Raw genomic sequence first — 57,671 nt, 5'->3', positions numbered from 1 at the left:
CAAGTCGAATATTATAGAAAATCGATTGATGCAGAACGACAAGAAAATGAGATTGAATATTCAAATTTATACATATTACCAGAAGATAATTCTCAAAGCAGCATATTTGTTCGGATTATACAAGTGGGATTTGGATGTGTTCGAATATATGAAATCCCAATTATTTATACTTCGGGAGAACAGCCGGAACAGCGACCAAATGTTGAAGTTTGTGGCAATTATATTTTCCCTGAATTAGGAGATATGCAGTCGTATTATATCAAGGAGGCAGGTCAATGGCAACAGTTTAAAGAGGGAGATATTCTGGAACGCGTGGGCGCGCATCAAATTTCATTAATACAGCAATATACAGTTAGCGGCTGCTATGAAGAAACAAGTTATGTGGTTACTATACAGGATAATGCGAAAGTGGATAAATTTCCCGATGTAATAGTTCAATGTCAGTATTTTACATTACCCAAACTTAGCCTCCCAGACAATGCTTATTATACAGAACCTAAGGGGAAGGGAACCCGAATGTACGCAGGCCAGCCCATTTTGGAAAAAGAAAAAACCATTTATGTTTATGCCAAATCAGATGATGCTAAGTGTTCAAATGAAAGTCATTTCACTGTAACACGTCAAGTATGTCTAATCATACCCAAAGGGATTTCGCCTAATGGTGATGGTTTAAATGATAGTTGGGATTTGAGTAATTATAAGATTCTGGATTTGGTCATCTACAACCGTTGGGGTACGGAAGTTTATTCGTATGGAAATGGGTATACCAACCAGTGGAAAGGCCAAAGCAAGGCAGGTGACCGTTTGCCCAATGGAACGTATTTTTATGTCTTCACTACACTTTCGGGAAAACAAGAGGGATGGGTACAGCTGAATTATTAGTAATCAGTAGGAAAATATATAGTGATTCGTGTTTCCTAAGTTATTTGTTAAACCTAAAATCACACGAATCACTATTCACTAGTTGTTAAACATCGTCAAAATCGATATAGATTTCATCGGAGGTCACTATGGCTTGGCAAGACAAAATAAGACCCTCTTCGATTTCACTATCGGTAAGTATGGAGTTTTTTTGCATGATTGCCGTTCCTTTTTGGATGCGACACATACACGAACTGCAAATACCGCCTTGACAAGAATAAGGGGCGTCTATACCCTCTTTAAGTAAGGCATCGAGTAAAATGTTTTTACGCGATATTTCAAAAGTGGTTTCCTCGTCGTCAACCAATACGGTAACACGAGCAGTTCCCTCGGCATCAATCGGTTTAGCACCGTCGTTGTTGGGTGTGAAAATCTCAAATAAAATCTTTTTTTCCGAGATGTTGCGCTCTTTTAAAACCGCACTAACGGTGTCGATCATTTCTTCAGGTCCGCATAAAAAGAATTTCTCAAACGTCTTTTCCTTGTGTTTGTTGTTAATTACAAAATTGACAACAGATTTCTCAATCCGCCCAAACAAAGATTCTGCTTCGCGTTCCTTGGAATAAACGAAATGAACAAAAAAGCGGTTGATGTATTTCTGTTGCAATTGATGAAGGGCATCGTGAAAAATGGTTTCTTCAACCTTCTTATTACCATAGATCAATACAAAACTGCTGTTAGGCTCCTCTTCTAAAACGGTTTGTATAATAGACATCACAGGTGTAATACCACTTCCAGCTACAAAAGCAGCATAGTTGTTTTGTGCACTCGGATTAGGTTCTAGTATAAAACGGCCTTCGGGAGTACCCACTTCGAGGGTGTTACCCACTTGCAATTCAGTATTCGCAAAAGTAGAAAAAACGCCACTATCTACTTTTTTAATCGCAACGCGCAATTCGCCACTTTTAGGAGTACTACAAATCGAATAGGCTCTTCGGATTTCTTTATCTTCAAATTTGTATTTTATATTTAAGTATTGTCCGGCTATAAAGGTGTAATCAGCTTTTAAACTATCGGGAACGTCAAACAGTACAGATACTGAATTGGGGGTTTCTCTGCGAACTTCTTTAATAGCTAATAAATGAAATCTTGACATAGTTTATGAGTTTACTGAACGCAAAAATACGAAACCAAAACGAGTTTAATTCATGATAAATGTTAGTTTCTAGCTAAAAATACATACATCTAATTCATAGGTATTGTTTTTTTGTTTATATTTGGATTCCTAATTGACTACAAATGAAAAAACAACAACAATTATATAAAGGAAGTTTAAATGCTGTTATTATGCGATTATTGGAGCAAAATGGCAGGATGTATGGCTATGAAATCACTCAAAAAGTGAAGGAATTAACGGTTGGAGAAATGAATTTAACAGAAGGTGCGCTATATCCTGCCTTGCATAAATTGGAATCGGAAGGTTTTCTAGATGTAGAATTGGAGCGCGTTGATGGGCGTATACGAAAATATTATAAATTGACAGAGTCTGGTGTAAAAGAGACCAATCATTTAATTGAGGAACTCGACAATTTTATTAAAAATATGCAGTCGATAGTAAATTTAAAACTGACTTAACATGAAAAGTTTAAACACGGATCAAATCGGTATCATTGAAGAGATACTGCTGGAAAAATATAATCTCAAATACGATCATTTGAGAGTGGAAATCTTGGATCATATCGCTTCAGAAACGGAAGCGCTTATCTACAAAGAGGCTTTGCCGTTTGATTTGGCTTTGAAAACGGTATTTAAATTATGGCATAAAGAGCTGCAAACCAAAAAATTGGGGATGTATAAAAACATACCTCGAATGGTTGCCGCATTATGGAGGCGATTGGATGTAGAATTTCTCGCTGTTTTTGCAGTGGTATCTACAGCGGTCTTTTTGCTCATACGGGGCTATGAGGTCGATGACCAAGTTATTAAAGATGGTGTTTTGCTCGTACTGATTATAAATATGCTGATTTTGACAGAAACCATCTCACTAATTTTTAATTCCAGTCAAAAAACCGTTTTAAATGAATATGTAAAAAAGAGTGTTCTCGCATGCTTGGGCTTTAATGTCTATCTCTTGGCATTGAGTTTCTTATCCTATGGTTCTGGACAACGCGATTTTGGATTAGACTGGGGGGTCTACCTACCTTTATTTTTAGGCTTAGCCGTTTTGATTCGTTTGATATTGGGATATTTTACGATGAAGAAAAGTTTAATAATAGAAAAAAAAACGCTTAAAATTCAATGAGACAACTTACAGCTGTAGATTTCGAAGAGTTACAGCAATTTACAGCCAAACATTTTGTTGAATACTACGACGTTCAATTAGAATTGGTCGATCATTTGGCGACTGCCATTGAACAAAATTGGAGCCTAAAACCGGATTTTTCTTTTGAGGAAATTCTACAAAGCGAATTTGATAAATTTGGTGTTTTTGGATTTACTGTTTTGGTTGAAAAGCGACAATGGGAGTTAAAACACTACTATTATCAGCAATTTTGGAAATCCTTTAAGTCTTTTTTCGGCCTTCCAAAAATAGTCCTTACGACGGCTTTAGCTGCTTTGATATACTTTATTACAATTCAATTAGGTGCGTATGCTAACAATTTCTTTTTGTGGGTTTTTGCAGGTTCGGGAATCATCTTGGTTGTTGATTTGATAGCATATCACAGAAAGATTAAGAAACAACAGAAAAAAACAAATAAAAAGTGGTTAATAGAATCCGTAGCCCTTCAAATATACGGTATTACCTCCTTGGCGCTTTTACTAAGTTTAACGAACCTTTTTCGTCTGTTGTTGAGTGCTGTCACCGTAGAATTTCAAAATCTGATTAAAGCAGCGGCTCTGGTTTTGACTGTATTGTTTTTTTATATACTTAAAAAACACATCCAACCGATGATAAAATACGAGATGGCGCTTACGAGTAAAAGGTTTAAAGCGATGTAAGGCGAAAGTTTATCTATAAATTTAAGTTAACACCCTATTAAAGGGAAGTATATTCGTTTATATTTAACACTTAATCGGTCTGTAGAATTACGGAATCCTTACCGTATTTGGGTTTGTTTAAGACAAATTTCATAGCGGTATGGCGAGAGCATCTATTTTACCTTAAAAACACAAACTACCTATGAGCTTTAAGTTTACCTGTTTAATGTTGTTGTTTAGCGCGTTGTCATATGCCCAAATCAAAGGAAAAATAACCGACGAAAAAGGGCAACCTATTGCCTATGCGAGTATTACAGTAGAAAATACTTCTCGAGGTACAGCCTCTAACGAAAAGGGCGAATACGAATTGCAAAATAAACAAGGCGGTGAAACGGTTTATCTAAACTTTCAATATTTGGGCTATAAAACCCAACGACTTCGCGTTTCTGCGCAAACGGAGTTGGTTGTCTTAAATGTAAAAATGCAGGAGGAAGATTTTATGATGCATGATATCGTAATTCAGGTAGGGGGAAATCGAGCCGATGAGATCATTCGAAGTGCGATTAAAAACAAGGAATTAAACACTAAAAATACGTCTAAATTTACTGTAGATTTTTATTCTAAGGGAAATTTGACCCTTTTAAAGTTACCCAAGCGGGTTAGTGTTGCGATAAGTGGACAAGAGGAAGTCAGTAAAGTAGATTCTCTAAATCCGAGTGTTATTTACCTATCGGAAACCGTGTCGAAAATTGCCTATCAAAAACCGGATAAACTCAACGAGCATATTATTGCTTCAAAAATTAGTGGTAATGATAACGGTTATAGTTTTAACACCGCCAAAGAATCTTTTTTTGATTTTTATGAAGAGACGATTAGCTTAAATCAAAGGGTAGATGTCAAGATGATTTCGCCCTTGGCATCAAATGCCTTTAGCTACTATAAATACAAACTCGATGGCACTTTTTTGGAAGGAGATCATCTTGTCAATAGAATTAAGGTAACTCCGAAGCGCGATAAAGAGCCGGTATTTGAAGGATATATTTATATTGTTGACGAGAGCTGGGCTATTTATGGTGTCGCTTTTGATGCATTGGGTTACCGGATGCAAGAACCGATAATTGATAAATTGGAATTGGTGCAGAATTACAGCTATCAAGCTTCGTTGGATAATTGGATTAAAAATGTCCAATCGATTGATTTTATTGGAGGATTGTTTGGGGTTAAACTCAAAGCGAAGTTTTCTTATGTGTTTAGCAATTATGAATTTGTGGATCAATTTGCGCCTAAAACCTTTTCTAAAGAAATGGTTACCTTTGATCCAGCAGCAAATAAAGTGAGCGACGCCTATTGGCAACAACACCGACAAATTCCGTTGACTACAGAAGAGTTAAAGGATTATACGGTCAAGGATAGTATAAAACTACTCAAAAACTCTGCGGTTTATATGGATAGCTTGGACCGTAAAAACAATCGTTTAAATTGGAATGATATTTTGACGGGTTATATTTATAAAAATACGCCCAAGGCATATAGTATCCAGTACGGCGGCCTACTAGAATTTGGAGAAGCGGGCTTTAATACCGTACAAGGATGGCATGTTGGAACGAGTTTAAAATATCGTAAGACCAATTTAGAGAAGGGTTCGAATACCGAGATAGGTACTTTGTTTAATTATGGTTTTGCCGAAGATCGCTTGAGAGTTGTCGGAATGGCGCATCATCAATTTAACAGTATAGACCGTAAAAAAATCAGCATTAGTGGAGGAACAACGGTTGAACAATTCAACGATCAGCAACCGATTTCAAAATGGGTAAATACCGTCAGCTCGTTATTGTTTAAAGACAATTATATGAAGTTGTACAACCGCGAGTTCGTCAATGCAACCTACAGCCAGGAGGTTGCAAACGGAATAGCGATTGCAGGAGCATTGGAGTATAATCAACGAAAGCCTTTGTTTAATAATACCGATTATGTCATCTTTAACCGCCAGGCATCTTATACGTCAAATAATCCATTAGACGCTTCCAATTATGCTGAGGCGGGTTTTGAAAAGCACCATCTCTTTAAAGCGAAAATAGGAGCTGCCTTTAGATTTAATCAGAAATACATCTCACAACCCAATCAGAAGATAAACATTTCCTCTTCCAAATACCCCGTTTTATCACTACATTATGAAAAGGCATTTGCTGGTTCCGTTAAGGCGTATCAATACGATTTCTTATCAGCTGCTGTGGAACAAGTATTGCCGTGGAGTAATAAAGGCGATTTCAGTTATCATTTAAAAGCAGGGAAGTTTTTTGGCGCCGACGATATCGCCTTTATGGATTTCTACCATTTTAATGGAAATCAGACGCATGTCAATTTGGAAGGCAAATACAATAATGCTTTTAATTTATTGCCGTATTACGAGTGGAGTACCAATAAAGCTTTTGCTGAGATCCACTTAGAACACGACTTCAAAGGTTTTATTATGAATAAAATTCCGTTGTTAAATGCCTTGCAATGGAATCTGGTATTGGGCTATCACAACGCCATCACCACCGACCGAAAACCCTATCAGGAATTCTCTGCCGGATTTTCCAATATCGGTATTGGCAAATTTAGAGGTTTACGTGTAGACTATGTGCGCAGTTTGCACAACGGCATGTCTAAAGAAGGCATTATGCTGGGGTTAACTTTATTTAATAGATAGATAAAAACTTCGAAATGATTATGAAGTAATTTGTTCCATACTCTGCGCAAACAATTCGTCAAACAATTTAAAAACACTTGGGAGTATATGTTCGGATACGCTTTTGTTTACGCTGTATAAATACGATTTGTCTAAGGTTTCTTGAGAGGCCATAAAGTTGTTGAAATTGACCTTAAGGAAAAGCGTCATTACAATGCAGGCGATAAGTAGCGCTTTGAAAAATTCAAAGACACCTCCAAAAAGGCGGTTTAAACCACCTAAGAAAACCGCTTTAGACAATTGAGTTAAGGTTTTTGCCAATAGGTGTACCAAAATTATGACCAATAAAAAGGTTAATACAAAGGCAATTAGCGGTAACATTTTGGTTTCCCATCCCAAAAAATCTTTGAGGATTGTAGAAAATTTAATGGCACCGATCAATCCGATGATTAAGGAAACAAAGGAAGCGATTGATACCCAAAGACCGTTGGAAAAACCCTTGTAAAAACCATAAACCAACCCCAGTAAACACAATAAATCTATTAGTAACATCCTTTTCTCAATTTGATGCGAAGATATTATAAATTCGTTTTACAAGGAAGTAGTATCTTTGTAAAATATTCAACAGAATTATGGCTAGAGACGAACAGTTAAAAGTCCGATGGGAATTGGTGGTGAATTTTTTATCGACCCGTTTCGCAGAAGGCGATATATTAGATTTAGATGCGATTATTTATTTAATCGGAGTACAGGAACTCGGGAAACCGAATAAAAAATATAAAAAAGACGAAAAGTTAAACTTAATGCATATTGCCATTTGTCGTTTGTTAGAACCTTATGGTTATTATGAATTTGAACGTTTTGATGAAGACGGTTGGCCGCATTATACCGTTAAGGAGCAACTACCAGCATTAAAAGCAGGCGAACAATCGGTGTTGATGAAAGAGGCCATAGTGTCTTATTTCATAGAAAGAGGTATTATCGAATAGGATAATAAATTTATAATTTTTTTTTAAAGCTTATAATTTTCAGTATAATTTAAAAGACGTAAATTTGCGTTTTACTTGACTTAAAATGATTGATAAAATAAAAGAGTTTATTGGAGAAGCCCAGAGCTTTACAGCCGATAACAAAGAAACGCTTGAATCTTTTCGAATTAAATTCATTTCTAAAAAGGGAATCCTTAATGACTTGTTCAACGAGTTTAAAACGGTGCCTAATGATCAAAAGAAAGAATTTGGACAAGCGATAAATTTATTAAAAACTACCATTGAGGATAAAGTAAAATCTATTCAAGAGGTATTGGAATCCAAAGAAGATTCACAAGGAAACTATGGCGATTTAACCCGTCCTGGAAGTCCGATTGTATTGGGTTCGAGACATCCGATATCCTTGGTTAAGAATCAGGTAATCGACATCTTTTCCAATATTGGTTTTAATGTTTCAGAAGGACCAGAAATCGAAGACGATTGGCATAATTTTACCGCATTGAATTTCCCAGAATACCATCCAGCTAGAGATATGCAGGATACTTTCTTTGTACAGACCAATCCGGAAATGCAATTGAGAACGCATACTTCTTCCGTACAAGTGCGCTATATGGATGAATTTAAACCGCCTTTGAGAACGATTTCTCCGGGACGTGTTTTTAGAAATGAAGCCATCTCTTCGCGTTCACACTGTATTTTTCATCAAGTAGAGGGATTGTATATCGACAAGAATGTGTCGTTTGCCGATTTAAAACAAACGCTTTTGTATTTTACAAAAGAAATGTTTGGCAAGTCTAAAATCCGCTTAAGACCTTCCTATTTTCCATTTACTGAACCCAGCGCTGAGGTAGACATTTATTGGGGACTGAAAACCGAAACCGATTACCGCATCACTAAAGGAACGGGATGGTTAGAGATTATGGGCTGTGGAATGGTTGATCCAAACGTTTTAAAGAACTGTAATATCGATCCAAACGAATACAACGGTTTTGCATTCGGAATGGGTATTGAGCGTATGGCGATGTTGTTATACCAAATCAGTGATATCCGTATGTTTTACGAAAACGATGTACGCTTTTTAGAACAATTCAAATCTAGTTTTTAGATTTTAAAATATTTTTTTAATCCCCATAGCAATTTAAGTTGTTATGGGGATTTTTTTTTGAAGACTCGTTTATGGCTATTCAAGAGTAGAACGCCATCTGAAAAAGGGGCGGTTTATTGTGGCGCAAAAACCGTAATTTTTGATTCGGTGTAAAGGACTATGATTTTCCATATCACATCAATAATTGATTATTTTTGTTATTTTTTCATAAATTGGAGTTGTTTATTTGCGTTGCTTGTCATTTTTTTTGATATATTGTGGCCTTGTAATGATTTAACGGTTGTTTAGGTCGTTTTATTTATTTATTTTTAAATTTATTACTAAAGCATTTATTATGAAAAAAAGTTTTTTTGCATTGCTCGGAATTGGATTATGTCTTGCTGCTTGTTCAAGCGACGACAACCAACAGGAAAAGAAACCAATTATCCGCGAACGCGTTTATATTACGTATCCCAATGTTACTACAACGGGAGAAAACACCTTTGCATTTAGAGTCGGTGAATCGGAGTTTATTGCGCATACAGCTAATGAAAAGTTGGGTTCTATGGGATTAATTGAATTTACTACACCGCTTCCTCCAGAGTTATCTAGTTCTTATTATCTAGATACAGATACTCAAGAATATGTGATGTATATTTGGGCTAGGGAGCAGAATAATGGGGAAGAAGAAGTAAGGATACATTACCGATCGGACCGGCCACTACAAGTGGGTGATCAATTAGAGATTGCTAGTGAAACTGCTGTAGGAAAGGCTACTCTTGAGTATAAGCGTTATTTTCAGAAAAAGTTAGAAGTCTATGCCGCTAAAGCGGGGATGTTTAAAATCCTTAAAATTGATAGCGAAAAGAATATCATTTCAGGAACCTTTGAGTTTGAAGCAGAACAAAGGGATGAATATTTAAAGCTGATTTTAGCAACCGAGGGGCGTTTTGACATAGTGTATCGAACGCGTTGAGGCCTAACAACTAGTGTTTAAGCGCAGTCACTATCCAATCCAATCATTGTGCTAAATGGATGTTGGACAAGTTTTTTTTTGTGATTTAGGATAGAGCCCCTATATTTCTAACAAAATAACAAAGCTAGGTACTAAGACATGATGACATCGGAATTTTACTTTTAAAGAGCACTTTGATGTCATGACTTGGAGATACTATTGTTTTGACAGAAAAGGGAAGGGATGCTGAGTTAAATGAAAGTGATGAGGTTTTTAGAAAATATGGCATTGTAATCGGTGTATGTTTGCTTATTTTTTGTAAATTTTGTAATGTATAACGCTGATTTGTTTATTTATTAGTTATTTTCGCAGCACTAATCAAATTGATATATATAGTGAGAAAAATTATCTTTAGCGTGTTAATTGCGGGTTTGAGTTTGGCATCCTGCACGAAGACTGAGTCCCCTTATGATTTTGGTGTTTTAGTAAAAACGCAAATCAGTTTTCCAGAAGTTACTCAAGACGGAAAAAACATTTTGGCTTTTAAGACAAATAAATCAGCATTTATTTCGCATAACGCTGTTGAGGCACACCATAATAACGGCGAGATTATTCACAAAGAGGCACAGCCTCTAGAGTTAACGGCGACTTATGCGCTACAAGCAGAAACTCAAGAATATGTTTTAGTAATTTGGGGACTAGATCAAAAAGACGATAAAAATAAACGAGACGAATTAACCATAAAGTACCGTTCTGAGCTAGCTATAAAAGCGGGTGACCGCATAGTAATCGGTTCAAATGAAGCGAATGGAATGGCAAATGTTAGTTTTTGGAAGACTGTTGGAGATCGTTATATAGAATATAAGGCCATATCGGGAGAACTGAATATACTTAAATTGGATAGTCAGCGAAAAATCATTTCAGCAACGTTTAATTTTACAGGAGAGGAAGTTAAAAAGAACGAAACCGAAGTAGAATCGGCAGCTGTTTTGGCAACCGAAGGGCGTTTAGATATCTTGTATACGGACGCGCTTGTTAAGAAATAAAATGGACCTAACTAAGATAGAAAAAGGCTTATTTGTATGACACAATTAAGCCTTTTTTTAGGAGTTAGAACAAGAGCAAAAGGTTTAATAAAGTCATTTCGTTATGCCTTAATAATCCGTTGCAATAAGTGACTATTTGATCTCCTTAAAATCTTCCTTTGGAATCCATCCTGTATGCTGATTGTTTAACTTGACTTTTACCCACAGCGATTTTTCTTCCAAGATAAGTACTTTAGTACCTTCATGAAGTGTAGCGAGTGTTTTGGATGTTCTTTTGGCATCTGCTTTTAATTCTGTCTTTTCTGAAAACAATATCCCAGTTCGATAGCTTTTTATATAAGCCTGCTCTAAATAAGCGGCTGTAAGGGTAAATATACTCGCTAAAGTAAACAACATCATCATTCCAAAAAACAGGCGCTTTAAATTGGACTTATGGGTTAAAAAGTACGCCATATAACAAATTAGTATAAGAACCACACCGCCAACGCTTAACCAAGCCCAGCTGTCATAAGGCAATCCTTTAAAGAAATTGTGTATAATTTCTTTAGATCCCAAATTGCGAACGGTAGGAATATCATCAAGCAGCGTTTTTTGTGCAAATTTTAGATTGGTTTTTGCAGCAGCGTCATCGGGATTTAACAACAAAGCTTTTTCATAATGGAAAATAGCTGGCGCAGTTTGATGTGTCTTATAATAGGCATTGGCCAAATTAAAATGTACCTCAGCTGATTCTTTACCACTTTGAATTAAGTTTTTATAATGCACAATGGCATCTTCATAATTTCCCTGTTGGTATAGTGTATTGGCATTTTTAAAGTCCGGGTCTATGGTTTCGGTTTGAGCCCAAGTAAACGAGCTTAAAAACAATAGAATATAAATTAATTTTTTCATGATTATTTTATTTGAATTGTTTTTCTAATTCAGAGATTACCTCAATGGCTTGTTGGTAATGAGCTTGCATTTCAACCTGTTCTGTTGGAGCATAACGAGCAAATTCACAAGCGAATTTTAAATTCATAAAATCGGTGATGGTTTGCGGTTGTATTGACTTATCTGCCAATAATTCTGCTATGTTATCGTTGCTCATTTCGTTGGTTTCTATATGCAATTTTGCCTTTAAGAAATTGTGTAAACAACGTTCAAGTGCTTCGTAAAAAGCTTCTTTGTTTTGAAGGTTTTTCTTGGCATCTCCCAGATATTTACGAGCCAAACGGTTAGATTGTCTTCGTTTGTTGTTTTGCCAATCCCCATCCTTTTTGCGTTTTTGTATAATGAGAAATCTAAATATTGGGATGGCTATCAGCGGTAATATCATCAAGATATAAAACAAGGTCGAACCCATAAAATCAGTAGGTTTCGTACTGCTAAAGGTTGTGGAGGTTTTAATATCGTTGAATTTCTCGGTTTCCGTAACCTTTGGGGCTTTATTGACTTCTGCATTGGTAGGCAAAACAGGGCCATCAATCACTGCTATCGGAATAGCTTCGGAACTGATGGTTTTGTAAGTATTCGTTGCCAAATCAAAATAGCTAAAACGCAAAGGTTTTATAAGATAGTCGCCTTTGTATTGTGGTATAATGGTGTATTTATCTGTTTTGGAACCCTGTAAGCCGTTAGCACCAGGACCGATATTTTCAGAATTAATAGGGTCGTAAATTTCCAATGCTGGCGGCGCTATGGGTTGTGGAAGTGAAAATAGATTTAAATTCCCCTTTCCTTCTACTGTAACGGTTAAGGTAAGCGGTTCTCCAGCCTTAAGTGATGTGGTTGATGGTGTAACTTTAAAGCTAAATTGACCTACAGCACCACCAAAGTCTTCTGGTTTTCCTTTTTCTGGTAAGGGTTTTACCTGTATTTTCTTTTTACCTGAAGAAAATACCTTACGAACAATACCCATTTCCGGATATCCAAAGAAATCTCGACGACCGGTCGGTAGTTCGGTTTCTATGTCTAGTACCATCGGTTCAATTTCTAAATTGCCCGATTCTTGAGGCATCAAAATGACCTTTCGCAATACGATATAACGGTATTGTTGACCTTGGTATATGCCTTGTTCTATTTTTTGTTGTTTTAATTCGACCGGATTGTTCCAAAACTTGTTGTATTTTGGACTACTGCTTTCCGAGAATCCACGGACACTAGAGTTAAATCCTACGTATAATTTATGCGTTACGGTAATGGGTTCGTTGATATATGGATTACTTTTGGAAACTTCAGTAACCACATGTATTCCTTTCAACATCTGTTGTTGAGCATCGCTCATTTGAGGCTCTTCTCTTTTTACCGCGTCGGTTACTGTTATCGAAATCGGTTCGGTTTTATAGAGTTTGTTGTCAATTTCAATAGTTGCCGATCCAATGGTCAATTTGCCCTTTCGGGTAGGTACCAATATATACGAATAACTTTTACTAAAAGACTTTTCACCGTTTATCCACGAATAATTAACCGATTGGTTAGGGCCACCAGCAATCTGAAATCCTTCAAATCGGGGTGGTTGAAAATTGTCACCATCGCCGTTCATAGAAAAATCAACACGCAGCATTTCGTTTTGAGCCACAGCGGTTTTATTGACCAAGGCTTCAAACTTAACTTGTGCAAACAGTACTTGCGAAAAAGCAACTAAGAATAGAATAAGAAATTTATCGAATACTTTCATCTTACCAGTCTTTTGTGTTTTTCCCTTGTACTCCTGGTTTACCTTTTTTGTCTTGCAGGCGTTTCTGAACTTTTTTCTCTTCATTATTCATCGCATCCAATATGCGCTCCATCTGTTGCTGATTTGGATTGCTTGGAGCCTGTTTAGGGTCTTGAGGGTCTTTATTGTCCTTGTCGTCTTTAGGATCTTTAGGTTCGTCTTTACCAGGGTCGTCCTTTTTATCCTTATCGCCCTTATCGTCTTTATTATCCTTGTTGTCTTTATTGTCTTTATTGTCTTTGTTATCTTTGTTGTCCTTGTTATCCTTGTTGTCTTTGTTATCCTTGTTGTCTTTGTTATCCTTGTTGTCTTTGTTGTCTTTGTTGTCCTTATCTTGATCCGGATTTTCCTTTTGCATTTTTTTGGCTAGTGCAAAATTATAGCGGGTTTCTTCGTCTTTAGGATTATTTCTTAATGCATTTTTATAGGCTTCTACAGCGGAACTATAGTTTTTATTCTGCATATAGGTATTGCCTAGATTGTGAAAAGCCCGATGTTTATCGTCTTTATTCGTTGCTTTTTTAGCAGCTTCTAGAAAAACAGCTTCGGCGTCGCTAAGCTGTTTTTGTTTATACATACTATTACCCATATTGTAGGTCGAAGTATTGTTTTTCGGGTCTTTGGATTGAGCAATACGGTAATTGGCTTCTGCCTGAGTATATTTTTTTTCATCATAAAGCTTGTTACCATTGGCAAGCGATGACTTTACCGATTGCGCCTGTGCGCAATAGGCTGTTAATAGTGTGAGGTAAACTAGGAAATGTCTCATAATTCAAAGCGGTATCGTTGTGATTTCCAGATTATTTTTCATTAAATAAATTCAATTCTTTCATCCATTTGGTTTTGCGTTCCAAGATGAATAAATCAATAAGCAATAAAAGTAGTGCTAATGCTAGAAACCATTGGTATTGCGATTGGTATTCGGCAATTTCTTGGGCTTCAAAGTCGGATTTTTCTATTTTGTTTAAATCCTCCTTAATCAGTTCTACTATTTCTTGGGTATTGGATCCATAATAATAGCGACCGCCTGTTTTTTGGGCAATGGTCTTTAGGGTTTCCGGATTCAATTTGGTGATTACAATTTCATCATTGGAATCCTTCTTAAAACTCACAGTTCCCCCTTGGCGTTGTGGAATAGGGCCTCCTTTTTCTGTTCCTACTCCTATAGTAATGATGCGGATATTTTTTTGTTTGGCGAGTTGTAACGCACTTTCCAATCCATCTCCATGGTCTTCTCCGTCGGAGATAAGTATAATGAGTTTACTGGTTTTTGGGTCGTCAAAATAGTTACTAGCTACTCGAATAGCGTCTTCAAAGGCAGTACCTTGTGAAGAAACCATGTCCGTATTCATATTCTGTAGGTACATTTTGGCTACATTGTAGTCGGTAGTAATCGGTAACATTGGAAAGGCACTGGCGGCATAGCCAACAATACCAATGCGGTCCGATCCGAGGTTGTTAATGATTTGCGAGACCAATTGTTTGGTTTTATCCAATCGATTTGGAGCCATATCTTCAGCCAACATACTCTTGGACACGTCTAGGGTAAAAACAATGTCGATTCCCTGTCTTTTTACCGTTTCTATACGCGTTCCTATTTTTGGATTGACCAAGGCTAATACAAGCAACACCAATACAAAGAAGTACAATACCGCTTTGATATTGGCTTTGTTTTTGGACTGATCAGGCGCTAGAATTTGCAGCGCTTTGGCACTTCCAAATTCCTTTTGCCTTTTGCGCTTCCAGATTGTATTTATAATAAATAAAATCAGGAGTAGCGGCAGTACCGCTAGTAATAAGAAATATTTTATGTTGTCAAATTCCCACATGAAGTTGGTTGTTATATGAAACCTTTAAATAATGTTTTCTGTAAAATAAATTCTACGCAAAGCAAGATAAATGCCAAAAGAGCAAACAGGTGAAATTTCTCATTTCTGCTTACGAATTTTTGTTCATCTACTTTGGTTTTTTCCATAGCGTTTATTTCATCGTATATTTTTTTCAAGCTTTTAGTGTCTGTCGCTCTAAAATATTTACCGTCGGTTTTTTGTGCTATTTCTTTTAAAAGCGCCTCGTCAATTTCTACGGGCATCATTCTAAAAAGCAATTCTCCGGAAGGGGAATAAGCATAAGGCGATTCAGCCATGCCGTTGGTACCAATTCCAATCGTATATACTTTAATCTTATACTCTTTAGCTATATCGGCAGCCATTCTTGGATCTACAAATCCGGCGTTGTTGACCCCGTCGGTCAGCAAAATTATCACCTTGCTTTTGGCAGGACTATTCTTAAGACGATTTACAGCAGTTGCCAAACCAACACCAATTGCCGTTCCGTCTTTCAGGTCGTCGTTATATACCACATCTCTCAGTGCGTTTAACAGCAAGGGTTTGTCACTGGTAACCGGTGTTTTGGTATAGCCCTCAGCGGCATAAATCACCAGGCCGATTCGGTCGCTTATTCGATCTTTTATAAATTCTGCTGCTACCTTTTTTAGGGCATCTATACGGTTGGGTTTTAAATCCTTTGCCAACATACTACCCGAGATGTCCATTGCCATAACGATATCAATACCGTGGGTGGAATGAACTTTATTGCTTACATCAACGGTTTGCGGTCGGGCAAGGGCAACAATTATTGCAGCCATAGCCAATAAGCGCAAAACAATTGTCAAGGGCTTTAGACGTACTAATAGCGATTTTTTCGTCGAAAAACCCGATACAGTGCTAAGGGTTAAGGTCGGCTTTTGATTGTTTCTGCTGCGGTACCAGATGTAAAAAGCAATCGGCAATAAACAGAACAACCAAAACAATTCGGGATGTAAAAAAGTGACTTGTCTCATTCTTTCTCTTCGGTTTTGTATTGAATCGATTCCATTATTTTTTGAGCAATCTGACTGCCCACAGCATCTTTGTTTGCATAGAAAACGCCAATCTCTTGGGCCGATTGACCTTGTTGGATCAACACCAGCTCAAAGCGAATAACCTCCTCTTTTTTACTTATAGGGTTGTTAATCGCAAAGGTACCTATCGTTTTGATTCCTTGAATTCCCTTAGCATTTTCAAAGGTTTCTGTCTTAGATTCCAAATTGGAAGCTTGTAAGTTTTGAGCGATTATCTTGAGTGAATGCGCTAAAATTTCTTCTTTGCTATAGGTACTCTCAGAAGCAAATTGAACCACATTGAGCAGTACTTGTACCGGATCGGTAATTTGTCCAGAGCTAAACTGAACTGCCGATTCTACTCCCGGCGGTAGCGTTTGTTGAATGCGCGGGTCAATAACACGTGTCAATACCTTTGGAGTTTCTAAAGTGATACCGGGATTTCCATAAGTACTCGTAATCCAGTCCCCATGCAACAGTCTTTTAGAGCTGCTAAAGGACAGGTTCTTTAAAAACGAGCCGCTTTCTGTGTTGTTTATCAAATAGATGATACCCGTTAATACCAATAAAGCAGCACTGATACTTAGTGGAACTAAGGTTCTGAATTTTTTGCGTTTTTTCTTGCGTTTTTCTCGTAATCGAATTTGTTCCGATTGTGTTTCCATCGATATCGGATAGGCGGTATTTATTTCGTTGATTACCTTTTGAATCTTGTCGGTATCATTGATAATTTCAAATTCTTGCGGTTGAGATTTGGCAAATTTCACCAAATCGGCTGTTTGGAAAACATTTTTAAATTCTTGAACAACGCGTTTGTCAATCTTAACTTTTTTGGAGTTTAGGGTTTGATTAAAAATGGTCAATAATTCAAAAGTAGTCAATTCCTTAGCGGGAATATTAAAGGTTTCTTCGATAAAAACCCTTGCAATATCAGTCATGTCCGAATAATAGGACTTGGTTTCTCCGCGAACCCACATTTTTTTGGCAGCTAATTTGTCGAGCTTTTTCGACGCTTTCTCAAAAGGAGTTTTAAACAAATCATCTTCCGATAAATTGCTTTCCTGACGTTTCTTAATCCAATAATACAATACAATTCCCAGTATGAGGCAAACGACACTGGCAACCAAATAATACCAATTTGACGAAATACCGGCACCGCTAGTAGAGATGGATTTAATCTCATACATCGGTTGCTTTAGGGTGTCAACCTGTACGTTATTGACCAATACAGTATAAGGGTCGGTAAGGAATTGTTTATTGTTTATCAACACCGGTAAAGCCGGTAATTGGTAAGCACCAGAATCAAATTGTGTAAGGCTGTATTTTTTGATTAATTCGTATTGATGATCCTTGATTAATGTATCGATAGGGTGTGAGGTCAACACTTCAAAGGGACCCAATCGATCGCTTTCGGGAAAATGAACGGGAGTGCCCTTGTCTAGGAGCGCGCGTACAGTCAATTCAAATTGATCGCCTATTTTTATTTGAGTGGTGTCAATACTTGATTTGACCGGACTTTGAGCTTGAAGACTCCATCCGAACAAACAAATAAAAAGCAGGTATATAATATGGTGTTTTTTCATCTTGTTGTTTGTGATTATCTCGATTTAAAATAACCCAGTAATTTTTTGACATAACTTTCTTCTACATGCAGCTGTATAACTCCAGCTCCGCATTTATAAAAGGTTTTTTGAAAATAGGTTTCGTTGTCTAAATAGCTTTTTTCAAATTCTAGGCGAATACGATCATCGTTGGTATTGACCCAGGTTTTTTCGTCAGTTTCAGCATCAATAAAGGCAACTAAACCCAGTTTTGGTATAGATTTTTCACGTTGATCATAAACTCGAACTCCTGTAATATCATGCTTTTTTGCGGATATTTTCAAGGTTTGTTCATAATCTGCAGTGATAAAATCGGAAAGCACAAAAACAATCGCTTTTTTCTTTAATACTTTAGAAAGGTATTCCAAGGCTTGCGATAGGTTGGTTTTTTTGCTTTTCGGTTTAAAATCCACCAATTCCCTGATGATTCTCAATACATGACTCTTTCCTTTTTTAGGGGGAATATAAAGTTCTATTTGGTCGGAAAACAAGAGCAAACCAATTTTATCGTTGTTTTGGGTAGCCGAAAAAGCAAGTGTTGCAGCGATTTCTGTAACGATTTCATTTTTAAACTGATCGGTAGACCCGAATTGTTGAGAACCGCTTACATCAACCAATAACATCATGGTGAGTTCTCGTTCTTCTTCAAAAACTTTGATATAAGGTTCGTTGTACCGTGCGGTAACATTCCAGTCAATCGAACGAATATCGTCTCCAAATTGATATTGGCGTACCTCGGCAAAAGTCATTCCGCGCCCTTTAAACGAAGTGTGGTATTCTCCAGAGAAAATATGATCGCTTAAACGACGGGTTTTGATTTCTATTTTTTTGACCTTTTTCAGTATATCTTTTGTCTCCATTTGCGAATCTGATGAAAATTATTCAAACCTCAATAACCCTATCTAACTCCCGTATTAATATTAGAAGGCAAATAGGGAAAGATTAAGTGTTGGGCAAAGCCATTGACTAAGGCACTTCTACCTCGTTGACAATTTGATTGATAATATCGACTGAAGTAATGTTTTCTGCTTCTGCTTCGTAAGTAACACCTACTCTATGGCGAAGTACATCAATAACTACAGCTCGAACATCTTCTGGAATCACATACCCCCTTTTTCTAATAAAAGCATAACATTTGGCAGCCATTGACAGGTTAATACTTCCCCTAGGCGAAGCTCCAAAACTGATCAATGGTTTTAATTTTTCCAATCTAAATTGTTCTGGATAACGCGTAGCAAAAACGATGTCCAAAATATATTTTTCAATTTTCTCATCCATATATACTTCGCGAACCGCTGCTTGAGCACGAGCAATTTGATCTAAGGATACTACCGGGTTAATCGTAATCTTGGCACCGGAAAGATTCTGTCTGATAATTTGACGTTCTTCTTCCAATTTAGGATAATCGATTACTGTTTTCAGCATAAAACGGTCCATTTGAGCTTCTGGTAACGGATAAGTTCCCTCTTGTTCAACTGGATTTTGCGTAGCCATAACTAAAAAAGGTCGATCGAGCGGAAAAGTTTCGTCGCTAATGGTCACTTGTTTCTCTTGCATCGCTTCCAAAAGTGCCGATTGTACCTTGGCTGGAGCACGGTTAATCTCATCGGCTAAGATGAAATTGGCGAAAATAGGACCTTTACGAATCGAGAAGTCATTTTCTTTAATGTTGTAAATCATGGTTCCCACCACATCGGCAGGAAGTAAATCCGGTGTAAACTGAATTCTGCTAAAAGAACCGTGAACCGCTTTAGCCAGTGTATTGATGGCAAGCGTCTTGGCTAGTCCAGGTACACCTTCCAGTAAAATATGTCCTTGACCCAATAAGCCGATTAGCAATCGGTCTATCATGTGTTTTTGACCCACAATAGCCTTGTTCATCTCGAGGGATAGCAAATCTATAAAAGCGCTTTCTCTTTCGATTTTCTCATTTAATGCGCGAATATCGTGCGTGTTTTCAGTAGCTTCCATATCTATTATCTTTGTACAATAAATGCTTAGTTGTTTTAGTTGCCGCAAATTCAAAAAATATTTACTTTTTCCTTGTTAATAATAGGTTAAATATTTCGCCTATAGCAGATCATTAGGTCTCATTTATGAAATTCTTTTTATATTTTTAAGGTTTAAAAAATAAATGTTGTGATTAACAAGAGATTGCTTATTAGAAATTTATTGTCTCATCACGATGAGAATAGCTTTTACGACAAAAAGAGACAGCTCAATTTACACACCAAAGAAGGCAAAGCAAAGTTTCTTAAACACGTATGTGCTCTGTCGAATTCCAATCCCAAAAACAACTCCTTTTTAGTGGTGGGAATCGAGGATGAAGACAATTTAATTGTTGGAACTGAGTTTTATGACGACAGTAAAATTCAAAACCTAGTCAATGCTTTTCTAGATAATCCTCCTAGCATCCAATACGAAAATGTTCCCTTTCCCGATTTACCCCAAGACCGCGTCGTGGGTTTGGTCACCATACGGCCTAAAAAGGGGATTTCACATTTTAAAAAAGCGATTTACACCATTTCTCCGGCTACTTTTTTTAGTCGAATGGGCAGTAATTCTGTTCCCGATGTACTGCCGAAAATAAACAATAATCAAGATATAGTCGAAAGTATAGAGAAGATTTCTCGTAACAACCTCAATCACATTCTGGATAGTGTAGTGAGCTTTGTGACACTTACGCATAAAGATATGAAATCCGATTATCATGTGTTTAAAGAGTTTTTTGTGGTGTGCTGGGCTGGAAAACCGTTTAAAATTCGCGAGTTGATATTTTATTCGCGAGTCGATATCGAATTGATCAACGAGCAGATTAAACTGTTTTATTCCGCCTTTGATGCGGTAACCATAGAATATACGAAAGATGAATTTATCATTACCGAATATTTGCGTTTGGGACTTAAGGATGCTACAACGTATTACCCATTCGAACGACTGGTGTTGCATTTTTACGAAAACGGCTCCTATACCATGAAAAACAAGCTGTTGTTTATACCGCCTAAATACAATCCGAGATTGTTGCGACACATTTATCAGGCCAATTTACAATTGATTGAAAAGCTGCGTCAGAAAACCATATTGAACCGTTCGGAAGAGCGCGACTTGCTACAGCTGCCCCAAACGATGATGATTTGTTATTTAAACAATTTTGAGTCGGCTAAGGACGAGTTGATTCAGGCAAAAAACCTACTGAAAGAGTATAAAAACGAAGTGGTTTACAATTCCTTTAAAGAAGTAATGCGTATCTTGCGTAAAGTGAAATACGAAGTTAATGAAGAATAGAATTTTGGTTATAGGAGATATTCACGGTGGTTTTCGTGCGTTGATTCAAGTTTTAGAAAGGGCTCAACTCACGGCTAGTGATCGGCTTATTTTTTTAGGGGATTATGTGGACGGTTGGAGCGAATCACCCAAAGTGGTCGATTATCTAATGGACTTAGCCAAACGCCAAACGTGTATTTTTATAGGGGGCAATCACGAGTCCCTGTTGCTGCATTGGTTAAAGACAGGCGAAGTACGTGGTCCTTGGTTGAATAATGGCGGAAAAGCCTCCGTTGAGGCTTATACGGCAGTGTCTGAGGCAAAAAGACAAGAACACACCGCGTTTTTTGAACAATTGCGCGATTATTATATTGACGAACAACAGCGTTTGTTTATACATGCGGGTTTTACCAATCAAAAGGGAGTGGATTACGAATTTTTTAAAGAATATTTCCGTTGGGATCGTACCTTGTGGGAAACCGCTTTGAGTATTAATCCCGAATTGGATCGAGAACATTTGACTTATCCTAAGCGTTTGAAAATTTACTCGGAAATTTTTATCGGACATACACCCGTAACTCATTTTGGGTCCACGGTGCCCATGTATAGTGCAGGGGTATGGAATGTAGATACCGGAGCTGCATTTAAGGGTTGTATAAGTGCGATGGATATCGAGTCCAAAGAATTTTGGCAGAGCGATTTCTTACCCGATCTTTATCCCGATGAAATTGGGAGAAATGCGATTTTAACACCCATTTCTTCTTAAATTCATGTACTTCTAACTTTAGAAAAGTCACTGTATTTCGTTGCTATTAGCCAGTTTAAGGGTTTAATCGCTAAAATTGCCAAGGGCGATTCGAGGGATTTAATAGAAGGTTTCTCTATATTTGCATAAAAACAAACTACTATGAAAAGATTAATACTTGTCTTGCTTCTAATTGGTGGAAGCATAACGGCTCAAGCACAGGCTGTTAATGAAGTAAAATACAACATTTTGAATACGATCATCATGAAATCGGTGGAATTGGGTTACGAGCATTTTATCGATAGAGACCAGTCTGTTGGGGTGGATCTTTATTTAAACGATCGTTTCTCCTATTATCCAGAAAGCAAGAGCAAGGGGAAAAAATTTAGTACTACTAGTGTAGCGGCATCGTATAACTTCTATTTTGGAGGAAAAAACGGAGAAAATGGTTCGGGTTATTCGGTATCGCCGTTTTTAAAATACCGTTTTGGCGATTTTGAAGAGGACAAATGGAGAGAAGACGTATTAGTTACTGAAACTACAGATATGAACAGCGTTATTGTAGGAATTGGAATTGGTTATAAATGGGTGAAGAACGATTCGTTTACCATTCAACCTTTTGCAAACATCGGAAGAAATTTTAGTGAGGATGTTAACGACCGCTTTATGGCGATAGAGATGAATGCTGGAGTTACTATTGGTTACCGTTTTTAGTAACTAATAGTTTTAGACAAAACAAAGAGGCGGCCTTGGGGCGGCCTCTTTTTGTTTTATAGCATTTCCTTCCTTTAGGCGCGCGCGCAGATATGGGAGGTTTTCCCGTTTTGTAAAAACTCGTCCTTGGTGGGGCTCCCGTATTTTGAGTAACAATAAGATTGGTGCAAATAGATGCATCTCGATCAGATTGGTTTAATTATCTAAGTATTAAGGAACGTTGCTATAAGTTATATTGAACGGAAAACAGAACGATTCTAGGGAGCACATAAGTATTTTGATTCTCAACCATAAAATCGCTAAAACGAATTTTGGTTATAGTTCCAACGTTCAGAAGATTACTGCCTTTAATCATAAAAGTCCAAGGGCTGTTTTTCTTTTGAAACTCTAAATAGGTATTAACGGTATTTGAGTGGGTTTTATCTGAACCAATGGCGTTTTTTTGCCAATTGTAATCGGTTGTAAATATGCCGTTTTTGAGGATTTTGGTTTTTATTCTTATCAGGAAGTAATCCATGTTTGCGCTGTTGTCAAAATTACTAATCAGTTGTTGGAAAGATTTGTTATAGTGAAGTTCTATCGTGGGAATCTCTTTTGCCAAGGTTTTGAGACCTACACCAATTTGCTGAGTATTTCTTTTTGAGGCAATTTCTACAGTATTGGTTACCTGGGTATACCTACTAAAATTTAGCGAGCCGTTTAATCGAATTTCAATTTTATTAAAAGGCATACTTCCGAATGTGGACAAAGACCAATTGGTGTCGGGTCGATCGCTAGTAGAGGCTTCATAAAATTGATCAACTCCAATTAGCGTTAACTGATTGCGTATGTTTTTATTTTTCCGGTTTAAACTCGCAAGTAAATACATGTTCAATCCGGAATAGGTATTGAGTTTTCTGTAACGTAGATTCATTTGCTGGTACTGTAATTGTTGAAGTTCTGTATGCCCTTTAAAAAGAGAGTTAAAAGAATTAATACGCCAGGAAGTGGTATAATTTTCGGCATTTAGATAATTGTTTTTCAAACGATAATTTAAAGTGATTCCTTCGGATTTGGTCAATTCATATTCGAATTTTAATTCCGGCTCAAGGGTGTTTTGGGAAGAAACAATTTGAGCTGCTGGGTATTGGTTTTTCAATTGATAGTGATGAATAAACAGCCCTAAAGTTGTGGTGAATTTTTTATATAAAAACTTGTATTCCAGTCCAAGATAGGGATTGTTGAGCGAATAATTAATGCGATCTCCAAAACCAAAATCCTCTAGATCGATCCAGGATTCCTTGTCAAGATATGCAGTAGTAATATCGAGTAGGGTATTGTTTGAAAGATAACCCAAGGTGGTATAAACATGGTGTTTTATGCCTATTATCCAATAGTGTTTGGCGTTTAGATGAATGTTGTTTTGATTGACTTTTTTAAGTTCGCTTAAGCCATAGGATTGGGCGGTAGTCCATGGGATATGAGAGTTTAAAAAGGATTGATTTGAAAGCCAGTTTTGATTCGGTACTTCGCTGTTATACGTCTGTGAGATAGCGAGGCTTGTTTTGTTCTTTTTACCTATGGTTTTATGAAATTCGAACAATTGTGATAGGGTAAACTGATCAGCTTCCATGGATGAGTTTAGACTTTTTTCTGATGAATTCGTTAAGGTGAATAAGTAATCTTCTTTAAAATTAGAATTTACGGCAAAGTGAAAGTTATATTTAAAAGTGGTCTGCTGATTTTGTTGATAAGATGTAGTGAGTTTACCAGAGGTAAGATGATGCTTATTGTTGGAATCAGTTGTGCGATTTTCAAAAGTACTGTTGTCGGATTTAAGATATTGTATGGCATAGTCGGATTTTGTAGTCAACCAGTTTTTGTTGAAAAAGAATAAGGCTTGTATCTCCCATTTATCATGAAAGGAATAACGAAAATCTGTAGAGATAAATTGATTTTTATTTTTCAAGGCGTCGTGACGCTGTACATTCACAGTATTGAAATTAATCCGTTGATGCTGTTTATCATTTCTAAGATAAAGGCTATGGTCGGCATTAAAACGCAGTATATCCTCGTGTTTAAGTACTTCTAAGCCTGAGTTGTTTGCGTTTGCTATGGTACTCCAGTTGAGTTTTGGGGTGAAATAGAATACCGAGCTATGAGTTTCGAAAAAGTGCGGATTACCCAAACCCATCCGTAAATCGCCAAAACCCAAATTTTTCTTGCCTTCTTTTAATTTGATATTCATAGCTAGTTCATCAGATCCGGCTACTTCCTTCATGTGGGCTGCCTCTGTAAAATGATCGATAACTTCTACTTGACTAACGGCATCAGCAGGGATGTTTTCGACGCCTAACTTGGTCCCTCCTCCAAAAAAACGATTGCCTTCGACTAAAAAATGGGTAACCTTTTTACCATTTACGATAACGTGCCCATCGTCGGTAACTTCCATACCGGGTAATTTTGATAATTGATCTTTTAACTTGCGTTCGCTACCGTTCATAAAAGCAGCTATATCGTAAATTAGCGTGTCTTTTTTAACTGCCAGCGGTTGGTATTTATAAGCGATAATAATTTCCTTTATGGTGTCGCTTTTTTGAGAAAGTATGAAATCATGAGTAGTAATGGGATTTTTATAGCTGTAGTCGAGCGACTGTCCTTCAAACCCGATATGGTTTACGGTAATAGTATAGTTACTTTCTTTTTCTAGATTTAGTTTATAGCGTCCCAGATTATCTGCTGTGGCATATTTAATCTCCTTTTTCCCTTTTTTTTCTCGGGCAATAATATTGGTGTTTTGTAATATCTCACCAGAAGTTGTTTTAATGTTGCCAGTTAAGGTCTGTGCAAGGCTGTCAGTGACTAAGAGAAGTAATAGAAATAGTAAGGTTGGTTTCAAAAAACATTTGATTTGGGATTTCTAGTGTAACTAAGGACCGATATTGCGGTCTTTTTAAAGAATATTTTGTCTAGATTACTGTTTTAGTCGCTAAATATAAATTCCTAGTTGGACAATCTTAGAATGGTTTAGGTTCATTAAGGATTGTTCATTTGTTTTTTATTAACGCATGAATCAGCTTGGAGTAGGCTTCCGTGCTGATGACTTCTCCTCTAGTATCTGGTGTAGGCAGGGAAATTGTTCTGTCAAATTCTATTTTGGATAAGACAAACATAGTACTGCCCTTTTGAATTTGTACAATAAGGCCGGGCAGTCCCCCGTAGTTTGCGGGTCCAAAGGGAAATGGAAATTCAGGAGTATACCAGGCCGTGATTAAAAAACTCCTGCCATTGGGTTCTGTAACTGTTTTAGTGGCTTTATAGCTGGTATATTCATTGATTTTTTTGACTTCATTGTGAAGTTTCCAATCGCTATATAAGTCCTCGGTCAGTAAGTAGTGATCTTGCTTTATTCCCAAAACTGGCTGGGCCGAATTATGATGCCTAATACTGTTTTCTGGAACCGACATAAATACTGTTTTTTCACAGTTGCACAGGCTATGTGAAAAATCATTTTGCGAATTTCGATTGGCTGTAAGCATTTCAAAAACGGCGGTTTCTTTGTTGAAAATCAATCGCAATTTTACCTCATCTTCATGTCTTTTGGCGTCTTCAAAAACCGATTTGAAACGAGTCGAAGCCTTGTTGTCTGTATGCTCGAAGTGGTATTGGATGTTATAATAGGCAATATGGTGAGTCTGTGCTAGACCACTGAGGGAGAGTATACAGAATAGTTTGATAATATGTGTTTTCACAATGATTGTTTTAGTGAAGGATATTAATTTAACTAGCGGTAGTAAAGTTCTAAACATTCAAAAAAGAAAGCATCCGCTATTCTGGATGCCACTTCGAAATCCAATCCATTTACTTCTTGCATCACCTCTATATCATGAATCCATTGATCGGTACAAGGTGTGGCTAAGGCGGTATAGACTAAATGGGTTTCAACAATTAAGCTACTTGCATTTGTAGGCGAACAGCATAATGCAAAAAAAACTAGGGTTGCTATTAATTTTTTTTTCATTTTACGGCGTTTTTGCAATTAATAAATGGTTAGAGCAAATGGGGGGGGATGGCTTTGCAGTAAAATCAAATGTAAAAAATTAAAGGGATATGAAATACCGTCATTTATAAATGCGGTATTGCTGCTAAAGTTTTTCTACAATTGGAATTTAATCTTGTTGTAATATGTTGATTTACAGCACGATATTGGTTGTATGAAAATATTTATACAAAAAAAGAGAGACTCCATTGGAGTCTCTCTTTTTTAAAGGAGTGGTTTTAAAGCTTTATTTTATCAATAAATGCTTGTATTCTAATATCTTAGAAATCAAATTTTATTCCTTGAGCTAATGGAAGAGCCGTACCGTAGTTAATGGTGTTGGTTTGTCTTCTCATATAGGCTTTCCAAGCATCTGATCCAGACTCGCGTCCACCACCAGTTTCTTTTTCTCCACCGAAAGCACCACCGATTTCTGCACCAGATGTACCGATGTTTACATTGGCAATACCACAGTCAGAACCCGCTTGAGATAAGAATAATTCCATTTCTCTAACGTTGTTGGTAAAGATTGAAGAAGAAAGTCCTTGAGGAACTCCGTTTTGAATTGCAATAGCTTCTTCAATAGTACTGTATTTCATCACGTATAAAATCGGTGCGAAAGTCTCTGCCTGTACGATTTCAAATTCGTTTTTAGCTTCGATGATACACGGTTTTACATAACAGCCACTTTCGTAACCATTACCTTCTAATACACCGCCTTCTACCAATATTTTTCCGCCTTCTTGTTTGGCTTTTTCAATCGCATTAAGGTAGTCGTTTACCGCAGCTTTGTCGATTAGTGGCCCAACGTGATTGTTGGAATCCAATGGATTTCCAATTTTTAATTGAGCATAAGCACTTTGCAATACTTGTACGGTTTTATCGTAAACACTTTCGTGTATGATTAATCTTCTTGTAGAAGTACAACGTTGTCCAGCAGTTCCAACTGCTCCGAATACCGCTCCAACCAACACCATACTGATGTCTGAATGTTCTGAAACGATAATAGCATTGTTTCCACCTAATTCCAAAATAGTATTTCCGAAACGTTCGGCTACTGTTTTAGATACGTGACGACCGATACGTGTAGATCCTGTGAAAGAAACCAAAGGAATTCTAGGGTCGTTGTTGATTAAATCTCCACATTGATTACCGATAACCAAGTTGCTTACTCCTTCAGGAATATCGTTTGCTTTAAACACTTTAGAAACGATGTTTTGACAAGCTACACCACACAAAGGTGTTTTTGAACTCGGTTTCCAGATACAAACGTCTCCACAAACCCAAGCCAACATGGTGTTCCAGCTCCATACAGCCACTGGAAAGTTAAATGCTGAGATAATTCCCACCACTCCGTAAGGATGCCATTGCTCGTACATTCTGTGTTGCGGACGTTCCGAATGCATGGTTAATCCATACAACTGACGCGAAAGACCTACTGCAAAATCACAGATGTCAATCATTTCTTGTACTTCACCCAAACCTTCTTGTAAACTTTTTCCCATTTCATAAGAAACCAGTTTACCCAAAGGCTCTTTATATTTTCTCAATTCGATTCCGATTTGACGAACGATATCACCACGTTTTGGTGCAGGCACCATTCTCCATGATTTAAAAGCCTCTTCGGCTGCGGTCATCGCTGTTGCGTAATCTTCTTTTGTAGATGTTTTTACCTTTCCGATTAATTCTCCAGTTGCTGGTGAATAAGATTCAAGAATCTCCCCGTTAGAAAAAGTATTAGAACCAGTAGAAGTTCCATTATTTATTTCCGCTAGGCCTAATTGCTTTAATGCCTCTTGAATACCAAATTGGTCTGTTACTGTTGCCATGATATATTGTTAATTGATTGATCTATTATTGTGCTGCGAATTTACAAAAAATATATGGAAGCTGCCCGACGATTTCGACTATGCTAATGATTACTTAATAAATCGTGCATCGGCTTCCATTACCGTTTGGCAATTGCTGCAGCTTCTGAGGGTTTCAGAAGTGTAGAAGGTTTTAAAGTGGGGTAAAAAATCCGTTTCTATATTCGTCAATTCAAAATACGCCTCGTGTAATAAATGGTTGCAGTTTTCGCAATACCACAACAAACCGTCGCGTTGGCCTTTGCCCTCTCTGGTTTTTTCGACAACCAATCCCACCGAACCCGCTGTGCGAATAGGGCTATGTGGTGTTTTTGCCGGTAACAAGTAAATGTCGCCCGGATTTAAAATCAGGGATTTTCGAATGCCGTCCTCTTGAATATCAACCTGAATACTTCCTTCCAACTGGTAAAAGAATTCCTCTGATTCATTATAGTGAAAATCCTTACGAGCGTTAGGCCCTCCTACGACCATCACTATAAAATCTTCAGATTCTATATAAATGTTTTTATTGCCCACTGGGGGTTTTAATAGATCGCGATTCGCTTCGATCCATTGTTGTAGATTAAAAGGTTTTCTACTGCTCATAAAAAGTGTTTTTCTATTGCGTTAGTTACTTCTGCTCAACCAGCTTTGCGGATTGTGAATAGTGGTATTGTGGGAAAGTAAAAATTTTAAAACGGCACGTCCTGTAGCATTGGTACTGATCGTTCCTATATTTTCTTTAATGCTTACTTTATCCCCTTTTTTAACACTTACAGAACTCAGGTTTTGATAAACGGTGATATAATCTCCATGTTGAATCAAAACCGCTTTGTTTCCTCCCGAAAGCACTTGTACTTGAAGTACTTCGCCTCCAAAAACAGCACGTGCAGACGAGCCGGGCTCGGTGCTGATTTCCAAACCACTATTGTGAATGGTTAGTTGGCTTTGTACCGGATGGGGTTGGTCTCCGTATGGTAGTGATATATAGCCTTTTGCCACCGGCCAAGGCAAGCTACCTTGATTGGCTTTAAAGTTATTTGCTATAATTTTGCCTTCAGGTGTTAATTCGAAAGTAGTCGTGTTGGATTTGGCTGGAGCAGTTGGTGTTTTTTTACCCGCTTTTGCTGCTGCCTTCGCCGCGGCTTCCCTTGCTTTTCTGTTAGCTTCTGCAATAGCTTCGCGAATCAATTTCTGAATTTGTCGGTCAATCGCTCGAGTTTCCTCCTGTTTTTTCTTGATTTGATCGTTGTATTTCTTTTGATCTTTTTTGATTAAAGCAACGAGTTCTTCTTGCTTAATACGATCTTTCTCCAATTCTTTCTTTTCCTTTTCAGCATCGTTTAACAACAAGCGCTGCTTGGATTTTTGACTTTCTAAGGTTGCCACAATGGCTTGAACTTCCGTCGATTTTACTTTTACTTCTTCGCCTTGATTCTTTCGAAAACTGGCGTATTGTTTCATGTATTGAATGCGTTTATAGGCCTGCAAGAAGTTTTTAGATGATAAAATGAACATCATACGGCTTTGCTCCGAACGACTTTTATACGATTTGGCAATCATTTTGGCATAATCGGCTTTGAGAATACCGAGTTCTTTTTGAAGCTTATTGATTTGTAACTGATTTTTATAGATATTATCTGTTAACAAACGCAGTTGTTGTTGGGTATTTTGAATCAATTCTTGACTGAGTCGGATCTTCTTATTTTGCTCAGCAATTTCCGCAAGTACGTTACGCTCTTTGGATTTTTCGGTAAGCAACATTTTTTGAACGTTTTTTATTTCTTTCAAAATTTGTTCTTTGCGAAGTTCCAAATTGCGCTGTTTATCAGTGGTTTGTGACCATGAGGCCTGACACAATAACGTGAATAATAGGATGTAAATCAGTCTTTGCATTGAATATTTTTAGCCAATTTAATTAATATTGATTCGTTTATAATTGCTCGGAACACTGTAGGGGAACGTTAATTCCTCATTAAAAGTCACTTGGTTATAAATAATGTTCAAATGTATGGTTTTTTCTTGTTCTGCATCGATTTTTATTTCGGTGGGCAGGGTGATGTTCTGTATCTTTTGATAATTGGGATAGGAAATGGTGATGCTCCGATTTTGTTTTTTCTGAGTCAGCGCCTCTTTTTTAAGTAGCAATCCCTCGTCCTCAAAGTAATAGGTAGATTCGAGACCTTTGGTATTGGTAGACTCAAGTTTGTGCAGTCCTTCTTCCAAACTCGCTATGAGTTTTTCTCGATTTAAATCATTAATCGCATGTCCCAAAAGTAGATTTTGAACTTTTTGAAAATCCAAGTCGGTACCCAACCATTGGCTCAACATACGGTAGTCGCCTTCAAAATAGGCGCTATTCATTTTTTCGTAATACTGTACTTTGTCTTTAGTAATTAGTGCTTTGGCGACAGTGAAACCCAAAAATTTTACGTTAAGTAGAATCTGCTTGTCTTTTTCGATGCGAATTTCGGTCGTTGCATTGAGGTTTTGACCTTTACCCTGATAGTTTGTACTACCTTTAATAAAGGCTGTTTTAAAATCGAGGGAGTTTTTATAATGTCCGTTTACAATATTTAGTACGGATTTGGATTGAGATGCCGCGGATTCCGTTATATCGGTTCCGGGTATTTGGGTTGATTTACAAGCTCCTAAAGTGAGTAGTATTAGGCAAAGGGCGAAGACTTTTTTCATATAAGACTGTGGTTGTTGTTTTAAACGATTCTATAACTTTTGCTAAATCTTTTTCGGCGATTTGTACTAAACGATCGTTTAGTTGGAGCGAAAAAAACGAATTGGTATAGCCATAGCAAATAACATTCCCTTTTTATATATCAAGTCCGTTTCGTTAAATACAAAACGGACTTTGGATTCTTTTATTCTAAAACGGAATAGTCTCCAATACTAATTTGGGTGTGTTTTCCGTTGTAAACAGCATAGTTACCGACCATGGCATTGTCTAAATTCGCATGGCGAATTTGTGCAAAGGTTTGTACCAAACTGTTGCTGATGTTGGTGTCTTCGATTAGGCTACCTGAACCTATGGAAACGTGAGGACCTACTGTACTGTTCTTTAAAACCACGTTTTCTCCTATATAACAAGGTGGAATAATGGTACTGTTTTCCAATTGTACCGAGTCGGATACGAGATTTATCTTGTCGAGATGTAAAAAGCGAAGCATGCGGTTGTTGGTATCAACAGTAACATCTTTATTTCCGCAGTCCATCCATTCGTCCACTTTACCTGGAACAAAACGCATTCCCTTTTGCTTCATGTTTTCTAAAGCATCCGTTAATTGGTATTCGCCGCCTTTGGTTACGTTATTGTCCAAAAGGTATTCCAGTTCCTTGCGTAGTGTTTCGCCGCTTTTGAAATAATAAATTCCGATAATAGCCAAGTCAGAGATAAATTCTTTTGGTTTTTCAACGAAATCAACAATCTCATTTTGAGCATTGAGTTGTACCACTCCAAAAGCACTTGGATCAGCAACTTGTTTTACCCAAATCACGCTGTCGGCTGTTTTGTCTAAAGTGAAATCGGCGCGGAAAAGGGTGTCGGCATAAGCCACAACCACTGGTCCTTCCATGCTTTCTTTAGCACACAAAATGGCATGAGCAGTACCCAAGGCTTCATTTTGATAGTATATGGTGCCTTTTGCACCGAGTTTTTTTGCGATAGCAATCAAATCGGCTTCTACTTTTTTACCAAAACTCTCGTGTATGATAAAGGCGATTTCTTCTATGGTACCGTCCAAAACTTTGGCGATATCTTCGACCAATCGATGTACTATAGGTTTTCCCGCTATGGGAATTAACGGTTTGGGAACCGTAAGTGTATGCGGGCGAAGACGAGAACCTCGTCCAGCCATAGGTACTATTATTTTCATTTTTCTTGCAATTTTTTTATTTGGTTCCAGTACTGCCAAATCCTCCAGTGCCGCGTTCGGTTTCCGAAAGCACGTTAACGGCTTCCCATTGAATTTGTTCAAATTTGGAAATCACCATTTGAGCAATGCGCTCCCCGTTTTCAACCACAAAGGGCTCTGTAGATAGATTAACCAAAATGATGCCAATCTCGCCGCGATAGTCCGCATCTATAGTTCCTGGTGAATTGAGTAGGGTAATTCCCTTTTTAGCAGCCAAGCCACTTCTCGGGCGAATTTGCGCTTCATAACCATCGGGTAATTCAATAAATAATCCCGTTGGTACTATGGCTCGTTCCAGTGATTTTAAAGTAATAGGTGTACTGATATTCGCTCGTAAATCCATACCTGCAGAGGAAGTGGTTTCGTAATTCGGTAAAGGGTGTTGCGAGTGATTAATTATTTTTATGGTTTTCATACGGTTTTGTTTTATTCAACAGTTCTAAAATACGCAGCTGCATATTGGATTTGACTCTGAGCATACTAAAGTCAAGGGAAATAATCCATACGGCTTCACGTGAAACAAATATAAGGTATTCTATATATTTAATAAAAGCTGTTTGGGTTATTTCATCAATGTTCTAATCAGTTTGCCTTCGTTTTTAATTAATAAACCGACAAAAATCGCTATAAAGGCCATTCCAATCCAGTAATTCTCTCTGAAAACGTAAAAATATAAGGCGGAAAGGCCTACCGACATCGCGGTATAGCCAACGATGGCTTTTTTGTCATAAGGAATGGGATAATAGCGATTGCCCAAAACATAGGATATGAGCATCATGCTTCCGTAAGCCAATAAAGTGGCAATTGCAGAGCCTACATAACTCCAAATAGGAATCAGGGCGTAGTTTAAAACAATGGTCAATACAGCTCCAAAAATGGAGATATAGGCTCCAATCATGGTTTTGTCTCTCAGTTTATACCAAACCGATAAATTGGCATAAATACCCAAACAAAAGTTGGCCAAAATAATTAAGGGTACCACTTTCATCGCTTCCCAATAAGTAGGGTTGGGAATCATAATCGGTTTTAATAAATCGACAAAAACAATGACAGTCAACATAATCAAACTGCCTATAATAGCAAAGTATTTGGTAATGGTCGCGTATTTTGTAGGGGCGTCCTCATTTTTGGCATAATTAAAAAAGAAGGGTTCTATACCCAAGGTATATGCCTGTCTAAACAAAACCATAAATAATCCCAACTTATAACATGCGGCATATTTCCCCACTTCGGTAAGCGCAATTTCGGGAGGGAGTAATCGGCCCAATAGAATTTTGTCAAAACTCTCGTTTATAGCAAAAGCCAGTCCTCCTATCATTACGGGAAATCCGTATTTAATCATCTGTTTGCCGAGTTCCATATTAAAGTGAAATCGGATTTTTATATAATCGGAGGCAAAGACCAAAAGCGTTAATCCGCTCGCAATCAGATTGGCTAAAAAAACGTATTGAACCTGTTGTCCTTCTGTGTAAATCGAATCAAAAAAGGAATCGGGATAAGCCTGAGCGAGTTGGGGTAATAAATACAGGAAAAAGATGTTTAAGGATACGTTTACAATGACGTTTCCAATTTTTACAGCGCTGTAAAATGTGGGTCGTTGATTGGCGCGTAACTTGGAAAAGGGAATAATAACCAAGGCATCTAAAACCAATATCCAAATCAGGTATTGAATTATTTTTGCATCGACTTGTAGGTAGCTGCTCCAGTAATTTTGAGTCCATAGTCCGAAGACCAAAAACAGTATAGAGGTAATGGAAAGGTATAATAAGGAGTTGTTAACAACCTCCTGTTTGTCTTCTCTTAGATTGTAAAACCTAAAAAAAGCCGTTTCCATACCAAAGGCAAGGACCACATTAAAAAACATCATGATGGAAAATACAATATTGTACTCTCCATAGACATTATTTGCCATGAATGACGTATGGAACGACACCAAGAAAAATCCGAGTAATTTCGGAAATACAGTGGCTAGACCATAAATAGCAGTTTGTTTAAAAATTTTTTTATAGATGCTCAAAATCAGCGGTTTCTGTCAGTTGCCAAAAATAATCAATAAATGCACAAAATCAGGAGCATTATAGATTTATTTTATGCGTAAAAAAGGTGCTACTTCGGCATAAGTAAATACCAATTTGGTTGGGCCGTCGGCATAAGAGGCGATTTCATAGGTATTGTAGTAAGCGACAAACTGATCGTTATAGTACAAAAGGGTTTCCGGTAATTTAAAGCGGTCGTCTTCAAACATCAATCCGATGCTGTTTAGGTTTTTATCGGCTGGAATATGGAGTTGACTGCGCAGTTTTTTTTCAACCAAATCAGAAAACCCTTTTTTGTCGGTAAAGAGCTCGTCGTTGGTGTATAAATGACCGTTTTCCGGATTGTAATTTAGGGCGCGTAGGCCTTCATATCCGTGCGCTCCTCCAGAAAAAGTATAGTGCTTGAGGTGTATGGATATGATTTGTGGACTTTGATAAGCAACAGTTCCGCTAACCTGTGCTTGCCAAGGAGTACTTTCTTTTGGGTAATCTCTCTTGAGTTGGTTATACGACTCTACAAAAGAGGATACAATTTCTTCGTATGTAGTAGCCTTACTCGGTTCTTCAGCAAATGAAACGATTTGACTAATGGTCAATAAGGTCGTTTTGTTGATGCTGTCGGCAGCTATTGAATTTTTGTTAATCGCAATGGGAATTTCAATCGTAGCTTTGGTACAATCGTCCTCGGTACAAGGCGGTGTGGAAAGCTGTTCGAATTTTTGAGTTTCAAAAACCAAGCCCTTGTCTTTCTGACAACTAACGACCAGTAATAAACTCATAAATAATAAGGGAAAGGTCTTCATAAGGCGCAGGAAAAAGTGTTAATTAATAACAAATTTATACAATTTACTTTGTAATTAAAAGTATATTTGTGTTTAAATCAAATGCAAAATGACATTGGGAGAATAAACCAATGAATTGACTGTTAAACATGCGATTCATTATTGCTTTTTGCGATGTTAATAGGTTTGTAATTAGAGTATTAAACGAAAAGCTAGTGGGAAAATTGTTCGAAACGCCGTGAGTTATCAGTGTATAATCAGGTGAGAGGACGGTGGTTACTACCAGGCTTTAAAAACAATAAAAAACAAGATGAAATTCAATACTAAAACCATTCATGGAGGTCAGCAAGTCGATCCGAGTACAGGCGCTGTAATGCCTCCGGTATATCATACCTCTACCTTTGCACAAAGCAGCCCTGGTGTTCACTCGGGTTACGAATACAGTCGCGCAGCCAACCCGACGAGAACGGCTTTGGAAAACGCATTGGCCAGTATCGAAAACGGCGCAAGAGGATTGGCTTTTTCTTCAGGATTAGCGGCCACGGATTGTGTGTTGCGCATGTTAAAACCGGGAGATGAAGTTATTGCTATGGACGATCTTTATGGCGGAACCTATAGAATGTTTACGAGAATTTATCAAGACATGGGAATTGTATTCCATTTCGTTGATATGAATAATATTGAGGCCTTTCAATCGGTTATAACAGCTAAAACGAAATTGGTATGGGTGGAAACACCGACTAATCCGTTGATGAAATTGGCAGATATTGCGCGTATAGCTGAAATTACCAAAGAGAAAAAAATTCTATTTGTTGTAGACAATACCTTTGCAACGCCTTATTTGCAAAACCCATTGGATTTAGGTGCAGATGTAGTGATGCATTCTGCAACCAAATACTTAGGTGGGCATTCAGACGTGATTGCTGGAGCGTTGATAACCAAAGAGGCCGAATTGGGAGAGAAACTGCATTTCTACCAATTTGCAACAGGAGCTACCTTAGGACCTCAAGAGAGTTTTTTGGTGCTTAGAGGAATCAAGACATTGCATTTACGCGTACAACGTCATTCTGAAAACGGAATGAAGGTGGCGCATTATTTAAAAAATCACCCTAAAGTTAATCAGGTTTTTTATCCGGGACTTGAAGATCATCCGCAGTTTGATATCGCTCAAAAACAGATGAAAAACGGTTTTGGAGGCATGGTTTCCTTTACGTTTAAATCTGGAGCAAAGGCAGATGCCATTGACTTTTTGGAAAGGGTTGAGGTGTTTACTTTAGCAGAATCTTTGGGAGGGGTGGAATCCTTGGCCAACCATCCGGCTTTGATGACACATGCTTCTATACCCGAAGACAAACGCAAGGAAATCGGTGTTACTGATGACTTGGTTCGATTGAGTGTGGGTGTGGAAGATATTGACGACTTAATTCAGGATCTCGAACAAGCATTTAAATAGTAGCGGATTACGAAATACAAATCATAAGTAAACACCAAAGGCTGTCTCAAAAAGACGGCCTTTGTTATTTTTTGATGAAATACCCGTAAATATGAAGGTGTTATAATATATTTGTGTTTTAAATCTGTTCCCATGAAGTGTATTACCTACTTGTTGTTGTTGTTTATCGGTCTTTCTGGGCAAGCGCAAACCCAATCGTGGAAGGGCTATTTTTCCTATGCGGAAATCAGTTCCATTTCGACTTCTTCTACGGAGGTTTATGCCGCTACGAGCAGTTCGGTGTTGGTATTTGATGTGGCGTCTAAGCAAGTGGAAACCATCAGCTCCATTGAGGGATTAAAAACACAGAAAATCACTACGATTTTTTACAGTGAAAAGTTTAAAAAATTGGTTGTTGGAAACGAAGACGGCTCTATCCAAATATGGCATCGTCCAAGCGGTAAAGTCAGTATAATCAACGATATAGTTAACAAAACAGCGATACCGCCTACGGCAAAGCGAATCAATATGTTTCTTGAAATTGGTGGGGAATTATTCATAGCAACAGATTATGGCATCAGTGTATTAAACTTGAACAACAATGCTTTTGGAGATACGTACTTTATAGGCGATAGTGGCGATAATGTAGCGGTCAAACAGTTGGCTATTTTGGGCAATTGGATTTATGCAGCCACGGCTGATTATGGTTTAAAAAGAGGGTTAATTAGCAATCCAAATTTGGTCGATTTTTCGCAGTGGGAGGTTTTTGATAATGGGAAATGGGATAAGATATTTGTATGGTCTGGTCAATTGGCTGGTGTTAAGGACGATCATTCTTTATACCGTTTTGATTCGGGTATAGCAACGGCTCTTTTCGATTTTAGGCGTGCGGTTTTAGATGTGCAAATCAGTACGGAAAATCAATTAATGGCTACCACCGAGGCAGAGAATTATTGGTTTAATGCAGCGGGTGTTGTATCGTCAAAGATTGATGCCAACTATGAATGGACAGGAGGATTTAGTTCGGCTGCGATTTTGGGCAATGATTTTTATGTAGGAACCAATACGGCGGGACTATTTCAATACGATCGATCGTTAATGCAACAGCCCAACTCACTATCGCCAGATGGTCCAATTAACAATAAGGTGTTTTCGCTTTTAAAAACAGACAATGGTCTTTGGATGATATTCGGGGGTTATAGCAAAGACTATAATCCGCACAATCCTGATTTGGCTCGTTACGGGCTCAGTTTCTACAGCCCAAATAAAGGTTGGGATATGATTCCTTATACTCAATTACAAGGCGCGGAAGCATTGTCGTTTGCTGCAGTTAATCCGCGTAAACCCGGACATTTATATGTGAGTTCATTTCATTCGGGCTTTTTGGATATCACTTTAAAACCTCAGGATTTAAAAACCAGTGAAGTCAAATTGTACAACCACCTCAATACCGGTTCAAACGGTTTACAAAAAGTGGAAGTAGCGCTGCCTGCGGGATATGTTTCCGTACGTATCAACGGAACGGCTTTTGATAACGAAGGCAATGCGTGGATGACAAACAGTTTGGTCGATTCATCGATTAAAGAAATGTTGGTTAATGGCGATTGGACCTCTTACAGTTTACAAGGAACGGTACCTGAAGTAGAGGAAACGAGTTTTGGTGTGCCGCTCATCGATAAAAACGGAACCAAATGGATGGGGAGCTCCAATCGTGGTTTGATTGGATTCAATGAAAAACGCGGAAACAAGAAAATGGTTATCAATGAAAGCAATGGTAATTTACCCGATACCTATGTGCGCAGCATTGCTTTGGACAACAACAACCAACTTTGGATAGGAACCTATAAGGGATTGCGTATTATTCCAAATGTTGATCGATTTATCAACGAGTCGCAATTGACTGCCAATTCCATTATCATTAAGGAGGATGGCATTGCTCAAGAACTGTTCTATGGACAAAATATCACCAAAATCAAAGTGGATGGTGCTAATAATAAATGGGTTGCCGTAGCTGATGCGGGTGTGTATTTAATCTCGCCAAACGGACAAAAAACCCTATATCGTTTTACCAAAGCCAATTCGCCTTTGCCGAGTAATAACATCAGTGATATCGAAATCGATGGAACTACGGGGGAGGTGTTTTTTGCCACCGACAACGGTATGGTGTCCTTTAAGGGAAGTGCTACCGCAGCTAGAGCTTCATTTAGTAATGTTTTTGCCTATCCCAATCCGGTGCGTCCAGAATTTGCTGGCGATGTGAAAATTTCCGGACTCATGGATAAATCCAATGTAAAAATAACCGATATCGAGGGCAATTTGGTTTTTGAGGCTACTTCTGAAGGCGGAACGGTACTTTGGGATACCTATGCATTTGGTGGAAAAAAAGTTTCCTCAGGTGTTTATTTGATATTGGTTTCGTCTAAGGATGGATCGGAAAAAACCGTTAAAAAAATCATGGTAATTCGCTAATGTTAATCAAAACCAAGGCCGTGGTATTGAGCGCGGTCAAATACCAAGAGAAGAGTTTAATTGTCAAGTGCTTTACGCAGTTTAGTGGGGTTAAGTCCTATTATATACGCAATGCCTTTTCCAAGGGAAAGGGTGCACAAAACAATGCCTATTTCCGGCCTTTAACCCTATTGGAAATAGAGGCGCAACACAAAAATAAAGGCGGTTTAGAATATTTAAAAGAACTGAAATTAGCCCACCCATACCAAACTATTTATAGTGATTTTTACAAAAACAGCATGGGCATTTTTATAGCCGAAATGCTGCATAATCTCATTAAAGAAGAAGAACCCAACGAACCTCTTTTTGAATATTTAGAAACGGCCTTGTTGTGGTTTGACCATCAAGAGGAAGCAGCTAATTTTCATCTTATAGTGCTGTTGGGAATCACCAAATACTTGGGTTTTTATCCCGATTTTTCCGAATCTGAAGAAGCCTTTTTTAATCCCTTGGCAGGAAATTTTACAGCATTTTTTGAAAAAAGTTGTTTTGAAGCTGAGGAAACACAATTGTTTAAAAGATTACTGACACACGGTTTTCAGTCCAATCAGCAAATATTTAGCGCTAGAGAGCGCAACGCGCTGTTGGAGCTTTTGTTGCGTTATTACAACCTGCACATTTCGGGTTTTCGAAATCCAAAATCGCTAAGCGTGTTGCGGGAAATATTTTCCAACTTTAAATAACAACCTCATTTTATTAGTATGATAAAAAAACCGCTATTGGCGGTTTTTTTGATTTCTACATGTGCCAAAATGGACCTATTGTAATTATAAAGTTTAATTTATTTTACTGTTTGTGAAATTTTAATTAAAATATGAAAACTTTTAATTAATATTAAGTATTTAGAAATTGTGTTTTTTGTTAAAATAGTTAATTTGATTTCTTTTTTATTCCGTAATTTTTGTATTATTGCAAATTATATGAGAACTCTGTATTTCTTAGAGTGTCTAAAGATGATTTTTATGATTCGGATATTTACTTTGTGTTTGAGTGTTTTTTTTACGATTTTTTTACATGCACAGCCCTCGGGAAAACGGGCTCCTACAATGTGGTTGCGTGATATGCACGGCTTGCATGATACGGACAAACTCAATGGGTATTCTAAAATTTCTTTTCTAAAGGAAATTGAAATAGTGACTAAAAAGAATGTGTTGGGTAAAAACAATACGGTTTATATGGTCTATAAAAGTCAGGAGAAAGATTCTATTTCGCTACTAACTTTATTGAGTATTCCTAAACGTTGGCAAATTTTTACGAATCAAATAATAACGCCAACTGAAAAGAAAATCACCAAGGGAAATCTTTTAACAGGCTTGGTTTTAAACTTCTCCTTTGCCGATCCGGAGAGGGGGCTTTCAAACGACTATTTATTGCTGAATAACAAGTATGATTTCGATAAAACAGCCATTTATGAGGTAATGGTATATAATGGGCATCTATCTGATTATGCTCTGAAAAGAAACGACACCTATTTGTCTCTAAAATATGGAATTAGCCTATTTGACTCCAACAGATATATAGGCTTAGACAAACAACCGCTATGGACAGAGGCTGCGGGTGCAAATTTTGGACAGCAGCTTATTGGTGTTGGACGAAGTGATGCTTTTGACTGGTATCAATTGACGACTACTCATTCGGAACACCCCAATATAAGATTTTCAATTCAAGCAGATTCTTTGGAGCGAATAAAGAGTAAAGAAAAGCGTATCCTAAAAGACGAGAGTTATGTATTGATTGGGAATAACGGAAAAAGTTTGACTTTTAGTGAGGCTGTGGATGGTGTGGAATTATTGAAAAGAGCATGGATGGTGCAGCCAAAACAGTTAGCTGCGCCTACTACAGTTACCTTGGATTTACCCGATTTAAAAGACATCGACCAAAAACATTGGTTATATATCAATCGAACTCAGCCTGAATTTTTGGGGGTCCATATCGAAAAATATTTGGGTGTGGTTCAAGATAGTAGTCGATTGGTTTTTTCGAATATCATTTGGGACACCGATCACAGTGGCTACGATTATTTTACCCTTGGACGAAAAGCCAAATTCCAATTTGAAACTCAAAAACTAGCCCAATGTTTTGACTTCAATTCCATAGAAATTGCAATTAAGGGCGGTTCAGCTCCATACAAAGTTAGTTTAAAAAGCCCTAATCAGCCGGAAGTGGTTCGCATTTTTGATGCGGAAATAGGCGTTTTAACCGATGTTAAGAGTGGTGCTTATCAAATTGAAATTCAAGATGCCCATGGTGAATTAGCGCTAAATCAAATAAAAATCGATAAAGATCCTTTAGCTCAAATAAGTCTAGACTCCGAATGGCTGTTAAATACCAAAGAAAACAAAGTGGTTGTTAAACCCAAAGTTATCAATACTAGTGGTGTTAAATTGAGTTATGCATGGGAAAAGGATGGGAAGATTGTGTCTAAAACCCAACAGTTAGTTGCGCATACAGTCGGAAAATACCGATTAAGCGTTACCGACAATCAAGGTTGTGAAAAACAGTTCGATACCGAAGTGGTAAAAGAAAGCAAAACGGCTGTGATTTCTGAAAGATGGACGGTTTACCCGAATCCGACAAAAGTCGGTGAATCCTTTGATATTCAGTTTGATTTGGCGGGCTTGTCGGACGTGGTTTTATACACTTATACGGTGGATGGAAAATACATCAACAAACGCGAGTTGGGGAAAGTACAACAAACCACGGTTTCTCATATTATTTACCAACCGGGAGTTTATATGTTGGTTGCCATTATACAAGGGAAAACAGAATTAAAAAAGATAGTAGTACAATAAAAGTTATAAGCCATACAATCAATGACAATGCATTCCAATAAAAAATCAAAAAAGAACACCACAGCTACTTGGGTTTTATTAGTAGCTATGTTTCATAGTATATTTTTACAACCGCTTTTCGCCATGGGTAATCAGCATTATTTTCCCTATCGCGATCACGTTGCTTTGATTCATCAGTTGGCATGGGATTTTAAGAGTGCTACTTTAGAACAGCAAGAAGTAAATCCAGCTGTAGTGAACGCAACGTCTTCTCCAAACGCCAATACTGCCGTAGCATCGACCATAAAAGAGCTTACATACAAAGAGCCGACTTTGATCACAAGCTACGTTTCGGATTTGGATATGGGTGTTATTGGATATGATGCCCAAAACAGAATCGATGATCCTTCAGACAACTTGTTTCGAATTGATTTAGGAAAAAATTGGAATTCAAATTTGGATTATGAATTGGTATACGACCTATACGGCTTGGAAAGCAGTGCTTCGGTTTCCCGAAGTATCAACGCACGGGTAGCATCGGGTGGAATTTTGATTAAGAAAAACAATTCTTGGAGTACACAGCGTGAGTCTTTAAATAGCGGTTGGTTGCATTCGGGCATCAATACGGTTTTATTTACGGTTCCGAGTACGGCGCTTTTGCAATATCGTGTAAAGAATGTGCGAATTGAAGCCAAGAAAAACGTAAAAAATGCTCATATCGTTGTTGAAAATGAGGGCAGTTCGCTGTCGACGGATAATCAGATTTATATCAAGGGTTTCGTTTCAAATCAATCAAAAAATTGGACGTTTCAGGCTGAGGGTCAGGATCTCTTAGTTCGTGCGGGTGAATTTGAAGGTTTGGTAACTTTAAAAACCATGCTTCAAGAACAGATCGTTTTGGAAGCTTTTGAAAACGGGATTTTAAAAGAGCGCAAAACCGTTGCGATTAGAGAACTCATCTCGGCTGATCAGAAAAGTGATTTGGGAAAAATAGCTGCGGCGAATGCTGTAATGACAAGTAGTACAGAAACCGCTTTTTTAAGTGTAGACGAAGCATCGGTATCCCTGCCGGCTTTGGCGATGAAAACACCGACCCAAATCATTATACAACCTTTGCGTGATATCGATGTGGCACCGAGTGGTGTGGCATTAATCAATGTAACTAGAAACCATAAGGGATTTCGTATGTTGCCAGACGGTACCCAATTTGAAAAGCCGGTTCGCATTGAAATACCCTATGATAAGACGGCTATACCGAGTGGTTACACCGATCGTGATGTACAGGTTTTTTTCTTTGATACCGCACTCAAAAATTGGCAAAAAGTAACTGTCGATAGTTTGGATATCGCCCTGCAACGCATTGCTGTGCAAACCAACCATTTTACCGATTATATAGCGGGAATTATACAGGCTCCTGAAAGTCCGGAAACCACTTCGTTTAGTCCGACTTCCATCAGCAGTATGCAACCGCCTAACTTTGCAACGAACATCGTTCAAATTGAAGCACCTTCAGCCAATGATCAGGGGGATGCGAGTTTGACTTATCCACTAACCATACCAGCTGCGAGAAACGGTATGCAACCCGATTTAAATATTCGATACAACAGTGGGGGAGGCAGTGGATGGATGGGATTAGGTTGGGATATATCTGTCCCTTCTATTGAAATAGATACGCGTTGGGGAGTACCGGCTTTTGACCCAAATAAAGAAACGGAATCTTATATGCTCAATGGTGAAGAATTGATGTTAGAAACCAGTCCGGGTAACTATTATATGCCGCATAAAAACCCTCATATAAGCAGGGTTTCCAATGCTGTTTTTCGCCCTAGAGTAGAAGGGGCTTTTCAACAGATTACTCGTGTTGGAAACTCTCCGTCCAATTACAGTTGGATAATTAAAAGCAAAGACGGAAAAATTTATACTTATGGATCCAATTCAACGAATCGATTGGCCAGTGATTCTGGGCAGATTGTCCGTTGGATGTTGGAAAAAGTTGAAGATTTTGATAAAAATGAGATAAAATATCAGTACACTTTAAAGACCTTTACTACCGGTATTTTAGCAGGAGGTAAACAATTGTACTTAACAAGTATTGATTATGGACATCTTCATGCGAAGTATTCGGTTGGTTTTAATAGAAAAACAACGACAAATACTCCTTTAACCGAGCGAAAAGACAAAACGTTCAGTACGCGATTTGGATTTAAGGAAGTAACAGCTGATTTGCTAGCAGGGATTCGAGTAGTGGGAAAAACGCCAACTTTTGCAGAAGTGATCTATGACTTTAAATACAAAGTTGGTGCTTTCGACAAAACGTTATTGCAGTCCATTACTACAACAAATAGTTCTAATAATAATGAATATTATAATGGCAGTGATTGGGCGGATGTAGTTCCATTAGTTCATGAGCATCAGTTTGACTATTATAACGATATAGCCGGCGGAGGATTGTTTGAGGGTAATGCGGTTTCAATTTATTCTAATCATGATTATAATGGTTTTTACGAAAATTTTGGTGTAAAACTATCTGCATTGGGAGGTACGGAAGGAAATAACAAAACCTTTGGAGGAGGAGGCTCTGCTGGGGTGGTTGTTCCAGCTATACCTACTTCCTATTTACCTTGGAGTAATTCGGCATCCATAGCGGGTAATTTATCCGGTAGTTGGTCGCGTTCGGAAACCATGGTTTCCCTATTGGATATCGATGGTGATGGATTGCCTGATAAGGTGGTTAAAATGGGGGGTAAAATGTATTACCGCAAAAATTTAGGAGGCGGTTTCGCTCAAGAATTGGGTCTAATTAAAGGGATTTCAAACCTCAGCTTTTCCAAAACGGACGGCTCCGATTTGGGTTTTTCGATAAACCCATTTATTGGGAATTATGCTAAAACCAAATCCAAGAGCAATTCTTCGGTTTATACCTATATAGAGGATGTCAATGCCGACGGATTACCGGATGTAGTCGATAATACCCGAGTGTATTTTAACCATTTGGATCCCAATACCAAATTGCCGGTTTTTACTTTAGACAGTTCCCAAACACCCAATATCGTTATCAAAGAAGGCGATGTGGCTCCAGTGCTCAATGCGATGCCGGCATTGGATATTGCCGACGGTTTGATGGATATCGTTAAAGTTTGGCGAGCTCCACGTGATGGGGTTATCAACATTAGAGGACAAATAACCAAAGAACACGTAGCCATAGACAATGGAATTCGTTATTCCGTTGAAAAAGGTGCTGGAGATTTTAGTGGAGAAACGGCTTATTTACGCCAACCGCAGTTGATGGTTCAGGGTAGCGAGCCTACTAATTTCAATAATATAGCAGTAAACCGAGGTGATTTGATTTTTTTCCGGGTGAGTTCGAGTCAAATTCCAGAAGCAGAAGTACAGGTAAGCTGGAGTCCGGCGATAACCTATGTAGCGAACGACAAAATTTCGGCCAACAAATACCCGCTATATTCGAGTACCTATAACGATGCTTTTATAGTCGGAGCTTCACAAGAATTTACCGTGATGAAAAACGGAACCTATAAATTGGAGTGGGATTCTTTTGCAATCAACAATTTAGGCGGAACCAATGCTACCTTGTCCGACGATGTTACTTTTAGAGTAACCTATTACAAACGCGATCAAAACTCTGGAGCCATGTTGCCTTTGCGAAATAACAATGTGGAAATTTACAAAGTAATAGCAAAGAATAATGCCAATACGTCGATCAATTCTCCCAATCTGACCTTAAACGTAGCGGGTGTAAGCGAAAGTTCACCCTTTAGTTTTCAATATATTAAAGTAGAAGTATTGGCCGATTCGGAAGTCAATTGGAAACACATCGACACGCTATTTAAACCCCGTTTAATCATTGACGGAATAACCAATCATTTAATACCTTATTATACCAACTACGGCTATGTTCACAGCAATTATGAACACCTTACATACACTAGCGATGTGCATCGCGTTTATCTAAAGCACTATTTTGTAATTCCAAATTGCTCCGATAATACCTGCTTAAAGCGGTATGTTTATCTAACGATTAAGGAAAACGACCACCTCTTGTTTGTAGAAGGCAAACCGATGAAGTTCCGCTACACCATGAATGGAAATGGAACTACGGAAGAGCGAAGACGTTATAATGCCACTACGGGAAACTACGACGAAGTCTTAGGAGACTATACGAGTTTTGTAGTTAACACTGCATTGTGGAGAAAATTACATGTGGAGTATTTCGCTTCTGACAGCGGTATAGGAGAACTGTTCGAAAAATCGCAGCGCAACCTTCAATTGGTAACGCTTAGTGCCGGTACAGGAGATACCGGAACGGGTTTTGGAGCCTCAAAATATTGGGCTAATGTCTATTCTCAAGACCTAGCATCGGGTTTTGGTCCGATGTACCGCCATTGGGGGCAATTCGCGTATAAAGGACCCGAGCCCAATCAAAATTTTGAAAAGATTGACCTTAATGCGGTTAATGTTAAAAGAACTTTAGAGCATAACAATCCGCAAACCAATACTAGTACGGAAGATATGTTGACCAACACAACACCCAATCATAATCAAGTAGAATCCAATATTGATTTTATAGAGGAAATGGGAGGTAATATATCGAGTGAATTTTCGATTTTAATGCCCAATAAGGAGCGTAAAGTATGGCAAACTCATGATAAATTATATGTGTCAGAAACGCGAATCAGTCCAAATAAACGATTTTTAGACGACGATATTCCCGTACCTCGAGCGCCAACGTCACCGGTATTGAACTACGGGGCCTATGGTATCATCAAACAAACGCATAGTAAAACATCAAGTGTCAATAAGTCTATAGGTTATTTAATGTTTACTATTGGACAATCGACTAATCAATCTGAATCTCGAGTTTTAAACGATTTTAGAGATATTAATGGCGACGGTTATCCAGACATCATTGGAGCAAAGATTCAAATGACTACGCCCAAAGGCGGCTTGTCGAGTACCAATATATTAAATGCAAACATCTTGCCAAACAGCACCCAAACGGGGTCTGGAGTATTGGCAGGTGGAGGAAAATCTAGTGTAAGTACTGCTTTTACTCCTACGGGAGAGGTCTGTACCCCTAACATAGCTGTAGGGGGATCAGCATCTGGAGGAGCTAACGGTAGTGTGTTCACAACCAAAAACGACGTAGATAAAATAGTGGTCGATGTGAACGGAGACGGTTTACCCGATGTGATTTTAAACGACGGCAGTTTGTTGTTAAACATAGGAAACCAATTTGTACCTCAAACCGGTTGGAGTTTTCCTTCTACTAATAAATCCACCACAGCCACCACACAGGCAGGAGTAGGAGGTGGAGATGGTATTGAAAGGACGGCGGGCAAATCCCTATCCAATTTGGATTTGTCGTTGGGATTGAGTATCTCTTCGAGTACTAGTAAAGAGTTGGACACTTATATAGATATCAACGGCGACGGACTTCCCGATCGTATAGTCGATGGAACTACCGCTTATCTCAATACGGGAACCGGTTTTGGACAAGCTTTTACTTTACCAAATTCTCCAACTCAAACCTCTTCAGTGGGGGGGATTAATGCCTCGGTAACCGTATGTATTTCATTTCCAATTCTTTTTGGATTTGGTCCCAAATTCTGTATCTCTTTAATGGGTAGTGTAGGTAAAACCATGACCCAAGAGAGTGTACGTTATATGGATTTTGATGGAGACGGTTATCCAGACCTATTAACCTCTACCGACGACCATCAGTTGAAAGTGCAGTATTCGCGAATTAAAAGAACCAACCTGCTTAAATCGGTAAAAAGACCTTTAGGCTCGACCGTTACCATGAATTACGCGACTAAAAATCCGATATCAAATACCCCAATTGGCGGTACCTATAAAATGCCGTTTAAAAAGTGGGCCTTAACCAGTATAACGGTAGATGACGGTTTTAGAGGCGATGGAGAAGATGTGATGAAGATGGCGTTTGAATACCACAACGGATACAAAGATCGTCGAGAACGCAAGTTCCTCGGATTCGGATTAGTCAAAAGCCATCAGTTAAAAGCCAATGGAGACTTATACCGAACCCAAATAACGGAATATGTAAATAATTCATTGTCCGACAATCATCTGTATCAATCGGGAATCAGTTCCGATTTGCGTCAGTACTTTTATAAAAAGGGATTGGTCAATAAGGAAACGACATTAAATGCTCAAGGGCGTGCTTTTAAAGAGGTTCAGTATCAGTACTCGTATTTTCAAGCACAACCCGAGGCAAGTGCTTCATATAATACCCAAGGTTCAGTAAGCTTTAATTATACCGATACCAGTAGAATCGTACCATTATTGAGAGCGATTACTACCATGAAAATCAATTTTGTGGAGGGTAATTCGTATTCACTAAATTCTTACGTAAGCTTTCCTAAGTACGATGGTTATGGAAATGTAACTCAGTATATCGACAATACCAAGGGATTGACTACGGATATCAGTTATCATAATGTTGGCGGACTTTATTTAAAGACGGTACCCCAACGACAAGATATTTATGGAGGCGGTATTTCGAGACGCTTTGAAACGTCAATAGCCGATGGTAAGCACATCACGCAAATCCGAAAATATATAGACAATTCTCCCTTCGGAAGATTTGCCCAATACGATATGGAATACGGGTCAGAATACGGTGAATTGCGTAAAGTAACCTTGCCTAAAGCAGATGAACATAATGATGAGTCCTCACGTATGTATTATAAATACGATTATTATGCCTATCTCCAAAATGGTGTGGAGGTGGAGCATAGCTATAGTTATCCGCAGGTGATTACCGATGCTTTTGGATTGGTTAGTAAAACGGTTTACAATACTTTCGGTATACCGATGAAAACCGTCGATGCTAACGGTAACGAGTTCCTTTATCACTACGATGTACTCAATCGATTGATTTTGTTTAAAGGGCCATATAGCCCAGAGTGGACGATTAAAAATACATTTGAGCGTACGCTTACAGGGCAGTTCTATACGTTAACCCAACAAAATCTAGAAAATGAAAACGGTATAAGTAATGGGGTATTGCAATCGACTTCGTTTATCGATGGTTTGGGACGCGTAGTCCAATCTAAAAAACTGTTAGAAGGGGATTTGCGTACCGATGATTGTCTCGATCCGGGAACGCGACTCTGGGTTTCTGGAAAAACCGTTTACGATGAATTTGGGCGGGTCATTTCACAATATTTACCCGTTGAAGAAAAAGAATGTGGAGGTGTTCCAGTGGTATCCTTGTTGGAATATAGCAATTTGGATCAGCCCGATACGGAGAAAACATCCATGTACTACGATGTCCAAGATCGTATGATTAGACAGCACGTCTATGCGACTAATGCTACTACTTCAATGAAGTATGGGTATGAAAGGGATTCGCAAGAACGTCCGCTCTTTACTGAAGAAGTAACCTTACCTGAAGGAAACAAAACCGTAACCTATATCGATGAAAACGGACGCACTGCGGCCAGTAAACAAATTGGTCATAGCAATGATTTGTGGACAACGATGAAATATGATCCTCTGGGGCAATTGTTAAACCTGACTGATGCAGAAAACCATACCACAACTTATGAGTACGATACCTTTGGGCAAAAGACTCAAGTCGAACATCCCGATAGTGGAATCACCCAATCACAATATTATTTAACAGGACAATTGGCTACTGTGACTACGGCAAACGGAGATCAAATACAATATAAATACGACATGAATCGACTATATGGTATTTATTATCCGTCCCATGAAGTGACTTATGAATACGGGGATGTTGGTATTGATGATGGGAGAAAAGGTCGGATAACTATGGTTTATGATCAAACCGGTCAACAGGAATTTCAATACGGGAAATTGGGAGAAGTGATTGAAAGCAAACGTTTAATTAAAGATTTTGGCGGAACACAGCGGTATTTTAAAACCATGTTTATTTATGATTCGTGGGGTAAATTATTGAATTTGACTTATCCCGATCAGGAAAAGGTGATCTATCAGTACAACAGTGTGGGGCAATTAAAGAGTATTACCAGTGATGATGGTCAAAGTTATTTACGAGACGTTCGTTATACTTTCTTCGGAGAACCCGAGAAAATTGTTTACGGAAACGGTGTCGTAACCACTCAAGAGTACGACGTGGCACAGCGTATGAGAGCCATGCAATTGACCCGTCCAGACGACAGTGTGGTGCAACGTAATGTATATAGCTTTAACAAAAACAATCAGGTAGAACGAGTTAAAAGCAGGTACGCCCAAACGGGGCCACGAGCAGTTGGAGGAATGTTTAACAAAGACTATCAATACGACGAGTTTAATAGATTGATGAGCTCAAAGGGCGATTGGAAAGGGCAAGATATAGGTCATGGATATTCTTTGAATATGACCTATAATAAAACACATGGCATTAAATCGAAAATACAAAAACATAGTGTACATAATTATATCACTGATGAGGTTACAGAGACTGTAAATTCGGGATGGCAGGAATATGAATATCAGGATTCGCAACATGCTCATGCGGTGAATTCTATAGCTAAATATGATTATGACCGCAATCAATATTTGGGGACTAAGAATTTCTCTTACGACAAAAACGGCAATACAATTCAGATATTATCTGATATAGATACCGATTTATCTAGAGACAGAACCATGATTTGGGACGAGCAGAATCGTTTGTTAGAAGTCAACGACAACAATCAGATAATTAGCAAGTATAAGTACGACGCGGTAGGGGAACGAGTTTTAAAATTAGTTGAAACCAATTCCAGTGGAGGAGTTAATGGTAATCCGATTTTTGACCAACCGGAATCGCAGGGAGAGACCATATATCCAAGTGGTTATTTAGTAATGGGCAATTCAGAATATACCAAACACTATTATGCCAACAACAAACGTATAGCCAGTCGTATCGGGCAAAATACGGATCAAGATTATTTTAAAAATGATAATGGATGGTATGCTCAACGGACAGCATCAACAGTTGCTAGAAATGCAAGTGGTACAGCTCCAGCGGCGCGTTTGTTAAATAATGTCGACGACAACAATTATCAATCGAGTTGCGAGGCACAAGTCAACCAATTGTTAAATACTTTTTACAACACCCCATCGAGGCAACATTGTAGGAATAAGATTTTGGAAATCATACAAGCGCATACAAGACTTGTACAGGGTCCAAGCGGTCAGGTTATAAATGTTGTAGATTATTGCATAGTTTTGCGCGAAATCAATCGATTACCTTGTGTTGAAATCGACCCCAACACCGGTTGGTATATCGACCCAGATACCGGATATTTAATCAATCCAGATACGGGATATTTACTCGATCCGGCTACGGGTTGGTATATGGATCCGAATACGGGTTTATTGGTTGATCCGAATACTACTCCCCAACCGACTATAAGACAAGAAACGGATTGTTATACTTTGATTATGCAGTATTTGGATTACTTACTGGTTATTAATGATCCAAAATATATGGAAGTGCTAAAGTATTATAAAGAGTATACTGAAACACTTACGAATTGTGAAATTTATGATATCTTGGATATTCCACCAGTGATAGTGGAACCACCGGTATCGCCACCTTTACCGGAACCGCCTTTGGTAGATGAAGATCCTATAGATGATGAATGGGAAGACGATGCTCCAGATGAGGGAACACCGTCTGAAATTTTCGACGAAGCGTTGCGCAAACCAATTTGGTGGTATCATGGCGATCATTTGGGCAGTTCTTCGTATATTACGGACAATTTCGGAAAACCGACTCATTATTACGAATACCTGCCTTTTGGAGAGCTTATGGTAGAGCAAAACCAAAGTACGTACTACAATAACGGTTATAAGTTTAATGCCAAGGAATTGGATGCCGCTACCGGTATGTATTATTATGGTGCGCGTTATTACGACCCGAGTACCAGTATATTTTTGAGCGTAGACCCGTTGGCGGAGATGATGCCAAACTACAGTCCATACGTGTATACTTTTAATAATCCAATTAACTTTACAGACCCGACAGGGATGATTGGAGAGGAAGTCATCATAACAGGAGAGAAGAAACAAGAAGCTTTTAATCAACTTCAGTCATCCACGAAATTATCATTAACAATAGATGATAGTGGAAAGGTTTCTGCGACGGGTAAAGCGAGTTCTAAATCAGATAAGTTGCTAAAGGAGGCTATAGATTCAAAGAGTGTTCAAGTGAATGTTAATGCAACTAGTAGCAATTATTTAGATAATGGGGAAACACCATTGGTTATTGGAGCGTACGAAGGTAGTACTATAAATGATTCAGGAAAGACAATAGCTAGTCAAGTTGTAAATCCTATTCAAACAGCAATAGCAGATAAGTTTTATGAAGCTGAATCAGGGACATATATGAAGCATGAGGTAATGGAGGGGTATTTGGGAGGTAAGAATTTTCCAGGAAAATCTATTAATCAAGGTCTTTTATACGATAAGAATAGTACGGAATTGAAGGCATATTTAGACTCACACAATAAGGCTATGGGGCTAGATAGAGGCTTTGTTCAGCCTACAGTTGAAGAATTTACTTCGAAAGGGTTGTATTTGATGAAGCCACATCCAAATCCGAATTTTAAAATACCGCAAGCTCAATTAATTAATGATAAATCTCGTTAATATGATAAGAAAGGTTTTTTTTTCGATAGTTTTTTTACTTCTGTTTTGTAATTGTAAAGGAAGATATTTAGAATTACCACAATATATTGAAACAGAATCTTTAGAATTAAAAGTTTTAGATTTTTCGAAAATGTCGAATTATTATTTATTAAAAACTGAAACCCTCAAAAAAGACACAATATTTGTTGTGTCTTATATTAAAAATAAAAATAATCTTACGAACCCTAATAGTAGAAAAAGTGTATGGATTAAAAAAGAGCATAGTTTTGATTTTGAGTTAATCAAAATTAATGAACAACTGGTAAATGGAGTGCCTAATATTAGAAATATTATAATTGAAAAAGATACTCTTTGGAGTAATAATGTGGGTTTAGAGGCACGATTGTTCACTGTAAAGCCTAAGATTTATCAAGCATTAAATACAGTTGGATTAAAAGTATTTAAGCCAAGATAATTATTACTCAGAGTTTCAAAAAAAACTCCCCCCGCTAGTGCACGAAGGATAAAATCTTCGCTATCGCGCGAGCACGTCATTAAGTTAATATATTAAACATTTGATTTACATGTGTTTATGCTTGTTTTTTTAATAGTGATTTCGTGTGTTTACTTGACAACCAAGTAGTCTCCCCCGCTGTTACGCGTGTATTAAAAATGTCCGGCTACGCTACCGCGCGAGTCCTCTCGCGTGGTCTATGTCAAATAAAAAACGCTCAATTATATTGGGCGTTTTGTGTTTACTAAGGTAGTTTAGATAAAAGGATGTCTTCCAACTTTGTCAAAAAACAATTAGGTTTCTTTGTATATTAACTGCGGTTTAAGAGTTGAATATTAGAATATTGATTTGCCACACGAAAGGATTCGTTCGGCAGCGGGGGTTTAAGAGTTGAATATTAGAATATTGATTTGCCACACGAAAGGATTCGTGCGGCAGCGGGGGGTAGTCTTCCAACTTTGTTAAAAAATATTGAGGTTTCTTTGTATATTACTTGCGTTTTAAGAGAGGATATTAGTATCTAGAATATTTGCCTTTCGGAGAAGTCATGGTACAGCAAAGTACCAACAACATCTTTGAAAATGTATATAATTCAATGACTTTGGAGGTAAAAGCGGATGAGCTTTTGTCGAACAAATCCCCCCCGCTACCGCACGAATCCTTTCGTGTGGTATAGATATAAACACAAAAATGCTCAATCCCCCGCTACCGCACGAATCCTTTCGTGTGGTAGGGATTATTAAAAGTATTCGTCTACGCTACCGCGCGAGTCCTCCCCGCTAGTGCACGAAGGATAAAATCTTCGCTATCGCGCGAGCACGTCATTAAGTTAATATATTAAACATTTGATTTACATGTGTTTATGCTTGTTTTTTTAATAGTGATTTCGTGTGTTTACTTGACAACCAAGTAGTCTCCCCCGCTGTTACGCGTGTATTAAAAATGTCCGGCTACGCTACCGCGCGAGTCCTCTCGCGTGGTCTATGTCAAATAAAAAACGCTCAATTATATTGGGCGTTTTGTGTTTACTAAGGTAGTTTAGATAAAAGGATGTCTTCCAACTTTGTCAAAAAACAATTAGGTTTCTTTGTATATTAACTGCGGTTTAAGAGTTGAATATTAGAATATTGATTTGCTACACGAAAGGATTCGTTCGGCAGCGGGGGATGATTGGAGAGGAAGTTACTATAACAGGAGAGAAGAAACAAGAAGCTTTTCAGGAATTACAGAAGTCTGTTCAAAAAGAATTAAATTTAACAATGGATGAGAAAGGTAAAGTTGATTATACTAAAATTAAAGAGGGAAAAGTGTCAGAAGATTCACAACAATTAATTGATGCAATCGACGATGAATCGATTTCTGTTAATGTAAAGGCTGAAAATACAATGAAAACAGAAGCTGGAGATATTTATGTAGGTGGTGCCTACTCCGGGAATAGTGTAATAAAAACAGAAAAAGGGAATTCGGTTGTAGCAGTTCAAGAAATTAATCCGATTGTTTTTGGAAAAGTAGGAGAGGCAACTGGAAAACCAGGAATTGATGTATTGCATGAAGTTACTGAAGCATATCAAGGAGGTTTAATTGCTCAAAAAAATGGAATATCCTCCCCAAGCTCAATTAATAAAAATTCAACTTGGCCATTAGCACACAGCAGAGCAACTAAAGAATCGGGATCAATTTTGCAACGAACTTATGATGCGAAGGGAATGTTAATACGTAATGGATCATCGACAATTCAAAGTGCGGATTGGTCCGTAAAAAACAGGAAAGGAAATAGAATAATTCTTCAATCGATAAATAGATGATTTTTTACAAAAAATTAGTTTTAATATGTTTAATTTTTTTTGTTTCTTGTCGTGAACTAAGATATGATAAAGGAATTGACGATTCTTCTATTTATTTGATAACAAAGATTAAATCAAAAAATGATTGGCATATAATTTATGCTGTAAAAAGGGATAGTGTATATAAAATAATTAGTCACAAAGAAAAACTTATTACAGATAGATGTGTTAAGATTGCTGTAGGAAATTATTATAATCTCAAACTAGATTCAAAACGAGAAAATACAGTTTTGAGTACGGGAGAAAGAATAACTCCTGTTAATTTTACAGGGTGTTTTGAATATGATGGGGAAACCATTATCTGTTTAGAACCTGAAAGAAAAATATATGATTTACATAATATAAAGAAATTGAAGGGTTTATATCTGTGTGAATAAATCAGATCCCCCGCTAGTGCACGAAGGATAAAATCTTCGCTATCGCGCGAGCACGTCATTAAGTTAATATATTAAACATTTGATTTACATGTGTTTATGCTTGTTTTTTTAATAGTGATTTCGTGTGTTTACTTGACAACCAAGTAGTCTCCCCCGCTGTTACGCGTGTATTAAAAATGTCCGGCTACGCTACCGCGCGAGTCCTCTCGCGTGGTCTATGTCAAATAAAAAACGCTCAATTATATTGGGCGTTTTGTGTTTACTAAGGTAGTTTAGATAAAAGGATGTCTTCCAACTTTGTCAAAAAACAATTAGGTTTCTTTGTATATTAACTGCGGTTTAAGAGTTGAATATTAGAATATTGATTTGCCACACGAAAGGATTCGTGCGGCAGCGGGGGAGCTTATGGTAGAGCAAAACCAAAGTACGTATTATAATAACGGTTATAAGTTTAATGCCAAGGAATTGGATGCCGCTACCGGTATGTATTATTATGGTGCGCGTTATTACGACCCGAGTACCAGTATATTTTTGAGCGTAGACCCCTTAGCGGAGCAGTTCCCAGGATGGACTCCATATCATTATGTACACAACAATCCAATCAATCTCATTGACCCCACGGGGATGAGTGCGGAATCTGTTAATGGTCCTCCTAAGATTGTTGTTGCTGTGACGAATAAAGTTGTAAAAGCAGTTTTAAGTGCAATTGTTAAGTATGATTTATATGGTGCAGGTGGAGCAATAATGTATAATGGATCCAAAGGAGCAAGTGGTGATCAATCCCTAAGTAGGAAAGCAAATAGGAATTATAGTCCAGATTTTTGGGATGTTTCGGGATTTATTGACGCTGCTTCTACATTTGGACCTGGAGGTCCGAAAGTGAGTAGAAAACCAGGAAGTTCAACAAGTCAAAATGCATTTAGAAATTTTGCAGCAGGAGTAGAAAAAGGTAAGCAAGTTGAAAGTAAAATTAATTCTATAGAAGCGTTGGATAAGGCTAGTGATATTGTAACAATGAAGTTAAAAGAGGTTACGTTCAATATTTTTAATAAAGATGGAAAAACTGAATCTATTGAACAAGTCTCAAATGAGGTGATTTTTACAGGTTCAGCGGAAAAGGTTGTAAAACAGGCGGATTCTTTAGAAAACGCAAATATTTCTAGAAAAGAAAGGATAGAAAAATGGTAATGAAAATAAAGTATATTATTCTGATTTTACTTTTGAACCTAATGTTCTTTGTCTCATGTACTAAGATAAAGGTTGAAAAAAGTTATTATGAAAACGGGAATCTTAAATCTGTATATTATCTTCAAAATGATTCTGTAGTAGAGTCAAAAACGTATTATCCTGATGGAAATAAAAAATATATTTTTAAAATTGAAAATGGAGTAAGAATAGATACATTTTTTGAGTATTATAAAAATAATCGAATTAAAAATTATATTACACAATTTAATGATTTTAATTCTCAGTATAGGGAATTTGACGAAAATTCGAGATTAGCTTTAGAGGGCAGTGTTTTTAAAAAGAAAAAGATAGGCTGGTGGAGTTCTTACAAATCGGATAAATTAACGAAGCAGGTCTATTATGCTCAAAATGGAGATTCAGTTTTTATCGCGCAAATAAAGATTTTTGATAGAAATGGTAAGTTAGATCATGTTAGTAGTGACTATGTGGGTTTTATGATACCAGATACATTATATATGGGAAAAAGTACTGGGACTATCCTATATAAGAAAAAACTAGGTTTGTCTAGCCAAGAGAATATCTGTATAGGATACAATTTAATGGCTGATTATAGTAATATTGCTAAAGCTCGTGTAGATACATTTTATACAGGAGAAAGTAAAGGTTTTTTTGGTGTAGAATTTAAGGAATTAGGAAGTCAAAAGATACGGGGTTTCATATATGAAGTATTACCAAATCGGAAATCAGATACACTTTTAGTGATTACTACGAATAAAATTTTCTTTGATAAAGAATTTTTTGTAGTTCCCCGACTAGATTCTATTCCGAAAGATAAGATTATGAGATATGGTTTTGGAAAGTAAGTGTTTTGTATTTGTTTTATGAAAAATCAAATTAAGTATATAAGATTGATAGGACTATGGTTTTTAGTTAATGCGTGTTCTAATGAAAAAATTGAAGAAGAATTTGACACAAAAGGTTTTTTGAAAACAGAGAAATTTTTCATCGGTGAATCCCCGTTACCCCACGAAATGTAATTCGACGAAGTCAATCCCTTCATGTGGTATATAAATAACACAAATCCCAACTTTTACGGTTGGGATTTGTGTATTTATATAGAAAGTTCTTTTTTGAGATTAGTTTTAAAAAATAAAAGCTTTGAGTAAGTCTTTGACGGTTGTTTTTTGCTCTCTGTAGTTGCACGAATTTTTAAATAATTACAGCAATAGTACAACCATGGTTTTCACTTTGTACTTTACTTTTGAATTTCGCACAATCTTTTCGACCTTATAAAAAATCCGTTAAGAAATCGCTGTA

General features: G+C 37.7%; 43 protein-coding genes (1 of these 43 running past the window's edge). 22 read left to right on the top strand and 21 right to left on the bottom strand.

Translation table 11 applies throughout. From position 1 onward, the window contains the following. Positions 1-882, top strand: the 3' end of a protein-coding gene (locus tag KO524_RS13650) for a gliding motility-associated C-terminal domain-containing protein (RefSeq protein ID WP_219294790.1). Its footprint begins 1,668 nt before the window's first position; only the last 882 of its 2,550 coding nucleotides appear in the window; its start codon lies off the left edge, out of view; it ends in the stop codon at positions 880-882. An 85-nt stretch (positions 883-967) separates the two neighbouring features. Here KO524_RS13650 and KO524_RS13645 read toward each other — a convergent pair whose 3' ends face one another. Then, the gene (locus KO524_RS13645) at positions 968-2,017 is read right to left on the bottom strand and encodes a ferredoxin--NADP reductase (RefSeq protein ID WP_219294789.1); all 1,050 of its coding nucleotides are present in this window, start codon (positions 2,015-2,017) and stop codon (positions 968-970) included. A gap of 143 nt (positions 2,018-2,160) precedes the next feature. On the opposite strand from KO524_RS13645, the gene KO524_RS13640 reads away from it, so the two are divergent. The 4 genes from KO524_RS13640 (at position 2,161) to KO524_RS13625 (ending at position 6,532) form a co-directional block, all read left to right on the top strand. Further along, positions 2,161-2,496 (top strand): PadR family transcriptional regulator, encoded by a 336-nt coding sequence (locus tag KO524_RS13640; RefSeq protein ID WP_219294788.1) that lies wholly within the window; start codon positions 2,161-2,163, stop codon positions 2,494-2,496. A 1-nt stretch (position 2,497) separates the two neighbouring features. Continuing rightward, positions 2,498-3,163, top strand: a complete 666-nt coding sequence (locus KO524_RS13635) for a hypothetical protein (protein WP_219294787.1) — start codon at positions 2,498-2,500, stop codon at positions 3,161-3,163. Further along, positions 3,160-3,861 (top strand): hypothetical protein, encoded by a 702-nt coding sequence (locus KO524_RS13630; protein WP_219294786.1) that lies wholly within the window; start codon positions 3,160-3,162, stop codon positions 3,859-3,861. Before KO524_RS13635 ends, KO524_RS13630 begins: the two co-directional genes overlap by 4 nt. Positions 3,862-4,042: 181 nt before the next feature. Then, on the top strand, positions 4,043-6,532 hold the full coding sequence (locus KO524_RS13625; RefSeq protein ID WP_219294785.1) for a DUF5686 and carboxypeptidase regulatory-like domain-containing protein: 2,490 nt from the start codon (positions 4,043-4,045) through the stop codon (positions 6,530-6,532). Between the two features lie 18 nt (positions 6,533-6,550). On the opposite strand, the gene KO524_RS13620 is transcribed toward KO524_RS13625, so the two are convergent. Next, positions 6,551-7,063 carry a CvpA family protein gene (locus tag KO524_RS13620; protein WP_219294784.1) on the bottom strand — a complete coding sequence of 171 codons (513 nt, stop codon included), beginning with the start codon at positions 7,061-7,063 and terminating at the stop codon, positions 6,551-6,553. Positions 7,064-7,143: 80 nt separating this feature from the next. Between KO524_RS13620 and KO524_RS13615 the strand changes: the two genes are divergently transcribed. The 4 genes from KO524_RS13615 (at position 7,144) to KO524_RS13600 (ending at position 10,585) form a co-directional block, all read left to right on the top strand. After that, positions 7,144-7,500, top strand: coding sequence for a hypothetical protein (locus KO524_RS13615; RefSeq protein WP_219294783.1), 357 nt, complete (start codon positions 7,144-7,146; stop codon positions 7,498-7,500). Positions 7,501-7,585: 85 nt separating this feature from the next. Continuing rightward, positions 7,586-8,605 carry a phenylalanine--tRNA ligase subunit alpha gene (gene pheS / locus KO524_RS13610; protein ID WP_219294782.1) on the top strand — a complete coding sequence of 340 codons (1,020 nt, stop codon included), beginning with the start codon at positions 7,586-7,588 and terminating at the stop codon, positions 8,603-8,605. A gap of 334 nt (positions 8,606-8,939) precedes the next feature. After that, positions 8,940-9,560 carry a hypothetical protein gene (locus tag KO524_RS13605; protein WP_219294781.1) on the top strand — a complete coding sequence of 207 codons (621 nt, stop codon included), beginning with the start codon at positions 8,940-8,942 and terminating at the stop codon, positions 9,558-9,560. Positions 9,561-9,934: 374 nt separating this feature from the next. Then, positions 9,935-10,585 (top strand): hypothetical protein, encoded by a 651-nt coding sequence (locus KO524_RS13600; protein ID WP_219294780.1) that lies wholly within the window; start codon positions 9,935-9,937, stop codon positions 10,583-10,585. A gap of 132 nt (positions 10,586-10,717) precedes the next feature. On the opposite strand, the gene KO524_RS13595 is transcribed toward KO524_RS13600, so the two are convergent. The 8 genes from KO524_RS13595 to KO524_RS13560 form a co-directional block, all read right to left on the bottom strand. After that, positions 10,718-11,476 (bottom strand): tetratricopeptide repeat protein, encoded by a 759-nt coding sequence (locus KO524_RS13595; protein WP_219294779.1) that lies wholly within the window; start codon positions 11,474-11,476, stop codon positions 10,718-10,720. 7 nt (positions 11,477-11,483) lie between these two features. Beyond that, positions 11,484-13,241, bottom strand: a complete 1,758-nt coding sequence (locus KO524_RS13590) for a BatD family protein (protein ID WP_219294778.1) — start codon at positions 13,239-13,241, stop codon at positions 11,484-11,486. A gap of 1 nt (position 13,242) precedes the next feature. Continuing rightward, a complete protein-coding gene (locus tag KO524_RS13585; RefSeq protein ID WP_219294777.1) occupies positions 13,243-14,049 on the bottom strand; it encodes a tetratricopeptide repeat protein in 807 nt (268 codons plus the stop codon). Between the two features lie 31 nt (positions 14,050-14,080). Continuing rightward, positions 14,081-15,109 (bottom strand): VWA domain-containing protein, encoded by a 1,029-nt coding sequence (locus KO524_RS13580; protein WP_219294776.1) that lies wholly within the window; start codon positions 15,107-15,109, stop codon positions 14,081-14,083. An 11-nt stretch (positions 15,110-15,120) separates the two neighbouring features. Beyond that, positions 15,121-16,122, bottom strand: a complete 1,002-nt coding sequence (locus KO524_RS13575; RefSeq protein ID WP_219294775.1) for a VWA domain-containing protein — start codon at positions 16,120-16,122, stop codon at positions 15,121-15,123. Then, positions 16,119-17,744, bottom strand: coding sequence for a hypothetical protein (locus tag KO524_RS13570; RefSeq protein ID WP_219294774.1), 1,626 nt, complete (start codon positions 17,742-17,744; stop codon positions 16,119-16,121). Before KO524_RS13570 ends, KO524_RS13575 begins: the two co-directional genes overlap by 4 nt. A 14-nt stretch (positions 17,745-17,758) precedes the next feature. Next, positions 17,759-18,622 carry a DUF58 domain-containing protein gene (locus tag KO524_RS13565; protein ID WP_219294773.1) on the bottom strand — a complete coding sequence of 288 codons (864 nt, stop codon included), beginning with the start codon at positions 18,620-18,622 and terminating at the stop codon, positions 17,759-17,761. Between the two features lie 106 nt (positions 18,623-18,728). Then, positions 18,729-19,733, bottom strand: a complete 1,005-nt coding sequence (locus KO524_RS13560; protein WP_219294772.1) for a MoxR family ATPase — start codon at positions 19,731-19,733, stop codon at positions 18,729-18,731. Between the two features lie 168 nt (positions 19,734-19,901). Between KO524_RS13560 and KO524_RS13555 the strand changes: the two genes are divergently transcribed. The 3 genes from KO524_RS13555 (at position 19,902) to KO524_RS13545 (ending at position 22,485) form a co-directional block, all read left to right on the top strand. Next, complete coding sequence (locus KO524_RS13555) at positions 19,902-21,047, top strand: ATP-binding protein (RefSeq protein WP_219294771.1); 1,146 nt, start codon at positions 19,902-19,904, stop codon at positions 21,045-21,047. Beyond that, on the top strand, positions 21,037-21,792 hold the full coding sequence (locus KO524_RS13550) for a metallophosphoesterase (protein WP_219294770.1): 756 nt from the start codon (positions 21,037-21,039) through the stop codon (positions 21,790-21,792). The genes KO524_RS13555 and KO524_RS13550 overlap by 11 nt, the downstream gene beginning before the upstream one ends. A 141-nt stretch (positions 21,793-21,933) precedes the next feature. After that, positions 21,934-22,485 (top strand): DUF3575 domain-containing protein, encoded by a 552-nt coding sequence (locus tag KO524_RS13545; protein ID WP_219294769.1) that lies wholly within the window; start codon positions 21,934-21,936, stop codon positions 22,483-22,485. A gap of 223 nt (positions 22,486-22,708) precedes the next feature. Here the strand turns inward: KO524_RS13545 and KO524_RS13540 are convergent, their stop codons facing one another. The 11 genes from KO524_RS13540 to KO524_RS13490 all read right to left on the bottom strand — a co-directional run bounded on the left by KO524_RS13540 (position 22,709) and on the right by KO524_RS13490 (position 35,115). Continuing rightward, positions 22,709-25,363 (bottom strand): hypothetical protein, encoded by a 2,655-nt coding sequence (locus KO524_RS13540; RefSeq protein ID WP_219294768.1) that lies wholly within the window; start codon positions 25,361-25,363, stop codon positions 22,709-22,711. A 148-nt stretch (positions 25,364-25,511) separates the two neighbouring features. Further along, positions 25,512-26,216, bottom strand: coding sequence for a GLPGLI family protein (locus KO524_RS13535; protein ID WP_219294767.1), 705 nt, complete (start codon positions 26,214-26,216; stop codon positions 25,512-25,514). Positions 26,217-26,248: 32 nt separating this feature from the next. Further along, entirely contained in the window at positions 26,249-26,485 is a 237-nt protein-coding gene (locus KO524_RS13530; protein WP_219294766.1) for a hypothetical protein, read from the bottom strand. 299 nt (positions 26,486-26,784) lie between these two features. Then, complete coding sequence (locus KO524_RS13525) at positions 26,785-28,332, bottom strand: aldehyde dehydrogenase family protein (protein WP_219294765.1); 1,548 nt, start codon at positions 28,330-28,332, stop codon at positions 26,785-26,787. A gap of 90 nt (positions 28,333-28,422) precedes the next feature. Further along, entirely contained in the window at positions 28,423-28,956 is a 534-nt protein-coding gene (locus KO524_RS13520; RefSeq protein WP_219294764.1) for a 3-hydroxyanthranilate 3,4-dioxygenase, read from the bottom strand. Positions 28,957-28,977: 21 nt separating this feature from the next. Continuing rightward, positions 28,978-30,246 (bottom strand): murein hydrolase activator EnvC, encoded by a 1,269-nt coding sequence (locus KO524_RS13515; RefSeq protein WP_219294763.1) that lies wholly within the window; start codon positions 30,244-30,246, stop codon positions 28,978-28,980. 18 nt (positions 30,247-30,264) lie between these two features. Beyond that, the gene (locus KO524_RS13510; RefSeq protein ID WP_219294762.1) at positions 30,265-31,044 is read right to left on the bottom strand and encodes a DUF4292 domain-containing protein; all 780 of its coding nucleotides are present in this window, start codon (positions 31,042-31,044) and stop codon (positions 30,265-30,267) included. Between the two features lie 182 nt (positions 31,045-31,226). Next, entirely contained in the window at positions 31,227-32,237 is a 1,011-nt protein-coding gene (locus tag KO524_RS13505) for a sugar phosphate nucleotidyltransferase (RefSeq protein WP_219294761.1), read from the bottom strand. Between the two features lie 16 nt (positions 32,238-32,253). Next, complete coding sequence (dut, locus tag KO524_RS13500) at positions 32,254-32,691, bottom strand: dUTP diphosphatase (protein ID WP_219294760.1); 438 nt, start codon at positions 32,689-32,691, stop codon at positions 32,254-32,256. A 147-nt stretch (positions 32,692-32,838) separates the two neighbouring features. Continuing rightward, positions 32,839-34,293 (bottom strand): polysaccharide biosynthesis C-terminal domain-containing protein, encoded by a 1,455-nt coding sequence (locus KO524_RS13495; RefSeq protein ID WP_219294759.1) that lies wholly within the window; start codon positions 34,291-34,293, stop codon positions 32,839-32,841. A gap of 66 nt (positions 34,294-34,359) precedes the next feature. Continuing rightward, positions 34,360-35,115 (bottom strand): DUF3298 and DUF4163 domain-containing protein, encoded by a 756-nt coding sequence (locus KO524_RS13490; protein ID WP_219294758.1) that lies wholly within the window; start codon positions 35,113-35,115, stop codon positions 34,360-34,362. 289 nt (positions 35,116-35,404) lie between these two features. Between KO524_RS13490 and KO524_RS13485 the strand changes: the two genes are divergently transcribed. The 10 genes from KO524_RS13485 to KO524_RS13440 all read left to right on the top strand — a co-directional run bounded on the left by KO524_RS13485 (position 35,405) and on the right by KO524_RS13440 (position 57,217). Beyond that, complete coding sequence (locus KO524_RS13485) at positions 35,405-36,547, top strand: cystathionine gamma-synthase (RefSeq protein WP_219294757.1); 1,143 nt, start codon at positions 35,405-35,407, stop codon at positions 36,545-36,547. 132 nt (positions 36,548-36,679) lie between these two features. Then, positions 36,680-38,995, top strand: a complete 2,316-nt coding sequence (locus KO524_RS13480) for a two-component regulator propeller domain-containing protein (protein WP_219294756.1) — start codon at positions 36,680-36,682, stop codon at positions 38,993-38,995. Then, complete coding sequence (gene recO, locus KO524_RS13475) at positions 38,995-39,717, top strand: DNA repair protein RecO (protein ID WP_219294755.1); 723 nt, start codon at positions 38,995-38,997, stop codon at positions 39,715-39,717. Before KO524_RS13480 ends, recO begins: the two co-directional genes overlap by 1 nt. A 279-nt stretch (positions 39,718-39,996) precedes the next feature. Continuing rightward, positions 39,997-41,826, top strand: coding sequence for a T9SS type A sorting domain-containing protein (locus KO524_RS13470; RefSeq protein WP_219294754.1), 1,830 nt, complete (start codon positions 39,997-39,999; stop codon positions 41,824-41,826). A 27-nt stretch (positions 41,827-41,853) separates the two neighbouring features. After that, on the top strand, positions 41,854-52,452 hold the full coding sequence (locus KO524_RS13465; protein WP_219294753.1) for a SpvB/TcaC N-terminal domain-containing protein: 10,599 nt from the start codon (positions 41,854-41,856) through the stop codon (positions 52,450-52,452). Between the two features lies 1 nt (position 52,453). Then, complete coding sequence (locus KO524_RS13460) at positions 52,454-52,906, top strand: hypothetical protein (RefSeq protein ID WP_219294752.1); 453 nt, start codon at positions 52,454-52,456, stop codon at positions 52,904-52,906. 1,205 nt (positions 52,907-54,111) lie between these two features. Further along, complete coding sequence (locus KO524_RS13455; protein WP_219294751.1) at positions 54,112-54,750, top strand: type IV secretion protein Rhs; 639 nt, start codon at positions 54,112-54,114, stop codon at positions 54,748-54,750. Then, the gene (locus KO524_RS13450; protein ID WP_219294750.1) at positions 54,747-55,166 is read left to right on the top strand and encodes a hypothetical protein; all 420 of its coding nucleotides are present in this window, start codon (positions 54,747-54,749) and stop codon (positions 55,164-55,166) included. The genes KO524_RS13455 and KO524_RS13450 overlap by 4 nt, the downstream gene beginning before the upstream one ends. Positions 55,167-55,532: 366 nt before the next feature. Next, complete coding sequence (locus KO524_RS13445; protein ID WP_255555267.1) at positions 55,533-56,354, top strand: RHS repeat domain-containing protein; 822 nt, start codon at positions 55,533-55,535, stop codon at positions 56,352-56,354. After that, positions 56,354-57,217 carry a hypothetical protein gene (locus tag KO524_RS13440; protein ID WP_219294749.1) on the top strand — a complete coding sequence of 288 codons (864 nt, stop codon included), beginning with the start codon at positions 56,354-56,356 and terminating at the stop codon, positions 57,215-57,217. Before KO524_RS13445 ends, KO524_RS13440 begins: the two co-directional genes overlap by 1 nt. Positions 57,218-57,671 lie beyond the last annotated feature (454 nt).

The sequence above is a fragment of the Flavobacterium sp. NKUCC04_CG genome, from assembly GCF_019345525.1.
Classification (GTDB): domain Bacteria; phylum Bacteroidota; class Bacteroidia; order Flavobacteriales; family Flavobacteriaceae; genus Flavobacterium.
This window is presented reverse-complemented; position numbering and strand designations above follow the sequence as displayed.

Excerpts from the sequence above, each read along its gene's own strand:
- KO524_RS13645 (WP_219294789.1), bottom strand. The coding sequence starts at position 2,017 with ATGTCAAGATTTCATTTATTAGCTATTAAAGAAGTTCGCAGAGAAACC.
- KO524_RS13640 (WP_219294788.1), top strand. The coding sequence starts at position 2,161 with ATGAAAAAACAACAACAATTATATAAAGGAAGTTTAAATGCTGTTATT.
- KO524_RS13635 (WP_219294787.1), top strand. The coding sequence starts at position 2,498 with ATGAAAAGTTTAAACACGGATCAAATCGGTATCATTGAAGAGATACTG.
- KO524_RS13630 (WP_219294786.1), top strand. The coding sequence starts at position 3,160 with ATGAGACAACTTACAGCTGTAGATTTCGAAGAGTTACAGCAATTTACA.
- KO524_RS13625 (WP_219294785.1), top strand. The coding sequence starts at position 4,043 with ATGAGCTTTAAGTTTACCTGTTTAATGTTGTTGTTTAGCGCGTTGTCA.
- KO524_RS13620 (WP_219294784.1), bottom strand. The coding sequence starts at position 7,063 with ATGTTACTAATAGATTTATTGTGTTTACTGGGGTTGGTTTATGGTTTT.
- KO524_RS13615 (WP_219294783.1), top strand. The coding sequence starts at position 7,144 with ATGGCTAGAGACGAACAGTTAAAAGTCCGATGGGAATTGGTGGTGAAT.
- pheS (WP_219294782.1), top strand. The coding sequence starts at position 7,586 with ATGATTGATAAAATAAAAGAGTTTATTGGAGAAGCCCAGAGCTTTACA.
- KO524_RS13605 (WP_219294781.1), top strand. The coding sequence starts at position 8,940 with ATGAAAAAAAGTTTTTTTGCATTGCTCGGAATTGGATTATGTCTTGCT.
- KO524_RS13595 (WP_219294779.1), bottom strand. The coding sequence starts at position 11,476 with ATGAAAAAATTAATTTATATTCTATTGTTTTTAAGCTCGTTTACTTGG.
- KO524_RS13590 (WP_219294778.1), bottom strand. The coding sequence starts at position 13,241 with ATGAAAGTATTCGATAAATTTCTTATTCTATTCTTAGTTGCTTTTTCG.
- KO524_RS13585 (WP_219294777.1), bottom strand. The coding sequence starts at position 14,049 with ATGAGACATTTCCTAGTTTACCTCACACTATTAACAGCCTATTGCGCA.
- KO524_RS13580 (WP_219294776.1), bottom strand. The coding sequence starts at position 15,109 with ATGTGGGAATTTGACAACATAAAATATTTCTTATTACTAGCGGTACTG.
- KO524_RS13575 (WP_219294775.1), bottom strand. The coding sequence starts at position 16,122 with ATGAGACAAGTCACTTTTTTACATCCCGAATTGTTTTGGTTGTTCTGT.
- KO524_RS13570 (WP_219294774.1), bottom strand. The coding sequence starts at position 17,744 with ATGAAAAAACACCATATTATATACCTGCTTTTTATTTGTTTGTTCGGA.
- KO524_RS13565 (WP_219294773.1), bottom strand. The coding sequence starts at position 18,622 with ATGGAGACAAAAGATATACTGAAAAAGGTCAAAAAAATAGAAATCAAA.
- KO524_RS13560 (WP_219294772.1), bottom strand. The coding sequence starts at position 19,733 with ATGGAAGCTACTGAAAACACGCACGATATTCGCGCATTAAATGAGAAA.
- KO524_RS13550 (WP_219294770.1), top strand. The coding sequence starts at position 21,037 with ATGAAGAATAGAATTTTGGTTATAGGAGATATTCACGGTGGTTTTCGT.
- KO524_RS13545 (WP_219294769.1), top strand. The coding sequence starts at position 21,934 with ATGAAAAGATTAATACTTGTCTTGCTTCTAATTGGTGGAAGCATAACG.
- KO524_RS13530 (WP_219294766.1), bottom strand. The coding sequence starts at position 26,485 with ATGAAAAAAAAATTAATAGCAACCCTAGTTTTTTTTGCATTATGCTGT.
- KO524_RS13525 (WP_219294765.1), bottom strand. The coding sequence starts at position 28,332 with ATGGCAACAGTAACAGACCAATTTGGTATTCAAGAGGCATTAAAGCAA.
- KO524_RS13520 (WP_219294764.1), bottom strand. The coding sequence starts at position 28,956 with ATGAGCAGTAGAAAACCTTTTAATCTACAACAATGGATCGAAGCGAAT.
- KO524_RS13515 (WP_219294763.1), bottom strand. The coding sequence starts at position 30,246 with ATGCAAAGACTGATTTACATCCTATTATTCACGTTATTGTGTCAGGCC.
- KO524_RS13510 (WP_219294762.1), bottom strand. The coding sequence starts at position 31,044 with ATGAAAAAAGTCTTCGCCCTTTGCCTAATACTACTCACTTTAGGAGCT.
- KO524_RS13505 (WP_219294761.1), bottom strand. The coding sequence starts at position 32,237 with ATGAAAATAATAGTACCTATGGCTGGACGAGGTTCTCGTCTTCGCCCG.
- dut (WP_219294760.1), bottom strand. The coding sequence starts at position 32,691 with ATGAAAACCATAAAAATAATTAATCACTCGCAACACCCTTTACCGAAT.
- KO524_RS13490 (WP_219294758.1), bottom strand. The coding sequence starts at position 35,115 with ATGAAGACCTTTCCCTTATTATTTATGAGTTTATTACTGGTCGTTAGT.
- KO524_RS13485 (WP_219294757.1), top strand. The coding sequence starts at position 35,405 with ATGAAATTCAATACTAAAACCATTCATGGAGGTCAGCAAGTCGATCCG.
- KO524_RS13480 (WP_219294756.1), top strand. The coding sequence starts at position 36,680 with ATGAAGTGTATTACCTACTTGTTGTTGTTGTTTATCGGTCTTTCTGGG.
- recO (WP_219294755.1), top strand. The coding sequence starts at position 38,995 with ATGTTAATCAAAACCAAGGCCGTGGTATTGAGCGCGGTCAAATACCAA.
- KO524_RS13470 (WP_219294754.1), top strand. The coding sequence starts at position 39,997 with ATGATTCGGATATTTACTTTGTGTTTGAGTGTTTTTTTTACGATTTTT.
- KO524_RS13465 (WP_219294753.1), top strand. The coding sequence starts at position 41,854 with ATGCATTCCAATAAAAAATCAAAAAAGAACACCACAGCTACTTGGGTT.
- KO524_RS13460 (WP_219294752.1), top strand. The coding sequence starts at position 52,454 with ATGATAAGAAAGGTTTTTTTTTCGATAGTTTTTTTACTTCTGTTTTGT.
- KO524_RS13455 (WP_219294751.1), top strand. The coding sequence starts at position 54,112 with ATGATTGGAGAGGAAGTTACTATAACAGGAGAGAAGAAACAAGAAGCT.
- KO524_RS13450 (WP_219294750.1), top strand. The coding sequence starts at position 54,747 with ATGATTTTTTACAAAAAATTAGTTTTAATATGTTTAATTTTTTTTGTT.
- KO524_RS13440 (WP_219294749.1), top strand. The coding sequence starts at position 56,354 with ATGAAAATAAAGTATATTATTCTGATTTTACTTTTGAACCTAATGTTC.